49 protein-coding genes (1 of these 49 running past the window's edge) are annotated in these 51,832 nt (G+C 71.4%); 24 read left to right on the top strand and 25 right to left on the bottom strand.

Annotated features, from left to right (window positions below; genetic code table 11):
* From AC0665_RS04780 to glgB, 4 genes are all read left to right on the top strand, one after another.
* Positions 1–1,182: alpha-amylase family glycosyl hydrolase (locus AC0665_RS04780; RefSeq protein WP_478704421.1), on the top strand; the 1,182-nt coding region annotated here is incomplete at its 5' end.
* On the top strand, positions 1,179–2,879 hold the full coding sequence (gene treS, locus AC0665_RS04775; RefSeq protein ID WP_363118289.1) for a maltose alpha-D-glucosyltransferase: 1,701 nt from the start codon (positions 1,179–1,181) through the stop codon (positions 2,877–2,879). The genes AC0665_RS04780 and treS, both read left to right, overlap by 4 nt.
* Before the next feature lie 191 nt (positions 2,880–3,070).
* Complete coding sequence (locus AC0665_RS04770) at positions 3,071–4,513, top strand: maltokinase N-terminal cap-like domain-containing protein (protein WP_363118290.1); 1,443 nt, start codon at positions 3,071–3,073, stop codon at positions 4,511–4,513.
* A 27-nt stretch (positions 4,514–4,540) separates the two neighbouring features.
* Positions 4,541–7,408, top strand: a complete 2,868-nt coding sequence (gene glgB, locus AC0665_RS04765) for a 1,4-alpha-glucan branching enzyme (protein WP_478704420.1) — start codon at positions 4,541–4,543, stop codon at positions 7,406–7,408.
* A gap of 40 nt (positions 7,409–7,448) precedes the next feature.
* Here glgB and AC0665_RS04760 read toward each other — a convergent pair whose 3' ends face one another.
* Together AC0665_RS04760 and AC0665_RS04755 are read right to left on the bottom strand one after the other, a co-directional pair.
* Positions 7,449–8,441: an alpha/beta fold hydrolase gene (locus AC0665_RS04760; protein WP_478704419.1), complete on the bottom strand. Its 993-nt coding sequence runs from the start codon at positions 8,439–8,441 to the stop codon at positions 7,449–7,451.
* The gene (locus tag AC0665_RS04755) at positions 8,438–9,358 is read right to left on the bottom strand and encodes a zinc-binding dehydrogenase (RefSeq protein ID WP_478704418.1); all 921 of its coding nucleotides are present in this window, start codon (positions 9,356–9,358) and stop codon (positions 8,438–8,440) included. Before AC0665_RS04755 ends, AC0665_RS04760 begins: the two co-directional genes overlap by 4 nt.
* A gap of 90 nt (positions 9,359–9,448) precedes the next feature.
* Here AC0665_RS04755 and AC0665_RS04750 point away from each other — a divergent pair, with 90 nt between their 5' ends.
* Together AC0665_RS04750 and AC0665_RS04745 are read left to right on the top strand one after the other, a co-directional pair.
* The gene (locus AC0665_RS04750) at positions 9,449–10,396 is read left to right on the top strand and encodes a LysR family transcriptional regulator (protein ID WP_478610047.1); all 948 of its coding nucleotides are present in this window, start codon (positions 9,449–9,451) and stop codon (positions 10,394–10,396) included.
* Positions 10,393–10,803: a hypothetical protein gene (locus AC0665_RS04745; RefSeq protein ID WP_478704417.1), complete on the top strand. Its 411-nt coding sequence runs from the start codon at positions 10,393–10,395 to the stop codon at positions 10,801–10,803. The genes AC0665_RS04750 and AC0665_RS04745 overlap by 4 nt, the downstream gene beginning before the upstream one ends.
* Before the next feature lie 52 nt (positions 10,804–10,855).
* On the opposite strand, the gene AC0665_RS04740 is transcribed toward AC0665_RS04745, so the two are convergent.
* The 4 genes from AC0665_RS04740 to AC0665_RS04725 form a co-directional block, all read right to left on the bottom strand.
* Positions 10,856–13,087 carry a HelD family protein gene (locus AC0665_RS04740; RefSeq protein ID WP_478704416.1) on the bottom strand — a complete coding sequence of 744 codons (2,232 nt, stop codon included), beginning with the start codon at positions 13,085–13,087 and terminating at the stop codon, positions 10,856–10,858.
* Positions 13,088–13,267: 180 nt separating this feature from the next.
* Entirely contained in the window at positions 13,268–13,582 is a 315-nt protein-coding gene (locus tag AC0665_RS04735; RefSeq protein WP_468414793.1) for a thioredoxin family protein, read from the bottom strand.
* Between the two features lie 5 nt (positions 13,583–13,587).
* Complete coding sequence (locus AC0665_RS04730; protein WP_468414759.1) at positions 13,588–14,016, bottom strand: MerR family transcriptional regulator; 429 nt, start codon at positions 14,014–14,016, stop codon at positions 13,588–13,590.
* 29 nt (positions 14,017–14,045) lie between these two features.
* Positions 14,046–14,555 carry an Lrp/AsnC family transcriptional regulator gene (locus AC0665_RS04725; RefSeq protein ID WP_363118298.1) on the bottom strand — a complete coding sequence of 170 codons (510 nt, stop codon included), beginning with the start codon at positions 14,553–14,555 and terminating at the stop codon, positions 14,046–14,048.
* A gap of 45 nt (positions 14,556–14,600) precedes the next feature.
* Here AC0665_RS04725 and AC0665_RS04720 point away from each other — a divergent pair, with 45 nt between their 5' ends.
* Positions 14,601–15,515: an NAD-dependent epimerase/dehydratase family protein gene (locus AC0665_RS04720; protein ID WP_478704415.1), complete on the top strand. Its 915-nt coding sequence runs from the start codon at positions 14,601–14,603 to the stop codon at positions 15,513–15,515.
* A 1-nt stretch (position 15,516) separates the two neighbouring features.
* Positions 15,517–16,416, top strand: a complete 900-nt coding sequence (locus AC0665_RS04715) for an aldo/keto reductase (protein WP_478704414.1) — start codon at positions 15,517–15,519, stop codon at positions 16,414–16,416.
* A 537-nt stretch (positions 16,417–16,953) separates the two neighbouring features.
* Here AC0665_RS04715 and AC0665_RS04710 read toward each other — a convergent pair.
* Positions 16,954–18,627 carry an MFS transporter gene (locus AC0665_RS04710; RefSeq protein ID WP_478610042.1) on the bottom strand — a complete coding sequence of 558 codons (1,674 nt, stop codon included), beginning with the start codon at positions 18,625–18,627 and terminating at the stop codon, positions 16,954–16,956.
* A gap of 109 nt (positions 18,628–18,736) precedes the next feature.
* Between AC0665_RS04710 and AC0665_RS04705 the strand changes: the two genes are divergently transcribed.
* Positions 18,737–19,351 carry a TetR/AcrR family transcriptional regulator gene (locus tag AC0665_RS04705; protein WP_478704413.1) on the top strand — a complete coding sequence of 205 codons (615 nt, stop codon included), beginning with the start codon at positions 18,737–18,739 and terminating at the stop codon, positions 19,349–19,351.
* A gap of 101 nt (positions 19,352–19,452) precedes the next feature.
* Here the strand turns inward: AC0665_RS04705 and AC0665_RS04700 are convergent, their stop codons facing one another.
* Positions 19,453–20,850 (bottom strand): cation:dicarboxylate symporter family transporter, encoded by a 1,398-nt coding sequence (locus AC0665_RS04700; protein WP_468414764.1) that lies wholly within the window; start codon positions 20,848–20,850, stop codon positions 19,453–19,455.
* Positions 20,851–21,028: 178 nt separating this feature from the next.
* On the opposite strand from AC0665_RS04700, the gene AC0665_RS04695 reads away from it, so the two are divergent.
* From AC0665_RS04695 to AC0665_RS04685, 3 genes are all read left to right on the top strand, one after another.
* Positions 21,029–22,699, top strand: a complete 1,671-nt coding sequence (locus AC0665_RS04695; RefSeq protein WP_478610040.1) for a sensor histidine kinase — start codon at positions 21,029–21,031, stop codon at positions 22,697–22,699.
* The gene (locus AC0665_RS04690) at positions 22,696–23,385 is read left to right on the top strand and encodes a response regulator (RefSeq protein WP_363118305.1); all 690 of its coding nucleotides are present in this window, start codon (positions 22,696–22,698) and stop codon (positions 23,383–23,385) included. Before AC0665_RS04695 ends, AC0665_RS04690 begins: the two co-directional genes overlap by 4 nt.
* Positions 23,386–23,521: 136 nt before the next feature.
* Entirely contained in the window at positions 23,522–24,442 is a 921-nt protein-coding gene (locus AC0665_RS04685; RefSeq protein WP_468414766.1) for a zinc-binding dehydrogenase, read from the top strand.
* 109 nt (positions 24,443–24,551) lie between these two features.
* Here the strand turns inward: AC0665_RS04685 and AC0665_RS04680 are convergent, their stop codons facing one another.
* The gene (locus AC0665_RS04680; RefSeq protein ID WP_478610039.1) at positions 24,552–25,889 is read right to left on the bottom strand and encodes an enolase C-terminal domain-like protein; all 1,338 of its coding nucleotides are present in this window, start codon (positions 25,887–25,889) and stop codon (positions 24,552–24,554) included.
* 70 nt (positions 25,890–25,959) lie between these two features.
* Positions 25,960–27,297: a gluconate:H+ symporter gene (locus tag AC0665_RS04675; protein WP_468638484.1), complete on the bottom strand. Its 1,338-nt coding sequence runs from the start codon at positions 27,295–27,297 to the stop codon at positions 25,960–25,962.
* Between the two features lie 136 nt (positions 27,298–27,433).
* Here AC0665_RS04675 and AC0665_RS04670 point away from each other — a divergent pair, with 136 nt between their 5' ends.
* Positions 27,434–28,225 carry an IclR family transcriptional regulator gene (locus AC0665_RS04670; RefSeq protein WP_478704412.1) on the top strand — a complete coding sequence of 264 codons (792 nt, stop codon included), beginning with the start codon at positions 27,434–27,436 and terminating at the stop codon, positions 28,223–28,225.
* On the opposite strand, the gene AC0665_RS04665 is transcribed toward AC0665_RS04670, so the two are convergent.
* On the bottom strand, positions 28,222–28,677 hold the full coding sequence (locus AC0665_RS04665; RefSeq protein ID WP_468638486.1) for a PPOX class F420-dependent oxidoreductase: 456 nt from the start codon (positions 28,675–28,677) through the stop codon (positions 28,222–28,224). The genes AC0665_RS04670 and AC0665_RS04665 overlap by 4 nt on opposite strands.
* Positions 28,678–28,845: 168 nt before the next feature.
* On the opposite strand from AC0665_RS04665, the gene AC0665_RS04660 reads away from it, so the two are divergent.
* The gene (locus AC0665_RS04660; RefSeq protein ID WP_478704411.1) at positions 28,846–29,622 is read left to right on the top strand and encodes an XRE family transcriptional regulator; all 777 of its coding nucleotides are present in this window, start codon (positions 28,846–28,848) and stop codon (positions 29,620–29,622) included.
* On the opposite strand, the gene AC0665_RS04655 is transcribed toward AC0665_RS04660, so the two are convergent.
* The gene (locus tag AC0665_RS04655) at positions 29,619–30,644 is read right to left on the bottom strand and encodes an ATP-dependent 6-phosphofructokinase (protein WP_352098476.1); all 1,026 of its coding nucleotides are present in this window, start codon (positions 30,642–30,644) and stop codon (positions 29,619–29,621) included. The genes AC0665_RS04660 and AC0665_RS04655 overlap by 4 nt on opposite strands.
* Before the next feature lie 222 nt (positions 30,645–30,866).
* Between AC0665_RS04655 and pta the strand changes: the two genes are divergently transcribed.
* From pta to pyk, 3 genes are all read left to right on the top strand, one after another.
* Positions 30,867–32,969 carry a phosphate acetyltransferase gene (gene pta, locus AC0665_RS04650; RefSeq protein WP_468638489.1) on the top strand — a complete coding sequence of 701 codons (2,103 nt, stop codon included), beginning with the start codon at positions 30,867–30,869 and terminating at the stop codon, positions 32,967–32,969.
* A complete protein-coding gene (locus tag AC0665_RS04645) occupies positions 32,966–34,183 on the top strand; it encodes an acetate kinase (protein WP_468638490.1) in 1,218 nt (405 codons plus the stop codon). The genes pta and AC0665_RS04645 overlap by 4 nt, the downstream gene beginning before the upstream one ends.
* Positions 34,184–34,257: 74 nt before the next feature.
* Positions 34,258–35,685, top strand: a complete 1,428-nt coding sequence (gene pyk / locus AC0665_RS04640) for a pyruvate kinase (protein ID WP_366052447.1) — start codon at positions 34,258–34,260, stop codon at positions 35,683–35,685.
* 100 nt (positions 35,686–35,785) lie between these two features.
* On the opposite strand, the gene AC0665_RS04635 is transcribed toward pyk, so the two are convergent.
* The 5 genes from AC0665_RS04635 to AC0665_RS04615 all read right to left on the bottom strand — a co-directional run bounded on the left by AC0665_RS04635 (position 35,786) and on the right by AC0665_RS04615 (position 40,582).
* Positions 35,786–36,169 (bottom strand): hypothetical protein, encoded by a 384-nt coding sequence (locus AC0665_RS04635; protein WP_478704410.1) that lies wholly within the window; start codon positions 36,167–36,169, stop codon positions 35,786–35,788.
* A 124-nt stretch (positions 36,170–36,293) separates the two neighbouring features.
* A complete protein-coding gene (locus AC0665_RS04630) occupies positions 36,294–37,682 on the bottom strand; it encodes an ICP22 family protein (protein ID WP_478704409.1) in 1,389 nt (462 codons plus the stop codon).
* The gene (locus tag AC0665_RS04625) at positions 37,672–38,235 is read right to left on the bottom strand and encodes a DUF6114 domain-containing protein (protein WP_478610034.1); all 564 of its coding nucleotides are present in this window, start codon (positions 38,233–38,235) and stop codon (positions 37,672–37,674) included. Before AC0665_RS04625 ends, AC0665_RS04630 begins: the two co-directional genes overlap by 11 nt.
* Before the next feature lie 118 nt (positions 38,236–38,353).
* Positions 38,354–38,986 (bottom strand): DUF6230 family protein, encoded by a 633-nt coding sequence (locus AC0665_RS04620; protein WP_362245388.1) that lies wholly within the window; start codon positions 38,984–38,986, stop codon positions 38,354–38,356.
* A 621-nt stretch (positions 38,987–39,607) separates the two neighbouring features.
* Complete coding sequence (locus AC0665_RS04615; RefSeq protein ID WP_478704408.1) at positions 39,608–40,582, bottom strand: tetratricopeptide repeat protein; 975 nt, start codon at positions 40,580–40,582, stop codon at positions 39,608–39,610.
* 234 nt (positions 40,583–40,816) lie between these two features.
* Between AC0665_RS04615 and AC0665_RS04610 the strand changes: the two genes are divergently transcribed.
* Entirely contained in the window at positions 40,817–41,428 is a 612-nt protein-coding gene (locus AC0665_RS04610; protein ID WP_363118319.1) for a TetR/AcrR family transcriptional regulator, read from the top strand.
* Position 41,429: 1 nt separating this feature from the next.
* On the opposite strand, the gene AC0665_RS04605 is transcribed toward AC0665_RS04610, so the two are convergent.
* From AC0665_RS04605 to AC0665_RS04585, 5 genes are all read right to left on the bottom strand, one after another.
* Positions 41,430–43,130, bottom strand: coding sequence for a coenzyme B12-dependent isobutyryl-CoA mutase large subunit (locus AC0665_RS04605; protein WP_468414778.1), 1,701 nt, complete (start codon positions 43,128–43,130; stop codon positions 41,430–41,432).
* A 118-nt stretch (positions 43,131–43,248) separates the two neighbouring features.
* Positions 43,249–43,587 (bottom strand): DUF3817 domain-containing protein, encoded by a 339-nt coding sequence (locus AC0665_RS04600; protein WP_363118321.1) that lies wholly within the window; start codon positions 43,585–43,587, stop codon positions 43,249–43,251.
* A 43-nt stretch (positions 43,588–43,630) separates the two neighbouring features.
* Entirely contained in the window at positions 43,631–44,140 is a 510-nt protein-coding gene (locus AC0665_RS04595) for a MarR family winged helix-turn-helix transcriptional regulator (RefSeq protein WP_363118322.1), read from the bottom strand.
* A 70-nt stretch (positions 44,141–44,210) separates the two neighbouring features.
* Complete coding sequence (locus tag AC0665_RS04590; RefSeq protein WP_030854324.1) at positions 44,211–44,504, bottom strand: MTH1187 family thiamine-binding protein; 294 nt, start codon at positions 44,502–44,504, stop codon at positions 44,211–44,213.
* Positions 44,501–44,845 (bottom strand): DUF3817 domain-containing protein, encoded by a 345-nt coding sequence (locus AC0665_RS04585; RefSeq protein WP_468414780.1) that lies wholly within the window; start codon positions 44,843–44,845, stop codon positions 44,501–44,503. The genes AC0665_RS04590 and AC0665_RS04585 overlap by 4 nt, the downstream gene beginning before the upstream one ends.
* A 169-nt stretch (positions 44,846–45,014) precedes the next feature.
* On the opposite strand from AC0665_RS04585, the gene AC0665_RS04580 reads away from it, so the two are divergent.
* From AC0665_RS04580 to AC0665_RS04565, 4 genes are all read left to right on the top strand, one after another.
* A complete protein-coding gene (locus tag AC0665_RS04580; protein WP_031105041.1) occupies positions 45,015–45,647 on the top strand; it encodes an AIM24 family protein in 633 nt (210 codons plus the stop codon).
* Position 45,648: 1 nt separating this feature from the next.
* Complete coding sequence (locus tag AC0665_RS04575; RefSeq protein ID WP_478704407.1) at positions 45,649–46,299, top strand: AIM24 family protein; 651 nt, start codon at positions 45,649–45,651, stop codon at positions 46,297–46,299.
* Positions 46,296–47,096: an AIM24 family protein gene (locus AC0665_RS04570; protein ID WP_478704406.1), complete on the top strand. Its 801-nt coding sequence runs from the start codon at positions 46,296–46,298 to the stop codon at positions 47,094–47,096. The genes AC0665_RS04575 and AC0665_RS04570 overlap by 4 nt, the downstream gene beginning before the upstream one ends.
* A gap of 116 nt (positions 47,097–47,212) precedes the next feature.
* Positions 47,213–47,689 (top strand): MarR family winged helix-turn-helix transcriptional regulator, encoded by a 477-nt coding sequence (locus AC0665_RS04565; RefSeq protein ID WP_363117327.1) that lies wholly within the window; start codon positions 47,213–47,215, stop codon positions 47,687–47,689.
* Between the two features lie 13 nt (positions 47,690–47,702).
* Here AC0665_RS04565 and AC0665_RS04560 read toward each other — a convergent pair whose 3' ends face one another.
* Both AC0665_RS04560 and AC0665_RS04555 read right to left on the bottom strand, forming a co-directional pair.
* Positions 47,703–49,127: a sensor histidine kinase gene (locus AC0665_RS04560; RefSeq protein WP_478704405.1), complete on the bottom strand. Its 1,425-nt coding sequence runs from the start codon at positions 49,125–49,127 to the stop codon at positions 47,703–47,705.
* Positions 49,124–49,789 (bottom strand): response regulator transcription factor, encoded by a 666-nt coding sequence (locus AC0665_RS04555; protein ID WP_468414784.1) that lies wholly within the window; start codon positions 49,787–49,789, stop codon positions 49,124–49,126. Before AC0665_RS04555 ends, AC0665_RS04560 begins: the two co-directional genes overlap by 4 nt.
* Positions 49,790–49,904: 115 nt before the next feature.
* Between AC0665_RS04555 and AC0665_RS04550 the strand changes: the two genes are divergently transcribed.
* Complete coding sequence (locus AC0665_RS04550; RefSeq protein ID WP_478610031.1) at positions 49,905–50,528, top strand: PepSY domain-containing protein; 624 nt, start codon at positions 49,905–49,907, stop codon at positions 50,526–50,528.
* A gap of 121 nt (positions 50,529–50,649) precedes the next feature.
* Positions 50,650–51,624, top strand: coding sequence for a GNAT family N-acetyltransferase (locus AC0665_RS04545; protein ID WP_478704404.1), 975 nt, complete (start codon positions 50,650–50,652; stop codon positions 51,622–51,624).
* 32 nt (positions 51,625–51,656) lie between these two features.
* On the opposite strand, the gene meaB is transcribed toward AC0665_RS04545, so the two are convergent.
* On the bottom strand, positions 51,657–51,832 hold the final stretch of the coding sequence (meaB, locus tag AC0665_RS04540; protein WP_366052457.1) for a methylmalonyl Co-A mutase-associated GTPase MeaB. The gene runs 781 nt beyond the window's last position; 176 of the gene's 957 nt are visible here — the last part of the coding sequence; the start codon falls outside the window, past its right edge — the gene reads right to left on this strand; it ends in the stop codon at positions 51,657–51,659.

Below are 51,832 nucleotides of genomic sequence, written 5' to 3'. Positions count from 1 at the left end.
ATCGGTTCGCCGGAGGGCGGGCACGACGCGGTGCATCCGGACCTGGGCACGCTGGAGGACTTCGTCTGGTTCGTCGGGCGGGCGCGGGAGCTGGGCATGGAGGTGGCGCTGGACTTCGCGTTGCAGTGCTCCCCGGACCACCCCTGGGTGCACAAGCACCCCGAGTGGTTCCACCACCGCCCCGACGGCACCATCGCCTATGCGGAGAACCCGCCGAAGAAGTACCAGGACATCTACCCCATCGCCTTCGACGCCGACATGGACGGGCTGGTCGCCGAGACCTGCCGGGTGCTGCGGCACTGGATGGACTGCGGGGTGCGGATCTTCCGCGTGGACAACCCGCACACCAAGCCGGTGGTGTTCTGGGAACGGGTCATCGCGGACGTCAACCGCACCGACCCCGACGTGATCTTCCTGGCGGAGGCGTTCACCCGCCCGGCGATGATGCACACCCTGGCCCAGATCGGCTTCCAGCAGTCCTACACCTACTTCACCTGGCGCAACACCAAGGAAGAACTCACCGAGTACCTGACGGAGCTGTCGGGTGAGGCGGCCTCCTACATGCGGCCGAACTTCTTCCCCAACACCCCCGACATCCTGCACGCCTACCTCCAGCACGGTGGCCGGCCCGCCTTCGAGGTGCGGGCCGTGCTCGCGGCGACCCTCTCCCCGGCCTGGGGCATCTACTCCGGCTACGAACTGTGCGAGAACACCCCGCTGAAGGAGGGCAGCGAGGAGTACCTGGACTCGGAGAAATACCAGCTCAGGCCCCGCGACTGGGAGAGCGCCGAACGCGAGGGCCGCAGCATCGCCCCGCTGCTCACCCGGCTCAACACCGTCCGCCGGGAGAACCCGGCCCTCCAGCAGCTGCGCGACCTGCACTTCCACCACGCGGACCAGGAGGCGGTGATCGTCTACTCGAAGCGGAAGGGTTCGAACACGGTTCTGGTGGTCGCCAACCTCGACCCCCACCACACCCAGGAGGCGACGGTCTCGTTGGACATGCCGCAACTCGGCCTGGACTGGCACGAGTCGGTGCCGGTGCGCGACGAGCTCACCGGCGAGACCTACCACTGGGGCAGGACCAACTACGTGCGCCTCGAACCGGGTCACAGGCCCGCGCACGTCTTCACGGTCCTGCGACCGTCCACCCCGGAGATCGGAGGGTCACCCACAACATGATCGTCAACGAACCCGTCCAGGACACCTTCGAGGACACCCCCGCCCGGGACCGTGACCCGGAGTGGTTCAAACGCGCCGTGTTCTACGAGGTGCTCGTCCGCTCGTTCCAGGACAGCAACGGCGACGGCGTCGGCGACCTCAAGGGCCTGACCGCCAAACTCGACTACCTCCAGTGGCTCGGCGTCGACTGCCTGTGGCTGCCGCCCTTCTTCAAGTCCCCGCTGCGCGACGGCGGCTACGACGTCTCCGACTACACGGCCGTGCTGCCGGAGTTCGGCGACCTGGCCGACTTCGTGGAGTTCGTCGACGCCGCCCACCAGCGCGGCATGCGCGTGATCATCGACTTCGTCATGAACCACACCAGCGACCAGCACCCGTGGTTCCAGGAGTCCAGAAAGGACCCAGACGGGCCCTACGGCGACTACTACGTGTGGGCGGACGACGACAAGCAGTTCCAGGACGCCCGGATCATCTTCGTCGACACCGAGGCCTCCAACTGGACCTACGACCCGGTCCGCAAGCAGTACTACTGGCATCGTTTCTTCTCCCACCAGCCGGACCTCAACTACGAGAACCCGGCCGTGCAGGAGGAGATGATCTCCGCGCTCAAGTTCTGGCTGGACCTGGGCATCGACGGGTTCCGGCTGGACGCGGTGCCCTATCTGTACCAGCAGGAGGGCACCAACTGCGAGAACCTGCCGGAGACGCACGACTTCCTGAAGCGGGTGCGCAAGGAGATCGACGCCCAGTACCCGGACACGGTGCTGCTGGCGGAGGCCAACCAGTGGCCCGAGGACGTCGTCGACTACTTCGGCGACTACCCGAGCGGCGGCGACGAGTGCCACATGGCGTTCCACTTCCCGGTCATGCCGCGCATCTTCATGGCCGTACGCCGCGAGTCCCGCTACCCGGTCTCCGAGATCCTGGCCAAGACCCCGGCCATTCCGTCGAACTGCCAGTGGGGCATCTTCCTGCGCAACCACGACGAGCTCACGCTCGAAATGGTCACCGACGAAGAGCGCGACTACATGTGGGCCGAGTACGCCAAGGACCCCCGCATGCGCGCCAACATCGGCATCCGCAGGCGGCTCGCCCCCCTGCTGGACAACGACCGCAACCAGATCGAGCTGTTCACGGCCCTGCTGCTGTCGCTGCCGGGCTCGCCGATCTTGTACTACGGCGACGAGATCGGCATGGGCGACAACATCTGGCTCGGCGACCGCGACGCGGTGCGCACGCCGATGCAGTGGACCCCGGACCGCAACGCGGGATTCTCCTCGTGCGATCCCGGCCGGCTGTTCCTGCCCACGATCATGGACCCGGTCTACGGCTACCAGGTCACGAGCGTCGAGGCGTCCATGGCCTCACCCTCGTCGCTGCTGCACTGGACCCGCCGCATGATCGAGATCCGCAAACAGAACCCGGCCTTCGGCCTCGGCTCCTACACGGAGCTGCCGTCGTCCAACCCGGCGGTCCTGGCGTTCCTGCGGGAGTACGAGGACGACCTGGTGCTGTGCGTGAACAACTTCTCCCGTTTCGCACAGCCCACGGAACTGGACCTGAGCGCCTTCGAGGGGCGGCACCCGGTGGAGCTGTTCGGCGGGGTCCGCTTCCCGGCGATCGGCGAGCTGCCGTACCTGCTGACCCTCGGGGGCCACGGGTTCTACTGGTTCAGGCTCCGCAAGGAGACCATGTGAGGCCTGAAAAGGCCTGTTGAGGCCTGATGCGCGGGGCGGGCGGCAAACCCCGGCGGCGGGGCGTTTCCTCCGCCCCGCCCGGGGCACGCATCAGTAACACCCCGCCCACCCGCGTGAGCCGGAGGAGCGCCGTCCGGGGCCCGCCACAGGCGCCGGAGGCGCACCGATCACGGGTGAAAGGACGCGACGCCATGTCGGAAGCCGTCACACGCACCGTCACCACCCCGCCCGGCCTCCTTGCCTCCCTGGATCCACTGCTGCGGGAATGGCTGCCGCGGCAGCGCTGGTTCGCGGGCAAGGGGCGGCCGGTCACCGGGTTCACGCTGGTCGAGGCCACGGAGCTGCTCCCGGCCACCTCCAAGCTCGGCCTGTACCACCTGCTCGTGCGCGCCCATCAGCCCGTCGTGCCGTCCCATGGCGCGCCGGGCCACCCCGGTGACTGCTACCAGTTGCTGATAGGCGTGCGCGAGGCGCTGCCGCCTCGGCTGGCGCCCGCGCTCATCGGACACGTGCCGACGGGTCCGCTGGCCGGCCGGACCGTCTACGACGCCCTGCACGACTCCCGGCCGGCCGAACTGCTCCTGGAGGCGCTGCGCACCCGGGCCCGGGTCGGCAGGCTCCGCTTCGACCGCGACCCGGGGCAGGACATCCGCTCGGGGCTGGTGCCGCGCGTGGTGACCGCCGAGCAGTCCAACTCCTCGATCGTCTACGGAGATACGTTCATCCTGAAGCTGTTGCGCCGGATCGTGCCCGGCGTCAACCCCGACCTGGAGCTGCCGCTCGCCCTGGCCCGCGAGGGCTGCCCCCGGGTTCCCGCCCCGACGGCCTGGATGGTCGCGGACATCTCCCCCACGGCGGACCCGGTCGTCACGACCGGCCCGGCCGACCCCGCGGGCCAGCCGTACGTCCTCGGGGTGCTCCAGCCGTTCCTCCAGGGCGCCACCGACGGCTGGGAGCTGGCGCTGCGCGAACTGGCCAAGGGGGAGGACTTCGGCGCCGAGGCGCGGGCCCTGGGGCGGGCGACCGCCGAGGTGCACACCGCGCTGGCCCGGGCGTTGCCGACCGTCACCCTCGGTCACATGCAGCTCCGGCTGATGGTCGACGGCATGATCGAGCGGCTGGAGGCGGCCGTCCAGGCGGTGCCCGCGCTGCGGCCGTACGCCGGTGGACTGCGGTCGGCGTTCACGGCGCTGGGCGATCTGGCCGCCGAGGGCGGCACCTGGACCGCGCAGCGGGTGCACGGCGATCTGCACCTCGGCCAGTGCCTGCGCTCCCCGTCCGGCGAGTGGTGGCTGATCGACTTCGAGGGCGAGCCGGCCCGCCCGCTCGCCGAGCGGCGCATGCCGCAGCCGGTGGTGCGGGACGTCGCCGGCATGCTGCGGTCCTTCGACTACGCGGCCCGCTCGATCGACCCTCCCCGGCCGGACTGGGCCGAGACCTGCCGTTCCGCGTTCTGCTCCGGCTATGCCGAGGCCTCCGGCCACGACCCGCGCACCGACCCGGTGCTGCTGCGGGCCTACGAGACGGACAAGGCGATCTACGAGGTGGTGTACGAGGCCCGGCACCGCCCCGACTGGCTGCCGGTGCCCCTGGCCGCCATAGACCGGCTCGCCTCGTCCGGCCACCTGACCTGACCGACCCTCGTCCTGGAGGCTCCGCCCGTGACCCCCCGCCCTGAGTCCAGCGGTTCGCATCCCAAGGGGACCGCCGGGGAGAAGATCCCCGAGCAGCCCACGGCCGCCCAGCGCAAGAGCGCCGCGAAGAAGACGGCGGTGCCGAAGCAGGCAGCGGCGAAGAAGACGGCCGCCGCGAAGAAGGCCGCCGCCAAGAAGACGCCCGCCGCGCAGTCACCGGCGGTGAAGGCCGCGGCCAAGAAGGCGACACCGGCGAAGACGACCGCGAAGAAGACGGTCACCAAGGAGGCCGTCGCGAAGAGGACGGCCGCCGGGAAGACGACCGCCCGGAAGGCGGCAGCCGAGAAGGCGGCGGCGAAGAAGGCCGCGCCCGTGAAGGCCGCCGCGACGAAGGCGGCCCCGGGGGCGGAGGCGGCCGAGAAGGCGGTGCCCGCGAAGAAGGCCGCTGCCAAGAAGGCCGTCACGAAGAAGGCCGCCGCGACGAAGGCGACGGCGGCGAAGTCCACGGCCGCGAAGACGCCGGCCACCAAGGCCGCCCCGGCGAAGACGACCACGAAGAAGGCGACCGCCAAGAAGACCGCCGTCAAGAGGACCGCGGTCAAGAAGGCGGCCACGGCCGGGGCCCCCGCCGAGACGGCCCTCGCGCGCGAGGCTCCCGCCGGGACGGCCGGGTCCGCCCAGGTGACCCCTCCGGAGATGGAGGTCGCCGTCTCACCCGCCGTCGACGCGGTGGACCGGGAGCGGCTGCTCGGCGGCACCCACCACGACCCGCACTCCGTGCTCGGCGCGCACCCCGTGCCCGGCGGCATCGCCTTCCGGGCGTTCCGGCCGTACGCCCTGTCGGTCACCGTCGTCACCGGAGAGCTGCGCGCCCAACTGCACGCCGACGGGGAGGGGTTCTTCTCCGGGCTGCTGCCGCTGCGGGAGGTCCCCGCGTACCGGCTGGTCGTGGAGTACGAGGGGACGGTCCTGGAGACCGAGGACGCGTACCGCTTCCTGCCCACGCTGGGCGACCTCGACCTGCACCTCATCGGCGAGGGCCGGCACGAGGAGCTGTGGACGGCGCTGGGCGCCCACCCCATGACGCACCAGGGCGTGACCGGCACCCGCTTCGCGGTGTGGGCGCCGAACGCGCGCGGGGTGCGCGTGGCGGGCACCTTCAACTTCTGGGACGGCACCGGACACGTCATGCGGTCGCTGGGCTCGTCCGGGGTGTGGGAGCTGTTCCTGCCGGACGTCGGCGAGGGCGAGCTGTACAAGTTCGAGATCACCCGGTCCGACGGTTCGAGGTCGATGCGCGCCGACCCGATGGCACGCCGCACGGAGGTGCCGCCGGCGACCTCGTCGGTCATCACGTCCTCCCACTACGAGTGGGGCGACGCCGAGTGGGTGGCCCGGCGTGCCGAGACCCCGGCGCACGAGGCGCCGTTCTCGGTGTACGAGATCCATCTGCCGTCCTGGCGTCCTGGACTGACGTACCGTCAACTGGCCGAGCAGCTCCCCGGGTACGTCAAGAACCTGGGCTTCACCCACGTCGAGCTGATGCCGGTCGCGGAGCACCCGTTCGGCGGGTCCTGGGGCTATCAGGTCACCGGTTTCTACGCGCCGACGGCCCGGCTGGGCACCCCGGACGACTTCCGGTACCTGGTCGACAAGCTGCACCAGGCCGGGATCGGGGTCCTGATGGACTGGGTGCCGGCGCACTTCCCGCGGGACGACTGGGCGCTGGCCGAGTTCGACGGCCGGCCGCTGTACGAGCACGAGGATCCGCTGCGGGCCGCGCACCCCGACTGGGGCACGCTGGAGTTCGACTTCGGCCGCAACGAGGTGCGCAACTTCCTCGTGGCCAACGCCGTGTACTGGTGCGAGGAGTTCCACATCGACGGGCTGCGCGTGGACGCGGTGGCGTCCATGCTCTACCTGGACTACTCGCGCGAGGCGGGGCAGTGGACGCCGAACGAGCACGGCGGCCGGGAGAACCTGGACGCGGTGGCGTTCCTTCAGGAGATGAACGCGACGGTGTACCGCAGGGTGCCCGGCGTGGTGACCATCGCCGAGGAGTCCACCGCGTGGGACGGCGTCACGCGGGCCACCCACCACAAGGGCCCGAGCGGCTTCGGCGGACTCGGGTTCGGGCTGAAGTGGAACATGGGCTGGATGCACGACACGTTGCAGTACATGAGCCACGAGCCGGTGCACCGCAAGTACCACCACGGCGAGATGACGTTCTCGATGGTGTACGCGTACAGCGAGAACTACGTGCTGCCGATCTCGCACGACGAGGTCGTGCACGGCAAGGGCTCGCTGGTGTCGAAGATGCCGGGCGACTGGTGGCATCAGCGCGCCGGGGTCCGGTCCTACCTGGGCTTCATGTGGGCCCACCCGGGCAAGCAACTGCTGTTCATGGGCCAGGAGTTCGCGCAGGGCGCCGAGTGGTCCGAGGCGCACGGCCCCGACTGGTGGCTGCTCGACCCGGGCTACGGGGCCGAGGCCGACCACCGGGGCGTGCGCGACCTGGTCCGCGACCTCAACACCGTCTACCGGGCGACCCCGGCGTTGTGGCGCCTCGACACGGACCCCGCCGGTTTCGAGTGGATCGTCGGGGATGCCGCCGACGACAACGTCCTCGCGTTCCTGCGGCTGGACCCGGAGGGCGTCCCGTTCCTGGCGGTGTCCAACTTCGCGCCGGTCACCCGGCCGGACTACCGGCTGGGCGTGCCCGAGGACGTCCCCGCCTGGCACGAGGCCGTCAACACCGACGCGGCCCGCTACGGCGGCAGCGATGTCACCAACCCCGACCCGGTCAAGCCCGAGCCGCTGGCCTGGCACGGCCGCCCGGCCAGCATCCGGCTGACTCTGCCGCCGCTGGCGACGGTCTGGCTGCGGCCGGCGTAAGAGGGCCGGGAAAGAGAGGCAGGACGTGGACGGGAGCGGCTCACACCGCCGCTCCCGTCAGCGTGTGCGCGAGGTGGTCGGCGAGGGGGAACAGCCAGTCACCGCGAGCGTTGCCGAGCAGGTGGTCGCCGTGCGGGACGGACAGGTAGGTGCCGTGCGGTGCCAGGCGGGCCAGCGGCTCGCCGTTCGTCACGCCCGGGATGACGTCCTGGCCGCCGTCCACGACCAGCAGCGGGGCCGTGACGCGCGGTGCCAGGCCGGTGAGATCGACCCGGCGGGCGAAGTCGCGGGCGGCGCCGGCTCCTCCGGCCCGCCGGGTCATGATCTCCCGGACGGGCGCAGGGAGTTCGTCCCAGTCGAGCCGGAAGGGGCCGCTGACGGTGGCGACGGCCGCCACGCGGGGCTCCAGGGCCGCGGTCCGCGCCGCGTAGTAGCCGCCGAGGCTGAGCCCGACGAGGCCGACGCGCGGGACGCCGAGGGCGTCGACGACCCGGCCGACGACCTGCTCGTAGTGCGGGGTGGCAGGGGTCGTGGCCGCGAGGGCGCCCTGCCCGGGCCCGTCCATCGCGAACACCGCGAGTCCCCTGGCGAGCAGCGCCGCCGTCAGGTCGAGGAACTCCTCCTTGGCCGAGTCCAGGCCGGGGACCACGATCACCGTGCCGGGGGCGTCCGAGGGGCCGCGCAGCCAGCCGGTGAAACCGTCGCCGGTGACGCGCCGGGCGCCGGGCTCCAGCACGGACAGCGCCCGTCCCAGGGCCCGGTCCGCCTCGGCGGCGGCCCGTCCCGCCTCCGCGTACGGCGCGAGCGTGGCGAGGTGGAACCACCGGGCCGCCATCAGGAGGTGCTCCCCCGCGGAGACGGGCGATCCGGCCTGCTCCGCGCAAGCGTTACGGGCATGTCCGGTGCGGGAGAAGGCCGGTCCCCAGTCGGCCAGGGAGGCGAGGCCGGCGGTGAGGCGCCGGTACTCGTGAGGGTCGACGCCGGCGCCGGTGGCACGGGTCCACTGGGCGGCTGCGAAGTCGGTGACGTTCATCGGGTTCCTCCGGTCAGCAGGACGGCCTTGCCGCGTATCCGGCGCTCCCGCAGATCGATCAGTGTCTCGGCGGTCTCCGACCAGTCGGCGATCCGGCCGATCTCCGGGTGCAGCCGCTCCTGCTCGACCAGGCGCACCAGCGTCGCGAGGTCGGGGCCGTAGGGGGCGCCGGCGTAGTGGAAGTGCTGGAGGGTGACGCGCTCGGGACCGTTGAGGAGGGCGAAGAAGTCGAGGGTCGCGGGGGTGCGGCTCGCCTGGCCGAACCAGACGGCGAGGCCGCCGGGGCGCGTCTTCGACAGGGCCTCGGGCAGCTCCGGTCCGCCCGTGGACTCCAGGACGACGTCGAACGGGCCCTGTGCCGCCGCCACCTGGTGCACGACCCGCGCGCCCAGCTCCGCGAGCCGCTCGCCGCGCTCCGGCGTGGCCGTCACCGCCGTCAGCTCGGCTCCGGCTCCGACGGCCAGTTCGGTGACGAGGTGGCCGACCCCGCCCGAGGCACCGGTCAGCAGCACGCGCCTGCCCGTGAGGGAGCCGGTGGCGCGCAGCAGGCGCAGGGCGGTGATGCCCGCGAGGGGCAGGGCCGCCGCCCGGACGCTGTCGACGCCGTCCGGGAGCGGGGCGAGGGAGTGGGTGGGTACGGCGGCGTACTCGGCCCAGCCGCCCTGCGCGGGGTGTCCGGCCACGCGGGTGCCGATGGCGGGGCCCGAGCCGTCGGCGGCGGCCTGCACGACGAGTCCCGCGACATCCTTGCCGGGCAGCAGCCCCGGGCGGGGGTGTTCGAGGAGGAACGTCTCGCCCCGGTTCGGCGCGAACGCCTCGACCTTGACGAGCGCTTCGTCGGGCTCCGGTACGGGCGGCGGGACCTCGGCGAACGCGACCGGACGCGCTGGGAGCCCCGTGGGAATCAGTCTTCGCATGCCGGACATGTAACCTCCGCGGTCGCCCCGTGATCCAACAACGGACGAGCAGGACCGACACCTTTCGGTTGTCGCCTAGGGTGAGGAGCCATGGATCTCGACATGGCGCAGGTACGGGCCTTCGTACGCGCCGCCGAGGAACTGCACTTCGGGCGGGCGGCCGACGCGATGGGACTCTCCCAGCAGGCGGTGTCCAAGCGGATCGCCCGGCTCGAATCGCTCCTGGGCGCCGCGTTGTTCGAGCGCGGAGGCAAGGCGGTCGCCCTCACCGAGGCGGGGCGGCGTTTTCTGGCACCGGCCCGGCAGGCCCTGGCCGCCGCCGAGTCGGCCGTCGCCGCGGCCGTGGGGACGGACCGGCCCCTGCGGGTCGACGTCTGGGGGCACCTCTACGCGCCGATGCGGACCCTGGCCCGGGTCGCGGCGGACGCCGGGGACCTGGTGCTGGGGCACGGCCGTGATCTGCCGTCGGTGACGGCGGCCCTGCTGCGCGGTGACATCGACGCGGCCTTCGGCCGGGTGCACCCTCCGCTGCCCGAAGGGCTCGCACACCGCCTGGTACGTCTGGAGCCGGTGGACGCCGTGCTCGGCGCGGACCATCCGCTCGCCGCCGAACCGGCCGTGCGGCCCGGGCAGTTGAGCGGGAGTGTGCTGTGGGCGCCCGGGGCGCTGGACCGGCTCGACTTCCTGCACCGGTTCGCCCACCGCTTCGGCATCCCCACCACGGCCACCACCCTCAACCTGGGCCTCGCCCACTTCCTCTCCGAGGTGGCCGGGGACCCGCGCCGCTTCTCGCTGCTGCCCGCCGACGTGCCCCTGCCGGACGTACCGGGGTTGCGCTCCGTCCCGCTGGTCGATCCCACGCCGCTGTACGCCTGGTCGCTGGTGTGGCGCACCGGCGGCGGGCACCCCGGGCTCGGCACCCTCACCACCGCCCTCGCCGCGCAGGCGGGCCCGAGCAGGTGGCTGGAGTACGACCCGGCGCGTGACTGGCTGCCCGAGCCACCCGGGAACGCCGCGACGGAGCGGGGAAGTCGATGACGCTGCTGGTGGTCTTCGCCGTGCTGGTGGCCGGCCGGGTCGCGCTCCAGGGTCTGCTGATGCATCCGCTGCTGCCGCTGTGGGTGAAGACCTCGGTCTTCTGGTCGGCGCCCCTCGGCGCTCTCACCTGGCTGTTCATCATGGCGGCGGACGATCCCGTCCTGTTCCCGGAGACCGCCCCCTGCCCCAGGGAGGCGTACCAGGAGGGTGTCATCGGCAGCGGAAGGGTGTCCGCGGTCTCCACCCCGTTTCCGCCGAGGGCCTACTGCCGGTGGGAGGACGGCACCGTGTACGAACTGGCGCCCGGGGCCGAGTTCCTGTTCTGGGTCTTCTTCGCCCTGACGGTCGTACCGCTCGCGGCGGGACTGCGGCACGCCCTGCGGGATCCGAGGTCGCTGTTGGGGTAGGCCGTCGCTGTCGGGGTAGGCCCCGTGCCCGGGCGGGCACGGGGCCGGCCGGTCACGCGAACGCGTCCGCGAGGGGCTTCGGCAGTGCGCCGGTGTGCAGCACGCCCAGCCGCTGGGTGGCCCGGGTCAGGGCCACGTACAGGTCGCTGGTGCCGTACCGGCCCGGCTCGACCACGAGGACGGAGTCGAACTCCAGACCCTTGGCCTGGCGCGGGTCCAGCAGGACCACCGAGCGTGTGAGGTCGGGCTCGGCGCCCGCCGTCACGCCGTCCAGCCGGGCCGCGAGGGAGCGGTGCAGGTCGCGCGGCGCGATCACCGCGAGCCGTCCCTCGGCGGGGGTGAGCTCCCCGACCGCCTTGGCCACGGCGCCGGGGAGGTCGTCGGTGGCCCGGGCCCAGGGGCGTACGCCCGTGGAGCGGACCGAGCTGGGCGGCTCGAAGTCCGGCTGCTCGGCACGCACCACGGCCGCCGCGACGTCCATGATCTCGGCCGGGGTGCGGTAGTTGACGCCCAGCCTGGTGTGCTCCCAGCGGTCCTCGACGTACGGGGCGAGGATGTCCGACCAGGAGCCGACACCGGCGGCCTCCGCGGTCTGGGCGGGGTCCCCGACCAGGGTCATCGAGCGGGTCGGGCTGCGCCGCATCAGCAGTCGCCACGCCATCGGCGACAGCTCCTGCGCCTCGTCGACGATGATGTGGCCGAACGCCCAGGTGCGGTCGGCGGCGGCGCGCTCGGCGGCGCTGCGGTGGTCGTCCTCCTCGTGCCGCTCGGCGAACCGCTCGGCGTCGATGATGTCGTGCGCGGACAGCACCTCCGAGCTCTCGGGGTCGTCCTCCTCCTTGTCCTCGAACTCGTAGGTCCGGGACGCGTACGACACCTCCAGCACGCCCTGCGCGTAGGCGATCTGGCGCTCCCGCTCGCGCTCGGCGCGCTCGCGGGCGAGCCGGTCGTCCTCGCCGAGCAGTTCGGCGGCCTCGTCGAGCAGCGGCACGTCCGCGACGGTCCAGTGCCGGGTCACGGGGCGGCGTACGGCGTCGGCGTCCTCGGCGGGCAGGAACTCCTCGGGTGCGGCGAGGAGGTCCGCGACGAGCCGCTGCGGGGTGAGCACCGGCCACAGCTGGTCGATGGCCGCCCACACCTCGGGGTTCTCGGCGAGGTCGTCGCGGATCTGGGTGATGTCGCTGGGGTCGAGCAGGCTGGACCCGTCGAAGGGGTCGGTGCCGATCCGCTCGGCGTACAGGTCGGTGAGGGCGTTGAGGATGTGGCCCTCGAAGTGCTCACGGGCGGCGTTGTGCGGCAGCTTGGCGGCACGGGCGCGCTCCCGGGCGACGTTGACCAGGCCGTCGTCGAGCATCAGGACCTCGCGGTCGTGCTCGATGGCGATGACCGGGTCGGGCAGCGCCTGCCGGCCGCGGACCGCCTCGGCGAGGACGTCGGCCATGTCGGCTCTGCCCTTCACGGCGGCGGCCTCGGGGGTGTCGGTGGCGGTCGCCTTCACGCCCGGGTACAGCTCGCCGACGGTGGCCAGGAGCACGCCGGTCTCGCCGAGCGAGGGCAGCACCTCGCCGATGTAGCCGAGGAACGCCGGGTTGGGCCCGACGATCAGCACGGCCCGTTTGGCGAGCAGCTCCCGGTGCTCGTAGAGCAGATAGGCCGCGCGGTGCAGGGCGACGGCCGTCTTGCCGGTGCCCGGGCCGCCCTCCACCACCATGACGCCGCGGTGCGGGGCGCGGATGATGCGGTCCTGGTCGGCCTGGATGGTCTGCACGATGTCGCCCATGCGCCCGGTGCGCGCCGAATTGAGAGCGGCGAGCAGCACGGCGTCGCCCGTCGGGTCCTCGTGACCGGTGCGGGTCTCGTCGCCGAGGTCGAGGATCTCGTCGTGCAGGTGGGTGACCGTGCGGCCGTCGGTGGCGATGTGCCGGCGGCGCCTGAGTCCCATCGGGGTGTGCCCGGTGGCCAGGTAGAAGGGGCGGGCGACGTCGGCGCGCCAGTCGATGAGGACGGGGGTGCGCTCGGCGTCGTCGGTGCGCAGGCCGATCCGGCCGATGTGGTGGGTGACGCCCGAGGTGAGGTCGATCCGGCCGAAGCACAGGGAGCCGTCCACCGCGTTCAGCGCGGCGAGCAGCCCGGAGCGCTCGGCCACGAGGATGTCCCGCTCGAGTCTGGCCTGCATGGGGGTGTTGCCCTGCGCGAGGGCGTCCGTGACGGAGGTCTCGGCGTCGCCGCGCAGCGCGTCCACGCGCGCGTACAACTCGTCGATGAATTCCTGTTCCTGTCGCAATTCATCGTCCGGAAATTCGGTGTTTGACAATTCCACTCCCGCCCGGATATACTGTGCTCACTGAACTTCTCCGTGACCTCAATCCATCGAAGTCACGAACAGACAAATATACGCAAGGAAATCCCCCGAGCGCAATTGCTCGGGGGATTTCCTCATTCCGGGCACGAACCGGGCCGGCCTCTACAGCACGTCCGCGAGTTCCTCCAGCAGCCGCCGCTTGGCCCGCGCGCCGACCATCGCCTTCACGGGCTCGCCGCCGCGGAACACCATGAAGGTCGGCATGGACAGCACCTTGTAGGCGTTGGTCGTCGCCGGGCTGGTGTCGACGTTCAGCTGCACGACCTTCAGCCGCTCGCTCTCCTCGGAGGCCAGGGCCTTGAGCACCGGGCCCATCTGCCGGCACGGCGGGCACCAGTCGGCGGTGAACTCCACCAGCACCGGCAGCTCCGCGCCGATCACCTCCGCGTCGAAGTCCGCGTCCGTCACCTCGGTCACATGGGTCACCATGCATCCCCTCCCAGCTCGCACACCGGTTCCGGACCGCCCGGAACCTCCGCCTCGGCGGCCAGTTCGGCCCGCGCCAGCTCGGCCCGCTCCAGCTGCCGTGCGACGGTCTCCCGCACCCCGGTCAGCTGCCCGATGAGCGAGTCGAGTTCGTCCAGCTTGCGCCGGTAGACCGCGAGCGAGGCCGGGCACGAGTCGCCCTCGGGGTGCCCGGCGCGCAGACACTCCACGAAGGGCCGCGTCTCCTCCAGGTCGAACCCGAAGTCCTGGAGCGTCCTGATCTGCCGCAGCAGCCGCAGATCGCTCTCGTCGTAGGTCCGGTATCCGTTGCCGGTGCGCCGCGCGGGGAGCAGTCCCCGGGACTCGTAGTACCGCAGCGTCCGCGTCGTGGTCCCGGCCCGTGCGGCCAGCTCGCCGATTCGCATGTCCCCGAACGTAATCCTTGACCCCCGCGTCAAGGCAACAGCGGTTTGCGCTCCACCGGGGAGGTCAGCACGACCGACGTGGTGGTGCGGCCGAGCGCGGAGACGTTCTCCAGGACCTCTTCCAGGTGGACGGTGTCCCGGACGGCGACCTTGAGGATCCAGCAGTCCTCCCCGACCACGTGGTGCACCTCGATGATCTCGGGGCGTTCCGTCAGTTCCAGGGTCCTGGGGTGCTTGAGCGTGTACCCGCCGTGCGGGTCGACGCGGATGAACGCCTGGATGCCGTAGCCGAGCCGGGCCGGTACGACGTGGGCGCCGTAGCCGCTGATCACCCCGGCCGCCTCCAGCCGCCGCACCCGCTCGGTGACGGCGGCGGGACTGAGCCTGACCCGCCGGCCCAGCTCGCTGAGCTTGATCCGGCCGTCGATCTGGAGCAGCTGGAGGATCTGCCGGTCCAGTGCGTCGAAGGCCACCGATGTTTCGTCGGCGGCGCTGCGCAGATGCCGTGGTTCTTTCGGCGCGGCGGCCTGAACTCCCATGGTTCCCCCTTCAGGGCGTCGATGTACGCCGGGAGAATTATGGCCATGGAAAAACCCCTGGATGTGCTGGTCATCGGCGGGAACCGTTACGTCGGGAAGCGTCTGATCGCACGGCTGCTCGCCGAAGGCCACCGCGTCACCGTGCTGAACCGGGGCTCCTCCCCGCCACCCGCCGGGGCGGAGCACCTGCTCGCCGACCGCGACGACGAGCGGTCGCTGACCGGCGCGCTCGGCTCCCGGGTCTACGACGTCGTCGTCGACCAGGTCTGCTACACCCCGCGCCAGGCGGCGATCGCCCGCCGTGTCTTCACCGGCCGTACCCGGCGCTATGTGATGACCTCGACGGTCGAGGTGTACGAGTACGAGGACTCCCCCGCCCTGCTGCGCGAGGAGGCCCTCGCCCCGGCCACCGTCCCGGTCGACCTGGACCTGCCCTGGGACGACCCGGTCTTCGCCGAGGCGCACTACGGGGAGGGCAAGCGGCAGGCCGAGGCGGTCCTCGCGGGCGGCGGCGCGGCGTTCCCCTGCGCGACGGTGCGGATGGCCCATGTGCTGGGCGGCGACGACGACTTCACGGGCAGGCTGGCCCACTACGCCGAGCGGATCCGCACCGGCGAGCCGATCGCCGTGCCGACGGTGAACCGGCCGGCCACCTATGTGTACGTCGAGGAGGCCGCCCGTTTCCTGGCCTGGGCGGCGGGCGAGGACTTCACCGGGCCGGTGAACGCCGCCGCGCCCGGGGCGCTGAGCACCGAGGAGCTGTGCGAGGCGGTGGCCGCTCATGTCCCGGGCGGGCGGGTGGTGTTCCGTCCGGTGCGGGTCGGTGAGGTCTCGCCGTTCTCCTTCCGCCGCTCCTACGGCATGGACGGCGGCCGGGCGGCCGGGCTGGGGTTCGGCTTCACCGACACGCGGCGGTGGCTGCCGCGTGCCGTGGCCGAGACGCTCGGGAAGGGCGGCTGACATGCGCTACCGGACACTGGGCGGGCTGCGGGTGAGCGCGATCGGGCTGGGGGCGATGCCGCTGTCCATCGAGGGCCGGCCGGACGAGGCACGCGCGCTGGCCACGGTGCACGCCGCGCTCGACGCGGGCGTGACCCTGCTGGACACGGCCGACTCCTACCACCTGCCCGGGGCGGAACCCGGCCACAACGAACGCCTGGTGGCCCGGGCGCTGGCCTCCTACGGCGGTGACACCTCCGGCGTCCTGGTGGCGACGAAGGGCGGCCGCGGCCGCCCGGCGAACGGCGACTGGACGGTGAACGGCCACCCCCGCCACCTCAAAGCGGCCGCGGAGGCGTCGCGCGAGCGACTGGGAGTGGAGGCGATCGGCCTCTACCAGCTGCACAAGCCCGACCCCGCGGTGCCTTTCGAGGAGTCCGTCGGAGCGCTGCGCGAGCTGCTCGACGCGGGCACGATCCGGCTGGCCGGTGTGTCCAACACGGACGCGGACCAGATCCGCCGGGCGCGGGAGATCCTCGGCGACCGTCTGGTGTCGGTGCAGAACCGGTACTCCCCCGCCGTCCGGGACAGTGAGCCGGAGCTGCGGCTGTGCGCGGAGCTGGGGCTGGCGTTCCTGCCGTGGAGCCCGCTCGGCGGGCTGTCGCGCAGTTCCCTGGACGGTCCGTCACGCACCGAGGGGGCGCAGCGCTTCAGCGCCTTCCACGCGGTGGCGGCGGAGCGCGGGGTCAGCCCCCAGCAGGTCGTCCTGGCCTGGCTGTTGGCCCGGTCCCCGGCGGTCGTGCCGATCCCGGGGGCGAGCCGTCCGGAGACCATCAGGGACTCGGCGGCCGCGGCGGACCTGCTGCTCACCGAGGAGGAAAGGACCCGGCTGGACGAGGCGGCCGGTCAGGGCCGCGCCTAGCCGGCCCACCCAGCGCCGAGCCACCCACCCGACAGCAGCCTCCACCCAGGAGCTGCCCACACCCTCACGCCGCCCGCCCGGGGGCCCTGCGGCATACGGGGCGTGCTCTCGGGGCGCCAAGTGCCCCGGGGCCGCCAGAACATCCCGGCTCGCCCAAGGCCGGGTACGAACCCGCCGAAGCTGGGCCACGCCCAAGAGGTCCCCCCTCCCAGGGCCGGGCACGAACGCGCCGCAGCCGAGCCACGCCCAGGAGGTGCCCTCACCCCCGCGCTGCACGCCCGGGGGCCCTGTATGCAGGGCGTGCTCTCGGGGCGCCAAGTGCCCCAGGGCCGCCGGAACATCCCGGCTCGCCCAAGGCCGGGTACGAACCCGCCGAGCCTGGGCCACGCCCAAGAGGTCCCCTCCCAGGGCCGGGCACGAACGCGCCGCAGCCGAGCCACGCCCCAAGGGCCCCCGCCCCGGCCGCCCGGAGGGCCCTGCACGGATGTGGCGCCTGCCGCCCTCCGGCGGCAGGCGCCACTGTCGTGATCGATGCGTCTAGCGGGTTCCGGCCGGCTCCAGTTCCTTGTCCTCCTCCACCGGCTCGTCCACCGTCTTCCCCTTGCCTGGCAGCAGCAGCGCCACGACCACCGTGCCGACGCCCAGGACCACGGCCCCGATCAGGCTGGTGTGGGCGACCGCGTCGGAGAAGGCGGATCCGACCGCGTCGGCCATCTGCCGCGCGCCGCCCCCGAGCTGTTCGGCCTGGGCCCGCAGGCGCCCGGCCTGCCGGGCGTCGCCGGTGTGGGCGGCCTGCTCGGCGAGCTGACGTGCCTTGTCGCCGATGCCCCGGGCGACGGCGTATCCGGCCCCGACGGAGTCCTGGGCGGTGGACAGGGAGGAGGCAGGGAGCTTGCTGCCGGCCGTCGCGTCGGAGAGGTGACCGGAGTACGACGTGGCCAGCAGCGAACCGAGGATGGCGATGCCCAGCGAACCGCCGAGCTCCAGCGACGTGTCGTTGACCGCGCCACCGACGCCCAGTTCGGACTCCGGGAACGCCCCCATGATCGCGTCCGTGCAGGGCGACAGCGCGAGCCCGATCGACAGGCCGAGGACGATCAGGGGCGCGACGAAGTCGCCGTACGACGCACCGGCGTCGACCCGGGTGAGCAGCGCCAGGGCCGCCGTGCCGCCGGCCATACCGGCCGTGACGGTCCACTTCATGCCGACCCGGGGCGTGAGGAAGCCGGTGAGGGCCGCCCCCACGAACACGGCGCCCGCCAGCGGCAGCATGCGCAGGCCGGTGTCCAGGGCGTCGTAGCCGAGGACGAACTGGAGGTGCTGCGTCAGGTAGTAGAAGGCGCCGAAGACCGCCAGGAAGAACAGGGCGACGGCCAGGTTCGACCCGGCGAAACCGCGGTCGGTGAAGCGGCGGACGTCCAGGAGCGGGCGCGGGTGGCGCAGCTCCCACAGGACGAAGGCGACGAGCCCGGCTCCGGCGACGACCGCCGCGCTGACGGCCTTGACGCCCCAGCCGAAGTGCGGCCCCTCGATGATCATGTAGACCAGCGCGGCGATCCAGACCACCGACAGCAGCCCGCCGCCGTAGTCGATGCGACCCCGGTCCGCGGCCTTGGACGGCGGCACGAGGACGAAGGCGCCGACGAGGGCGAGGACCGCGACGGGCACGTTGATCAGGAACGTCGAGGACCAGCCGTGGTCCTCCAGCAGCGCTCCGGCGACCAGCGGCCCGGCCGCGATGGCGAGACCGGCCGTGGCGGTCCACAGGGTGATGGCCTTGGCCCGCTCGGCGCGCGGGAAGGTCGCGGCGAGCAGCGAGAGCGTGGCCGGCATGATCATCGCGGCACCGGCGCCCATCACGGCCCGGGCGGCGATGACGGTCGTGGCACTGTCGGCGAGGTAGCCGAAGACGGAGCCGCCCGCGAACACGACCAGTCCGAGGACGAGCGCGCCCCGGCGGCTGTACTTGTCGCCTATCGCGCCCAGCAGCAGCATCAGCGCGGCGTAGGGGACGGTGTAGCCGTCGATCACCCACTGGAGGTCGGCGCTGGACAGCCCGAGGTCCTCGGTCATGGCGGGCGCCGCGACGGTGAGGGCGGTGTTGGCCATCACGATGATCAGCAGGCTGAGGCAGAGCACGAGGAGCGCCCACCAGCGGCGTGCGTAGGGGCGGTCCGTCCTCTCGGCCGGTTCGGTCACGACGAGTCGCATGGCTGGGTGTGGCCTTCCTCGTTGAATTGCACATGGCTGTGCATTTACACAACGGTGTGCAATCTACGCCGTTGCACAGCACTGTGCAACTCAATGGGGGAAGGGCACAATGACGTCCATGACCACGGGAACCAGCCGCGCCGACGCAAACCGCCGCCGCATCCTCGACGTGGCCCTCGCCGAGCTGCTGCGCGACCCCGACGCGTCCATGGACCAGATCGCCCGGGCCGCCGGTGTCGTACGGCGGACGGTCTACGGGCACTTCCCGAACCGTGAGGCGCTGATCAGCACGCTCGTCGACGAGGCGGTGCAGGCGCTGTCGGCGGCGCACGCGGCGGGCCGCGAGGGCGTGCGCGACCCCGCGGAGGCGGTGGCGCGCTCCGTGCTGGCGGTGTGGGAACTCGCCGACCGCTACCGGCTGCTGATCGCGCTCGCCCAGCGCACGGTCACCATGCAGGGCATCCGGGAGCGGCTCGGCCCCGTCCGGGAGGCCGCCACCGAGATGCTCCGGCGCGGCCTCGACCAGGGCGTCTTCAGCTCACCCCTGCCCGCTCCGGCCCTGGCCTACGTGCACGAGCAGATGCTGGTCGCGCTGATGGAAGCGGTGAACGACGGGCTCGTGGCAGCGCGAGAGGCGGGCCGCTGCGCCGCGGTCACCATCCTGACCGCGGCGGGCGTGCCCGCCTCCGATGCCACCGGGCTGGTGGCGAAGCTGAACGCTTGATCTGCTGGAACGTCTGATCTGTCTGTGTGCGGTAGTGGACCGGGCGGCTGAGCGACGGGGGGACACCCAGCCGCCCGGAGTCTCGCGGGGCGGCGCGGCCGTCAGGCCTTCGCCAGCTCCTTCTCGCCGCCCGGCTCGGGCACCTCGGCCGCGGCGTGGTCCTCGGCCGGGCCTCCGTGCCCGTCGTCCAGCAGGGTCTTCTCGTCGAAGGGCAGCCGGCCGGCGAGCACCTGGTTCACGCGGTCCCGGTCGATCTCCTTCGTCCAGGTGCCGATCAGCACGGTGGCCACGGCGTTGCCGGCGAAGTTGGTCAGGGCGCGGGCCTCGCTCATGAAGCGGTCGATGCCGACGATGAGGCCGATGCCGTCCACCAGGGCGGGCTTGTGCGACTGCAGACCACCGGCCAGGGTCGCGAGGCCGGCGCCGGTGACACCGGCGGCACCCTTGGAGGCGACCAGCAGGAAGAGCAGCAACGGGATCTGCTCACCGATCGACATCGGCGTGCCCATGGCGTCGGCGATGAACAGCGAGGCCATGGTCATGTAGATCATGGTGCCGTCGAGGTTGAAGGAGTAGCCGGTCGGGACGGTGATGCCGACCACCGGCTTGCTGACGCCCAGGTGCTCCATCTTGGCGATGAGCCGCGGCAGGGCGGACTCGGAGGAGGACGTGGACAGGATCAGCAGGAACTCCCGGCCCAGGTACTTGAACAGCGTGAAGATGTTCAGGCCCGAGATGACCCGCAGCAGGGTGCCGAGCACGATGAAGACGAACAGGAAACAGGTGACGTAGAAGCCGAGCATCAGCACGGCGAGGCTCTTGAGCGCCTCCACGCCGGCGGATCCGGTGACCGCGGCGATGGCACCGAAGGCGCCGATCGGGGCGGCCCACATCACCATCGCGAGGATGCGAAAGACCAGCCGCTGGATGTGCTCGATGCCGCGCAGGATGGGCTGGCCGGCCGAGCCCATGCCCTGGAGCGCGAAGCCGGCGAGCAGGGCGATCAGCAGGGTCTGCAGGACCGACTCGTTGGTGAAGGCCGACACGATCGTGGTCGGGATGATGCCGAGCAGGAACTCCGTGGTGTTCTTCGCCTCGGCGTCGATCTGGGCGTGCCCGGCGTCCTTGACCGCGTCGGTCACCGCGAGGCCGGTGCCCGGCTCCAGGATGTTGCCGACGACCAGGCCGATGCCCAGCGCGACCAGCGACATCACCATGAAGTAGCCCAGGGCGATACCGCCGACGGCGCCGACCTTGGCGGCCTTGCGCACCGAGCCGATGCCCAGCACGATCGTGCAGAAGATGATCGGCGAGATCATCATCTTGATCAGGGCCACGAACCCGGTGCCGATGGGCTTCAGCTCTTGCGCGAAGTCCGGCGCGGCCAGACCCACCGCGATACCGGCGGCGACCGCGATGATCACCGCGATGTAGAGATAGTGCGTGCGGTCCCGCTTGGGCTTGCGTGCGGTAGGTGCCGTATCGGCTGCGCTGGTCACGGCGGCCCTCCTTGACGACGTCGTCGGCATCACCGGCGTGCGGCTCACGTCCGGGGGATGGGAGCGGGGGCTCCCGGAGATGCGTTATGGGGAATGCCCGTGACTATGTCCTGCTCTGTGAGCGCGGTCACCCTTCCGTTCATTTAGTTCACAATCAGCCACGGTGCAGACTGACGGCATGCGCCTCACCGTCCCCGGCCCCCGCAGTCTGGCGGGCCAGCTCTTCGCCATGCAGGCCGTGCTGATAGCGGTCGTCGTGGCCGGATACGCGCTGTTCAGCTATGTCAGCGACCGCAGCCAGGCCGAGGAGGCCGCGACGCGCCAGGCCAGGGCGGTGGCGCGATCCGTCGCGGACTCCCCGTCCGTGCTGGCGGCGACCCGCACCGCCGACCCGACGGCCGAGCTCCAGCCGTACGCGCTGAAGGTGATGCGGGACACCGAGGTCGACTTCATCACGATCATGAATCCGCGGGGCATCCGCTGGACGCACCCCGACCCCCGGCAGATCGGCCAGACCTTCCAGGGCCACACCGAGCGGGCTCTGAAGGGCCAGACCTTCACCGAGACCTACACCGGCACGCTCGGCCCCTCGGTCCGCGCGGTCACCCCGATCCGGGACGGCCGCGAGGTCGTGGGCCTGGTCAGCGCGGGCATCCGGGTCGAGCAGATCACGCAGCGGGTGCAGGACCAGCTCACGGCCCTGCTCGGCGTCGCGGCCGGCGCGCTGGTGCTGGGCGCGGTCGGCACGTACGTCATCAACGCCCGGCTGCGCCGCCACACCCACGGCATGAACGCGACCGAGCTGAGCCGGATGCACGACTACCACCAGGCCGCCCTGCACGCCGTGCGCGAGGGGCTGCTGATGCTGGACGGGCAGTACCGTGTGGCGCTGATCAACGACGGAGGTCGGGAGTTGCTCGGCGTGGCCGGGGACGTGGTGGGCAGGTCGGTGGCGGAGCTGGGGCTGCCGGCCCCGCTGACGGGCGCCCTGCTGGCGTCGGGGCCGCGGGTCGACGAGGTGCATCTGACGGCGTCCAGGGTCCTGGTCGTCAACACCTCGCCGGTGTCCGGCGGTGAGCAGCGCGGTACGGTCGTCACCCTGCGCGATGTCACCGAACTCCAGTCGCTGATGGGCGAGTTGGACTCCGAGCGGGGCTTCACACAGGCGTTGCGCTCCCAGGCGCACGAGGCGGCGAACCGGCTGCACACGGTGGTCTCGCTGATCGAGCTGGGCCGGGCGGAGGAAGCGGTGGAGTTCGCGACGGCCGAGCTGGAGCTGGCGCAGGCGCTGACCGACCAGGTCGTGGCGGCGGTGAGCGAGCCGGTGCTGGCGGCGCTGCTGCTGGGCAAGACGGCCCAGGCCAACGAGCGGGGCGTGGAGCTGATGGTGTCGCAGGACAGCAGCCTGGACGACGGCCTGCTGCCCGCGACCCTGCCCGCGCGGGATCTGGTGACCATCCTCGGCAATCTGATCGACAACGCCGTGGACGCGGCGCAGGGCAGCGCCCGGGCCCGGGTGACGGTGGCGGCGTACACCAGGAACCCCGGTGGCGCCCCGGAGCTGGTGCTGCGGGTCTCGGACACGGGCCCGGGCGTGGACCCCGAGCACGCCGAGGCGGTCTTCCAGCGCGGCTTCTCGACGAAGCCGGCGGGCCCCGGCGGCCGGGGGCTCGGGCTGGCGCTGGTCCGGCAGGCGACCCAGCGGCACGAGGGCTCCCTGACGGTGTCGGAGGCCGAGGGCGGCGGGGCGGAGTTCGAGGTGCGGCTGCCGCTGCGCGAGTGCGGGACGACGGACACGGGCGTGACATCCGGGGCCCCGGTGGCCAGAGGCGCTGGAGGCGACGCATGACGGGCAGCGAGAAGGACATCCGTGTCCTGGTGGTGGAGGACGACCCGGTCGCCGCCGACGCGCACGTGTTGTACGTCGGCCGGGTGCCCGGGTTCGTGGCCGTGGGCAAGGCGCACTCCGGCGCGGAGGCCCGACGGGTCCTGGACCGCACCCCGGTGGACCTCCTGCTGCTGGACTTGCACCTGCCCGATGTGCACGGACTGCAACTGGCCCGGTCCCTGCGGGCGGCCGGCCATCACGCGGACGTGATAGCGGTGACGTCGGCCCGAGACCTGGCCGTCGTCCGCGAGGGCGTCTCGCTCGGGGTGGTGCAGTACGTCCTGAAGCCGTTCACCTTCGCGACCCTGCGCGACCGCCTGGTGCGCTACGCCGAGTTCCACGCGGCGGTCGGCGAGGCCAGCGGCCAGGACGAGGTGGACCGGGCGCTCGCCGCCCTGCGCGCACCGGGCCCGGCCGCCCTGCCCAAGGGGCTGAGCGCGCCGACGCTGGAGCGGGTGACGGTGGCCCTGCGCGACAGCGCGGAGGGCCTCACGGCCGCCGGGGTCGCCGAGACCGTGGGCATCTCCCGCATCACGGCCCGCCGTTACCTGGAGCATCTGGTCGACGCGGGCCGCGCGGCCCGCCGCCCGCAGTACGGCACGGTGGGGCGCCCGGAGTTGCAGTACCGCTGGGTCACCGGCCAGTGACGGCCCCCGGCCGGAGCCCCCACTTACGCGTCGACCGGCCGGACCGCTCGGCTCGCGTTCACGGCGCAGCCGTCCCGGCCGCGGCGGAAGGGATCGGCCGCGGCCGTTGTTGCAGGTCGGTGACCAAGGGGGAGACATGTCCGTTCGTGCTTTGATCGTCGATCCGTCCGCACCGGCCGCCGTCCGTCTCGGCGAGGCCGACGAGCCCGTGCCGGGACCGGGTCAGGTCCTGGTGGAGGTGACACACGCCTCGCTGAACTACGGCGACCTCAACGACGCCCGGTCGGGGCGGGTCCCGGCGGGAGCGGTACTCGGTTCGGACGCGGCCGGGGTGGTCGTCCGGGCCGCGGCCGAGGGAGCCGGGCCGGTGGCGGGCGCGCGGGTGGTGGCCCTGACCACGGGGGCGTTCGCCGAGCGCGTCGCGATCGACGTGGGGGCGCTCGCCGAGGTGCCCGAGGGCCTGGACCTGGCGAAGGCGGCGGCCCTGCCGGTCGCCGGAGTGGCGGCCCTGCGCTCGCTGCGGGCCGCCGGGCTCGAAGCGGGCAAGCGGGTGCTGGTCACCGGGGCCTCCGGCGGGGTGGGCCGGTTCGCCGTCCAGCTGGCGGCACGATCCGGTGCCCATGTGATCGCGTCGGTGGGCTCGGCCGCCCGCGCGGAAGGGCTGGCCGAGGCCGGTGCGCACGAGGTGCTGACCGGGCTGGAGGGACTGCGGGGGCCGGTGGACGTGGTCATCGACAGCGTCGGCGGCCCGCAACTGGTCGCGGCCTGGGACCTGCTGGCCCCCGGGGGCAGCGTCCAGAGCGTCGGCTGGACGTCGGGGGAACCGGCGGTCTTCGCGCCGTACGCGACCGTCGGCCCGGCCAAGTCGCTGTCCTCCTTCGTCATCGAGGGCGACGTGGGAGCGGACCTGGCCGTCCTCACCGGGCTGGCCGCCGAGGGATCCCTGGCCGTCGAGACCGGCTGGCAAGGATCCTGGGACCGGTTCGACGAGGCGGCCGAAGCGCTTCGCGGACGCCGGATCCGCGGCAAGGCGGTCCTGGAGGTGGCGTCCCGCTAGCCGCCGGGCAGGGGGCGGGCCCGGAGCCGGTGGTCGCCCGGTCGGGGAGGCCGTCACCGGCGTCCCCGAGCGGCGCACCCACCCGTCGTCCGTCGCACCGGCCGGAGGCCTACCGCACCAGACACGGACGCTTGGCGTCGAACGACCACCCCGGGACGAGGTACCGCATCGCCGCCGCGTCGTCCCGTGCCCCGAGCGCCTTCTCCCGGTACAGCTCGTGCGCCGCGAGCAACCGGTCCTGGTCGAGAGCGACGCCCAGCCCCGGCGCGTCCGGCACCGCGATCCGCCCGTCCACGATCCGCGGCGGGTCCACCGTCAGCCGCTCCAACCCCTCCTGCCAGATCCAGTGCGTGTCCAGCGCGTTGTACTCCCCCGGCGCCGCCGCCCCGCAGTGCGTCACCATCGCCAGTGAGATGTCGAAGTGGTTGTTGGAGTGGCACCCCCAGGTCAGCCCCATCGCGTTGCACAACTGCGCGACCCGCACCGATCCCTGCATGGTCCAGAAGTGCGGATCGGCCAGCGGGATCGACACCGACTGGAGCGCCAGCGCGTGGGCCAGCTGACGCCAGTCCGTGGCGATCATGTTCGTCGCGGTCGGCAGTCCCGTGGCCCGGCGGAACTCCGCGAGCACCTCCCGCCCCGAGTAACCGCCCTCCGCGCCGCACGGATCCTCGGCGTACGCGAGCGTCCCCACCAGCGGCCGGCACAGCTCGACCGCCTCACGCAGCGACCACGCCCCGTTCGGGTCGAGGGTGACCCGCGCCTCGGGGAACCGCCGCTTCAGCGCCCGGACCGCCGCGACCTCCTCGGCCCCCTCCAGCACACCCCCCTTGAGCTTGAAGTCCCGGAACCCGTAGAGGTCGTACGCCGCCTCGGCCTGCCGCACGATCGCCTCGGCGGACAGCGCCTCCTCGTGCCGCACCCGGTACCACTCCACCGAGGAGCCGGGCTCCCGCACGTACTCCAGATCCGTCCGGTCCGGGTCGCCCACGTAGAATAGATAGCCCAGCACCCGAACGCTGTCCCGCTGCTGCCCGTCCCCCAGCAGCGCCGCCACCGGGACGTCCAGGTGCTGCCCCAGCAGGTCCAGCAGCGCCGACTCGACCGCCGTGACGGTGTGCACCGTGGTGCGCAGGTCGAAGGTCTGCGCACCACGCCCCCCGGCGTCCCGGTCGGCGAACCGCTCCCGGATCTCGCGCAGCACCCGCTTGTAGTCACCCACCTTCGCCCCGACGACCAGGGACTCGGCGTCCCGCAGCGTCCGTGTGATCTTCTCCCCGCCGGGCACCTCCCCGAGCCCGGTCCGCCCCTCGGAGTCGGTGAGGACGACGACGTTGCGGGTGAAGTACGGCCCGTGCGCGCCGGAGAGGTTCAGCTCCATGCTGTCCCGCCCGGCGACGGGGTAGACGGCGAACGCCGTGACGACCGGCTGCTGACCGATGCTCATCAATCTCCCTTTCCCGAAACCCGGTTGAGCCGGCCGCCCCGGCTGACCCCGTCGACCCTGTCGACCCGGTTCACAGACTCAGCACGTCGAGGGCCCACTCGGCCACCAGCACCCCGCCCAGCCCGAGCACGGCCAGCACCGTCGTGTAGGACGTGCGGACCTTGATGGCCTCGATGACCGACAGGTTGAAGTACTCCTTGAACAGCCAGAACCCGGGGTCGTTCACATGCGAGAACGCGATGGAGCCGCAGGCGACGGCCAGCACCATCACCTCCGGGTGGACCCCACTGCCCGCCAGCAACGGCAGCGCCACGCCGGAGGCCGTGACGACGGCGACCGTGGCCGAACCGAGCGCGATCCGCAGGACGACGGCGACGAGCCAGGCGAGGACGATCGGCGATATGGACCAGCCGTCCGTGGCGTCCTTGATGTAGTCGGATATCCCGCCCTCGACCAGCACGTTCTTGAACGCCCCGCCCGCGCCGATCACCAGCAGGATCATCGCCATCGCCTGGGCCGCCGAGGTGCAGGACGCCCCGACCTCGCTCGGACTGCGCCCGATGCGCGGCCCGAACGCCCAGACGGCCAGGCACAACGTCAGCAGCAGGGCGATCGGCGCCGACCCGATGAAGGCCACGACGTGCAGCACGGGACTCTCGCCCGACGTGGCCATGTCGGTCACCGCGGCGGCCACGATCAGCACCACGGGGAACAGCGCCACGAACAGCGACCACCCGAGACCCGGCATCTCCTCGTCGGTGAACTCGCGTTCGGCGACCAGGCCCTTGGGGATGGAGGGCGTCAGCCGCGCGACGAACGGCAGGCGGGGCCAGGTCAGGGCGATCAGCACGCCGACGGGCACGGCGACGAACAGGCCGTAGAACAGCGTCAGTCCGGCCGAGGCGTGGAAGGTCGCGGCGACCGCGGTGGGCCCGGGGTGCGGGGGCAGGAAGCTGTGCATGGTGGACAGCGCGATGGACATCGGCAGGCCCACCCACAGCAGTTTCGCCCCGGTGACCCTGACCAGGGTGAACGCGATGGGCACGATGATGATGAAGGCGACCTCGTAGAACATGGTCACGCCGATCAGCATGGACGTGACCACCATGGCCACCTGGACCCAGCGCGGCCCGAAGGCGTCGAGGAGCTTGCCGGCGATGCGCTGCGCGGCGCCCGAATCCCCCATCACACGGCCCACCATCGCGCCGAGCCCGATGGTCAGCATGGTGTCGCCGATCTGGTCCCCGATGCCTTCGGCCAGGACGTCCGGGATGGTCGCCACCGGAATGCCCTGGACCAGCGCCACCCCCACCGCCACGAGCAGCAGGGCGGCGAAGCCGTTCAGTCTCAGCCTGGTCATGAGGAGAAGCAGGATCAGGACGCTGATCCCTACGACGAGCAGAGGCAAGGCAGTTCCCCTTTGAACCGGTGTCTCATCCCTGTATGCAGATGCCGTCCATGTATGCAGATGGAGGCTAGGTGGATGAACGGGTGGGGTCAATGGCCCGGACGATCACGAATCGAGGGGGACCTACCATGAGCCCATGCAGGAGAGCAGAGGCGTCCGCGGTGTGAAGTCGGCCGCGCGGACCGTCGCCCTGCTCGAACTCCTCGCCGAGCGGGGCGAGGAGCCCTCACGCCTGGATCAGCTCGCGCAGGACCTGGACGTGCCGCGCAGCAGCATGTACCAGCTGCTCCGGACGCTCATCGACTCCGGCTGGGTCCGCACCGACGCCACCGGCTCGCTCTACGGCATCGGGATCCGCGCGCTGCTCACCGGCACGGGCTACCTGGACGGCGACCGGCGGATCCGGCTGGTGCGCCCCTACCTGGACGAGGCGTCGGACGCGCTCGGCGAGACCATCCACATGGCACGGCTCGACGGCCGGGACGTCGTCTACCTCGCCACCCGCGAGTCCCACGAGTACCTGCGCACCATCAGCCGGGTCGGCCGTCGCGTCCCCGCGCACGCCGGAGCGCTGGGAAAGGCGCTGCTCGCCGAGCGGCCCGACGCCGAACTCCCCTGCGGGGACGAGCCGTTGGCCGCCCTCACCGCGAACACGCACACCGCTCGCGCCGCCCTGCTCGCCGACCTGGCCGGGGTGCGCGAGCGCGGGTACTCCGTCGACCGCGAGGAGACGGTGCCCGGCATCGCCGGCTTCGGCTTCGCCCTGCGCTACGGCACACCGGTCGTCGACGCGATCAGCTGCTCGGTTCCGGTGGCCCGGCTGACCCCCGGGCACGAGGAACGCATCGTCGCCGTGATGGGGGAGATCCGCTCGAGGATCGAGTCCGCCCTGCCACCGACCACCCCGGGCGCACCCGACTGGCGCTAAGCCGTCTCCTCCGGCAGCACGCCGGGGCGGAACGGCTCGACTCCCTCCAGCCTGCGCACCCGCGTCGGCTCGATCAGCAGCATCACGCGGCGCTCGCCCGGCAGCAGCCACGGATATCGGTCCACGCCGAGGTACTTGCGCGCCAGCCGGTCCATCGCCCGCTCCGCGCTCTCCCCCTCCACGAACCGCACGACCTTCCCGCGGATCTCCGCCCGGTCGTAGGGGTTCCCGGGGTCGTGGTGCGACAGCGAAACGTACGGATTGCGCCGCAGGTTCTCCTCCTTCACCCGCCCCATCGAGGTGTTGACCATGACGTACTCCTCTTCGATGTCCGCCCACATGGGCGACACCTGAGGCGCCCCGTCCGCACCCACCGTCGCGAGATGCCAGAAGTTCGGCGCGAGAAGACGTTCGCGAATATGCCCGTTGAGCTTGCCGTTCACGTGAGTCACCGCCTTTCCGGGCCCGCGATCACCGGACCCGGAGCCATCCTCGCCCCGCCGCCGGCCCGGCCGACAGGCGATCTTCGGCCCCGGTCGAACCCGCCGGTAGCCGTAGCTTCCTACAATCCGTGATCCTGGCCGAACAGACCGTAGTCAGCCCCCGCCCGCCGTCCTAGCTTGTGGGCCGTGCGCCGACCTTCAGCCCGACCGAGTCAGTCCCCGTCCGCTCCCCCGCCGCAGTCCGTCCCCACCGCCCCGCCCTTCAACGCCCCCGCCGCCCGCCGGCTGCGCGCGGCCCTCGGCATGGCACCCGAGCACGTCGCCCACGGCATGCGCGTCTCCTACGGACATGCCCACATCACCCCGGACCACGTGAGGGCCTGGGAGCGCGGGGCCCTCGCGCCGACCCACTCCGAACTCACCGCGCTCGCGGGCGTGCTGTGGTGCTCGCCCGCCGAACTCATCGGCAGACCGCGCACCCTGCGCGAACACCGCATCGCCCGCTGCCTCGCCCCCGAGGACGTGGCCCGGGCCGTGGGGCACGACGTGCACGCGTACCTGCGCATGGAGGAGACCGACTCCTGGCGCGGCACGGACCGCCAGTCCGCCACCCTGGCCGATCTGCTCGGGCTCACCCTGCCCGACGTCGTCACCGTCACCGGCCGCGACGCCAAACTCGGTGACCTGCTGCGCAGCGCGGCCACGACCCGCTGGCAGGGATACGTCCGCCCGGTGGCCAAACTGGTGCCCCTGGACCGGCGGTTCCTGGAGGACGCCCTGCGGGCCCTGCACGAGGACTACCAGGGGCACATGGCCGCCACCCTGAGCTGGGGCGGCGGCAGCGGTGACGCGGGCGGCGCCGGACAGGACTTCCTGGACCACGTCGTGGAGCACTTCTGGACGAAGCTCCAGGACGGCACCGCCGCGGACGCCGGCCGGGGAACCGGCTCCTAGAAGACCGACTCGGCCTCGTCCATCCGGTCCTTGGGCACCGTCTTCAGCTCGGTCACGGCCTCGGCGAGCGGGACCATCACGATGTCCGTGCCGCGCAGGGCGGTCATCCGGCCGAAGCGCCCCTGGTGCGCGGCCTCCACCGCGTGCCAGCCGAACCGCGTGGCCAGCACCCGGTCGTAGGCGGTCGGCACACCACCGCGCTGGACGTGGCCGAGGATGACCGGCTTGGCCTCCTTGCCCAGGCGCCGCTCCAGCTCGTGGGCGAGGGCGGTGCCGATGCCCTGGAAGCGCTCGTGGCCGAACTTGTCTATGGCGCCCTTGTTGTAGTCCATGGAGCCCTCGGCGGGGTGGGCCCCCTCGGCGACGCAGACCACCGCGAACTTCTTGCCGCGCGCGAACCGCTCCTCGACCATCTTCACGAGGTCGGCCGGGTCGAACGGCCGCTCCGGCAGGCAGATGCCGTGCGCACCGGCCGCCATGCCGGACTCCAGGGCGATCCAGCCGGCGTGCCGGCCCATGACCTCCACCACCATGACCCGCTGGTGGGACTCGGCGGTGGTCTTCAGCCGGTCCATCGCCTCGGTGGCGACCCCGACCGCGGTGTCGAAACCGAAGGTGCGGTCCGTGGAGGAGATGTCGTTGTCGATCGTCTTGGGGACGCCCACGACGGGCAGGCCCGCGTCGCTCAGCATGCGCGCGGCCGTCAGCGTGCCCTCGCCGCCGATCGGGATCAGCGCGTCGATGCCGAACTGGTGGATCATGTCGGAGGCGTTCTCGCAGGCCTCGCGCAGCCGGTCGCGCTCCAGGCGGGACGAGCCGAGGATGGTGCCTCCGCGCGCCAGGATGCCGCTGACGGACTCCAGGTCGAGGCTGCGGTAACGGCCGTCGAGCAGGCCCGCGTAGCCGTCCTCGAAGCCGATGACCTCGTCGCCGTAGTTGTCGACCGCCCGGTGCACGACCGACCGGATCACGGCGTTCAGGCCGGGGCAGTCGCCGCCTGCGGTGAGAACTCCGATACGCATCGTGCTGTGTCTCCTGCTCGCTGTTGACGCCGGTGAGCCACTGCCGATTGTTTCACGCCCCACAGCCCGGTGCGGCACCCCTACGCTGACGGGCGCCTTATCTAGCGGCAGAGGTATTGTCAAGAGGGTTCTGATCACCTCGGTGGGCGATTTTTGTGCCCCAGGCTGGAAAGCCGTGGGGGTGAGGCCCGCCCCCCATCCGAGACGAAACGGAGAGCGCGCGTGACCCGCAGCGTGTACGTGACCGGCATCGACCGCGGCGACGGACGCCAGGTCGTCGAACTGGGGGTCATGGAGCTCCTCACCCGGCAGGTCGACCGGGTCGGTGTGTTCCGTCCCCTGGTCCACGACGGACCCGACCGCCTCTTCGAGCTGCTGCGCGCCCGCTACCGGCTCACCCAGGACCCGGCCACCGTCTACGGCATGGACTACCACGAGGCGTCCGCCCTCCAGGCCGAGGCCGGCACCGACGAGCTGGTGTCCACGCTCGTCGACCGCTTCCACCGGGTCGCCCGGGACTACGACGTCGTCCTGGTCCTCGGCACCGACTACGCCGGCACCCAGCTCCCGGACGAGCTGTCGCTCAACGCCCGGCTGGCGAACGAGTTCGGCGCGTCCGTGATCCCGGTCGTCGGCGGCCGCAAGCAGACCGTGGAGTCGGTGCTCGCCGAGACCCGCAACGCCTACCGCGCGTACGACACCCTGGGCTGCGACGTCCTGGCCATGGTCGCCAACCGGGTGGAGCGCGAGGACCGCGACGAGATCGCCGGCCGGCTCGGCTCCCGGCTGCCGGTGCCCTGTTACGTCCTGCCCGACGAGCCCGCGCTGTCCGCGCCGACCGTCTCGCAGATCGGCCACGCCCTCGGCGCCAAGGTGGTGCTCGGCGACGACTCGGGGCTCGCCCGGGACGTGCTCGGCTTCGTCTTCGGCGGCGCGATGCTGCCGAACTTCCTGGGCGCCCTGACCCCGGGCTGCCTGGTCGTCACCCCCGGCGACCGCGCCGACCTGGTCGTCGGCGCGCTCGCCGCGCACAGCGCCGGCACCCCGCCGATAGCGGGCGTGCTGCTGACCCTTGACGAGGTCCCCGGCGAGGACATCCTCACCCTCGCCGACCGCCTCGCGCCCGGCACCCCGGTGCTGTCGGTGACCGGCACCAGCTTCCCCACCGCCGAGCAGCTGTTCTCCCTGGAGGGCAAGCTGAACGCGGCCACCCCGCGCAAGGCGGAGCGGGCCCTCGGCTTGTTCGAGCGGTACGCCGACACCGGCGAGCTGGCCCGCCGGGTCTCCGCGCCGAGCAATGACCGCGTGACGCCGATGATGTTCGAGCACAAACTGCTGGAGCAGGCCCGTTCCGACCTGCGCCGGGTCGTCCTGCCCGAGGGCACCGAGGAGCGCGTGCTGCACGCCGCCGAGGTGCTGCTGCGCCGGGGCGTGTGCGAGCTGACCCTGCTCGGCCCGGTCGACCAGATCCGCAAGAAGGCCGCCGACCTCGGCATCGACCTCGGCGAGTCCCAGCTGATCGACCCGGCGACCTCCGAGCTGCGGGACACCTTCGCCGAGCAGTACGCGGCCCTGCGCGCCCACCGGGGCGTCACCGTGGAGCTGGCCTACGACGTCGTCTCCGACGTGAACTACTTCGGCACGCTGATGGTCCAGGAGGGCTTGGCCGACGGCATGGTGTCGGGCTCGGTGCACTCCACGGCCGCGACCATCCGCCCGGCCTTCGAGATCATCAAGACCAGGCCGGACGCCGACATCGTCTCGTCGGTGTTCTTCATGTGCCTGGCGGACAAGGTCCTCGTCTACGGTGACTGCGCGGTCAACCCGGACCCGAACGCCGAGCAGCTCGCCGACATCGCCATCCAGTCGGCGACCACGGCCGAGCAGTTCGGCGTGGAGCCGCGGATCGCGATGCTGTCGTACTCCACCGGCACCTCCGGCTCCGGCGCCGACGTCGACAAGGTGCGCGAGGCCACCGAGCTGGTGCGCGCGCGTCGGCCCGACCTGAAGATCGAGGGCCCGATCCAGTACGACGCCGCCGTGGAGCCGTCGGTCGCGGCGACCAAGCTGCCCGGCTCGGAGGTCGCCGGGCAGGCCAGCGTGCTGATCTTCCCCGACCTGAACACCGGCAACAACACCTACAAGGCCGTGCAGCGCTCGGCCGGCGCGATCGCGGTCGGCCCGGTCCTCCAGGGCCTGCGCAAGCCGGTCAACGACCTGTCCCGGGGCGCCATGGTCTCGGACATCGTGAACACCGTCGCCATCACGGCGATCCAGGCCCAGTCCCCCGCCCCGGCCCCGAGCGAGAAGGCGACCGCCCAGTGAGCAGCCCGACCCGTGTCCTCGTCCTCAACTCCGGCTCCTCGTCGGTGAAGTACCAGTTGCTCGACATGCGCGACAGCAGCCGGCTGGCGGTGGGCCTGGTCGAGCGCATCGGCGAGCAGACGTCCCGTCTGAAGCACACCCCGGCCGACGGCGAGAGCCGGGAGCGCGACGGTGCGATCGCCGACCACGACGCCGCCCTGAAGGCCGTGGCGGAGGAGCTCGACAAGGACGGCCTGGGCCTGGACTCGCCCGAACTGGCCGCGATCGGGCACCGGGTGGTGCACGGCGGCAAGACCTTCACCGAGCCGACGGTCGTCGACGACGCGGTGCTCGCCGAGATCGAGCGGCTGATCCCGGTGGCCCCGCTGCACAACCCGGCCAACCTCACCGGCATCCGCACGGCCCAGGTGCTGCGGCCCGACCTGCCGCAGGTCGCCGTCTTCGACACCGCGTTCCACACCACCATGCCGGAGTCGGCCGCCCGCTACGCGATCGACGTGAAGACCGCCGACGAGCACCGCGTGCGGCGCTACGGCTTCCACGGCACCTCGCACGCCTACGTCTCGCGCGCCACCGCCGAGCTGCTGGGCAAGGACCCGTCCGAGACGAACGTGATCGTGCTGCACCTGGGCAACGGGGCGTCGGCCTCGGCTGTGCGGGGCGGCCGCTGCGTGGACACCTCCATGGGTCTCACGCCTTTGGAAGGGCTCGTGATGGGTACGCGCTCCGGAGACATGGACCCGGCCGTCATCTTCCATTTGATGCGTGTTGGTGGAATGTCCGCCGACGAGATCGACACTCTTCTCAACAAGAAGAGCGGACTGATCGGTCTGTGCGGTGACAACGACATGAGGGAGATCCGCCGCCGCGTCGACGAGGGCGACGAGCAGGCGGAGCTGGCGTTCGACATCTACATTCACCGGCTGAAGAAGTACATCGGCGCCTATTACGCCGTGCTCGGCCGGGTGGACGCGGTGGCCTTCACCGCCGGTGTCGGCGAGAACGCGGCTCCGGTGCGCGCGGCCGCCCTGGCGGGTCTGGAGGAGCTGGGCCTCGCGGTGGACGGCGAGCGCAACGCCGTGCGCGGCGACGAGGCGCGGCTGATCTCGCCCGACGGTGCCCGGGTCGCCGTCGCGGTGGTGCCCACCGACGAGGAATTGGAGATCGCGACACAGACCTACGCGCTGGTAATTGGTTCGGGGAATCACACCTGAGCGGCAACCCGCCCTTTTGTATTTTCCGCCAGACGGAATATTCCGCCGGGAAACAAACCGATAGGATCGCCCCCATGCGCCGTTCGAAAATCGTCTGTACTCTCGGCCCCGCGGTCGACTCCCACGATCAGCTTGTCGCGCTGATCGAAGCCGGCATGAACGTGGCCCGCTTCAACTTCAGCCACGGCTCGCACGCCGAGCACCAGGGCCGGTACGACCGGGTCCGTGCCGCCGCCAAGGAGACCGGCCGGGCCATCGGTGTCCTCGCCGACCTCCAGGGCCCGAAGATCCGTCTGGAGACCTTCGCCGAAGGCCCCGTCGAGCTGGTGCGCGGTGACGAGTTCACCATCACCACCGAGGACGTCCCGGGCGACAAGACGATCTGCGGGACGACCTACAAGGGTCTGCCCGGCGATGTCACCAAGGGCGACCAGGTGCTCATCAACGACGGCAACGTCGAGTTGAAGGTCACCGAGGTCGAGGGCCCGAAGGTGAAGACGATCGTCATCGAGGGCGGCGTCATCTCCGACCACAAGGGCATCAACCTGCCCGGCGCGGCCGTCAACGTGCCCGCCCTGTCGGAGAAGGACGTCGAGGACCTGCGGTTCGCCCTCCGCATGGGCTGCGACCTGGTCGCACTGTCCTTCGTCCGGGACGCCAAGGACGTGGCCGACGTCCACAAGATCATGGACGAGGAGGGCCGCCGGGTCCCCGTCATCGCCAAGGTGGAGAAGCCGCAGGCGGTGCAGAACATGGAGGACGTCGTGATGGCGTTCGACGGCGTGATGGTCGCCCGTGGTGACCTGGCCGTCGAGTACCCGCTCGAGAAGGTCCCCATGGTGCAGAAGCGCCTGATCGAGCTGTGCCGGCGCAACGCCAAGCCGGTGATCGTGGCGACCCAGATGATGGAGTCGATGATCACCAACTCCCGTCCGACCCGCGCCGAGGCCTCCGACGTGGCCAACGCGATCCTGGACGGCGCCGACGCGGTCATGCTGTCCGCCGAGTCGAGCGTGGGCGCGTACCCGATCGAGACCGTCAAGACGATGTCGAAGATCGTCACCGCGGCCGAGCAGGAGCTGATGTCCAAGGGGCTCCAGCCGCTCGTCCCGGGCAAGAAGCCGCGCACGCAGGGCGGTTCGGTGGCCCGTGCGGCCTGCGAGATCGCCGACTTCCTCGGCGGCCGCGGCCTGGTGGCGTTCACGCAGTCCGGCGACACCGCCCGCCGGCTGTCCCGCTACCGCGCGCAGCAGCCGATCATCGCCTTCACCACCGACGAGGGCACCCGCAACCAGATGGCGCTCAGCTGGGGCGTCGAGCCGTACGTGGTGCCGTTCGTGAACAGCACCGACGAGATGGTCGACCTGGTCGAGCAGGAGCTGGTGAAGCTGAACCGCTTCAACGACGGCGACATCGTGGTCATCACCGCCGGTTCGCCCCCCGGTGTGCCCGGCACCACCAACATGGTGCGGGTCCACCACCTGGGCGAGGCCAAGGGCTGATCGATCGAGGGCCGTGAGGGCCCGTACACGCCACCGAGGGCGCCCCCTGGGATCCAGGGGGCGCCCTCGTCCTGATGCGCTCAGGGGCTTGTGCCGGGTGTCACGCCTCCGCAGCCGCCCGAACGACGGCTTGGGCCAGGGCGTAGAAGTTCTCCCGGTAGAAGCCCAGGCGGATGTGGAACGGCTCCTCCGCGAAGAGGCCACCGCGCTCGACGAACATGGCGGGTGCGGCGCTCAGCGCGCTGAGCGCCATGTGGAGTTCCTCCATGGTGAGGCGGAAGTCGCATGACTCCGTGCGCCGTCCGGACAGGCGTTCCACCAGCGCGTCGACGGCCTCCCGGCCCGAGCCGACCAACAGGGTCAGCTCCGTGTCCCCGTAGCCGCTCAGATGACTCAGCGCCTCGTACATCGCCGCCACCTGGGAGGGCGCGAGCCGGGCGATGAACGCGTCGCCGTCGCGGGTCAGTTTCAGCTGGGTTCTCAACCGTCTCCTCTTTCCGGGTCAGCTTACGAGCGCCGTGAGGGCCCGTACACGGCACCGAGGGCGCCCCCTGGATCCAGGGGGCGCCCTCGGTGTGTGCGGCTCCCGAAAGGGCTGTGAGGGGCGCTCAGTCGGTGATGAAGTTGTGCAGCCCGGGCACGTGCAGCGTGCCGCCGAACTGGCCGGCCTGGGTGACCTTCACGTTGGTGAAGTAGATCAGCGGGATGTTCAGCGGCGGCGGGTGCTCCGGGTCGAACGTGATCGGGATCAGCCCGAGCAGGTTGCCCGAGATGCTCTCGGTGTACATCACCGTGTCGCCGTCGCGGATCGTGGACGTCGAGCCCTTGGCCGCCTGCACGTGGTAGGTCTTGCCGGACTGCTTGTCCGTGACCGTCTGGTGGAGGTCACCGATGTCGGTGCCGCCGGATATGACGTACTTGAGGACCTTCTTCACGGTGCCGTTGGCGGTGCGCACCTCGACGACGCCCTTGTAGTCGGCGCCCTTCAGCGTCAGCGAGCTGGCGTTGAGGTACCAGGGGTCGTCGGGCAGCGGCAGCCTGTTGTCGACACCGCCCTCGGCGTCGGTGGCGGCCGGGCATTCGTCGGGGTCCGTGGTGGCGCTCGCGCTCGGGGACGGGCTGGGCGAGGCGGTGGCCTCCGCCGCCTTCTCCGCGCTCTCCTCGGCCGCCTTCTCCACGGCCTTGGTGCCCTCCTCCACCGTCTTGCCGGCGTCCTCCACCGTGCCGGACGCCTTGTCGGCGGTGTCCTTGGCGGCGTCCTCGACCGGGTCCGTGGCCTTGCCGGTGCCGTCCTGCCCGGCGCCGGAGGTGTCCTCGGCGGGCTTCTCGGCGGTCTGCGACGCCGAGGCGGACGGGGTCGGAGCGGGGCTCGCCTCGTCCTTCTTCCCGCCCTCGAGGATGCCGCCGATCGCGTCGCCGATGTCCTCCAGCACGTTGCCGTCGCTCTCGGACGGCGAGGGGGACGGCGTCGCGGCCGTGTCGTCGCCGCTCGCGGCGGGCGCGCTCGTGGACGGGGACGGCTTCGGCTCGGCCTTGTCGTCGGAACCTGAATCCGACGAAGGGGCACCGCCGTTGTCCGTCTCCGTGCCACCCGAGGGGGACGGCTCGGGGGCGGTGCCGCCCTGGTCGTCCTTCTCGTCCGTCGCGCCGTCGCTCGCCGAGGGGGACGGTGTGGGCGAGGCGGAGTCCTCGCCCTTGGCCTCCTCGCCGGAGTCCTTGCCGGCGTCCTCCAGGGCCGCCACGCAGTCCTTGTACTCGTCGGCCGTCAGGCTCTTCGACGTCGGCGCGGCCGGGGTGTCGCTGTCGGCGATGGCGAGCGTCGACGTGAAGCCCATTCCCATGAGCACCGCCGTCGGCATCGCCGCCATGGCTATCGCCTTGCCGGTCGGCCTGCTGAACCTGGTGAACAGCGGCTTCTTGGGCGCCGCGTGGCGCGGCCCGGTTCTCACACGGGACGCCCCCACATCGACCCCGTGGGTCACCTCGTCAGCCGGCACTGTGCCTCCCGTTCGCCCCGTTGGCCGGGTTCGTTCCTGACAGATCGTTCGGCCCGTCCACCCCGTCCACGGTCTTCAGCATCGTGGTGGCGTGGTCGGTGGCCTCGGGAGTTCCGCCCGTGCCGGTGCTGGCCATGACGGCGGACTGGCCCGCGGGCCGTGCTCCCGGCGCCCAGGCCACGGCCATCGCCCCGCCCACGAGGGCGAGGAGGAAGCCGACGAGGAAGCCACCGAGGTTGGACACGGGGATGGACACCAGCGCCAGCAGGATCGCCGCGACTCCCGCGAAGACGCGGACGTGCTTCTGGAACCACAGGCTCACGCCCAGTACGACGAGCAGCACGCCGATGATCAGGGACCCGGCACCCGCGGTGGTCGCCATCGCCAGCGTCAGGTGACCGATCTGGAGGTTCGCGTACGGGAAGTAGGCGATGGGCAGTCCGCTGAGGAGGACCAACAGCCCGGCCCAGAACGGCCGCTCACCCCGCCAGGCGCGGAACTGCTGCCTTCGGACGGTGAACTGGCCGGTGGCGGCAGGAGTCTCGGCGCTCATGGAAAAACAGCTCCCTGGTACAGCGTTGCTGTGGTGGTGATGTGGGCCCCGCGTGAAAGCGCGGCCGGAAGGTGGACGGGCGGGGGCGCCACCGGCTCCCCCGCCCGTCAGCGAGTGCTTAGTAGCACTCCTTGACACCTGTCGACAGCGACATCTTCAGGCCGCTGAGCTTGAAGGTTCCGGCGGTGGTCGCCCACGCCGTCTGCTTCACGTCGGTCAGGGTCGCCCGGTCGGCCTGCTGGGCGAAGCCGTACGGGTTCGCCGACTCGCCCTTCCGCATGGCCGGACCCTTGTTGGCGTCCTTGGCGGCCACACCGATGTCGATGTTCTCGAACGTCGCGTCGGCACTGAGGTCGGCGACGTCGATGTAGAGGTTCTGCGCCTCGACCGGCTTCGCCCCCTGACCGGCACGCAGGATCAGGCTGACGTTCCCGAGCACCGGAATGTTCGGGGTGACGACCGACTGACACAGGTTCTTGATCGTCGCCGACTTGAACGACGAGACCGCGACCGGGTGGACGGCCTTCTTGCCGTCCATCGTGTATCCCTCGTCGAGGGCGCCGTACTGCGAGAAGCCCTCTCCGACGAGCTGGTCGGTCGTGACCTTGAACGACTGCCCGGAGACACTGAACGACGCGGCGAGAGCGCCCTGCGCGAGGGCGACACCTATCGCAGCCGTGGCGGCGACGCTGGGCACCATGACCACAGCGAACCGCTTCCATCTGGTCCCGCCACGCACCTGGGACTCCATATTTCCTCCTTCTCGGACGTACATCTCCTGTCCTGACCAGCCTCGAGTTCGAGGTCGGCCGGGCAGGGATGGGAGAAGTGCTACGTCCTCGGGAAGGAGAGCGCCTGCACTCGGCGGCGCAACTGCGCCCGAATCACCGGCGATCACCCCCGAGCGACAACCACTGGTCGCGCCTGACACGCATCACGCACAACCCTGCTGGACAGGCTTCGCCGGAAGGGCGAAGACCCCCCTGTCCAAGAGCCGGCGCCACTGCCGCCGGCTCTGCTCGGTGGGGACCCAGGATGTCCCGCGACCCAACCGGCTGCCGGGGTACGGGAATGGACCGAGCGTGGCCGATCGTGGTGCATTCTCGCCGCCCGCACAAGGGGGTTCGTTACTCGCTAGTAACGGCCGGATAACCGAACAACGACCCATCGGTCTCGGACGGCGACTCAGGGTGGTGCCGGACGGCGGTACAAAGCTGTTGATCGCTGGACAGAATCCGACAGATCAACGCCCGCGACTTACTGGTAGTAACAGCGGCCGCGTTTACCAAGTTTTGGTAAAACGCGGCCGCAGTGACGCTCCGTGGGCAAACTTTTCACGCGGGCACCACAGGCCCGCGCGTTTAAGGACTGGTCAGAACAGGGCTCGGGCCAACGCCCTGCGGGCCGCGATCACGCGCGGATCGTCGGGTCCGACGACCTCGAACAGCTCCAGCAGCCGCACCCGTACGGTGTCCCGGTCGTCACCCACCGTGCGCTGCACGGTCTCGATGAGCCGGCCGAACGCGTCCTCCACATGGCCGCCCACCAGATCCAGGTCGGCGGCGGCGATCTGCGCCTGCACATCGGCCGGCTTGTCGGCCGCGTCCCGGCGCACCTGCTGCGGGTCGACGCCCTGCACGCGCTGGAGCAACTCGGCCTGCGCGAGACCCAGTTTGGCCTCCTCGTTGCCCGGGTCCTCGTTGAGCACGTTCTTGTACGCCTGGACGGCGCCGGACAGGTCGCCCGAGTCCAGCGCCTGCACGGCGGCCTCGAGGAGCCCGTCGTGCGGACCGGCCGGACGCTCGGGGGCCGACACGGCTCCCCCCGGCTCGGCCTCGGGGTCGACGGTGAGACCGGTCAGGCCGAAGCGCTGCTCGCCGACCTGCACCAGCTGGTCCAGCGTCTGGCGGATCTGCGCCTCGCCCGCCGCTCCCTGGAAGAGCGGCAGCGCCTGGCCCGCGACGACCGCGAACACCGCCGGGATTCCCTGGATGCCGAACTGCTGCATCAGCATCTGGTTGGCGTCGACGTCGATCTTGGCGAGCAGGATGCGGCCGTTGTACTCGACGGTCAGCCGCTCCAGGACCGGGCTGAGCTGCTTGCAGGGCTCACACCACTCGGCCCAGAAGTCGATGACGACGGGCACCTCGGCGGAACGCTGCAGGACGTCCCTCTCGAACCCCGTCTCGTCGACGTCGATGACGAGATCGGCCGGGGAGATCGCCCCCGTCCCGCCCTCCCGGGCTGCTTGCGCGCGCGCCTGCTCCGCCTTCGCCTTGGCCTCCTGGGCCGCCTTCACCGCGGCGAGGTCGACGACTCCGCTCATGGACATGTTCCGTGGCTGCATGCGTCTATCCTCCCCCGTACTGCGCGCGCGTGTGAAAAACCGTGTGAAAGCCAGGCCGGTCAGGTGCCTTTGGCGCCGGGTCCCCACCCCACGCCGGTGTGCAGAAGCCCGTGTACGTCCATCACGGGCTTTCGCTACGAGTCGTAGCGTAATGCCACACCGCGCCTCCGGGACACCACCCCCCGGTGATCTCCCTCACGGCCCACACAGGAACCGCCGGTTTATGGTCGGACGATGCAGAGCCGCAGCCCAGCCAGCCGCACCGGGCGCCCGCGCAGCGCCACGGCGGACGCCGCGATCCTGGCCGCGACCCGCGAGGCTCTCGTGGAACTGGGCTGGTCCAAGCTCACCCTGGGAGACGTCGCGATGCGCGCCGGGGTTGCGAAAACCACGCTCTACCGCCGCTGGGCGGGCAAGAACGAACTGGTCGTCGACGCGGTGGCGGAACTCTTCGACGCGCTGGAACTCCCCGACCGCGGCTCCCTGGCCGCCGACATCGAGGGTGTGGTCCTCCAGTTCGCCGCGATCCTGGCGCTCCCGGAGGCCAGGAGCGGCCTGATGGCGGTGGTGGCGGAGTCCACCCGCGACGAGGCCCTGCGCGAACGCATCCGGGCCTCGGTCGTCGACCGCCAGAAGCGCCTGGTCCTTCAGGGCCGCGCGCGGGCCCAGGAGCGGGGCGAACTGCCCCCGGAACCGGACCCCGCCTCGGCGGCCCGCACGGTGGACCTGATCTTCGACATGGTGGCGGGGGCGGTGGTGCACCGCACCCTGGTGAGCGCGGAACCGGCGGACGAGGAATGGGTCCGCGGCTTCACCAGGGTGCTGCTGCACGGGTTGAACGGCTGAATCAGAACCCGGCGGGCTCGGTGTACACCCCCCACTCGTCCCGCAGCACTCCGCAGATCTCGCCCAGCGTGGCCTCCGCGCGCACCGCGTCCAGCATCGGCCCGATCATGTTGGCCCCGCTGCGGGCGGCGGCCAGCATGGCGTCCAGCGCCGTGCGCACCGCGGCGTCGTCACGGGCCGCCTTGCGTGCGCCCAGCACCCGGACCTGCTCGCGCTCCACCTCGTGGCTGACCCGCAGGATCTCCAGGTCCCCGGTCACGGACCCGGTGTGGACGTTGACGCCGACGACCCGCTTGTCGCCCTTCTCCAGCGCCTGCTGGTACCGGAACGCCGACTCGGCGATCTCCCCGGTGAACCAGCCGTCCTCGATGCCGCGCAGGATGCCGGAGGTGATCGGGCCGATGGGGTGCTTGCCGTCGGGGTGCGCCCGCAGCCCGCGCTCCTTTATCTGCTCGAAGATCTTCTCCGCGTCCGCCTCGATGCGGTCGGTCAGCTGCTCGACGTACCAGGAACCGCCCAGCGGGTCGGCCACGTTGGCGACGCCGGTCTCCTCCATCAGCACCTGCTGGGTGCGCAGCGCGATCTCGGCCGCCTGCTCGCTCGGCAGGGCCAGGGTCTCGTCGAGCGCGTTGGTGTGCAGCGAGTTCGTCCCGCCGAGCACGGCCGCCAGGGCCTCCACGGCCGTCCGTACGACGTTGTTGTAGGGCTGCTGCGCGGTGAGGGAGACGCCGGCGGTCTGGGTGTGGAAGCGCAGCCACTGCGCCTTCTCGGACTTCGCGCCGTAGACGTCCCGCATCCAGCGGGCCCAGATCCGCCGCGCCGCGCGGAACTTGGCGATCTCCTCGAAGAAGTCGACGTGCGCGTCGAAGAAGAAGGACAGGCCGGGGGCGAAGACGTCCACGTCCAGCCCGCGCGACAGGCCCAGCTCCACGTAGCCGAAGCCGTCCGCCAGGGTGTAGGCCAGCTCCTGGGCGGCCGTCGCCCCGGCCTCGCGGATGTGGTAGCCGGAGACCGACAGCGGCTTGTAGGCGGGGATGCCGGCCGCGCAGTGCTCCATCAGGTCGCCGATGAGCCGCAGGTGCGGCTCGGGCTGGAAGAGCCACTCCTTCTGGGCGATGTACTCCTTGAAGATGTCCGTCTGGAGCGTGCCGTTGAGGACGGACGGGTCGACACCCTGCCGTTCGGCGGCGACGAGGTACATGCAGAACACCGGCACGGCCGGGCCGCTGATGGTCATGGACGTCGTGACGTCGCCCAGCGGGATGTCCTTGAACAGGACCTCCATGTCGGCCGCCGAGTCGATCGCCACACCGCAGTGCCCGACCTCGCCCAGCGCGCGCGGGTCGTCGGAGTCGCGGCCCATGAGGGTCGGCATGTCGAAGGCGACCGAGAGCCCGCCTCCGCCGTTGCGGAGGATCATCTTGTAGCGCTCGTTGGTCTGCTCGGCGTTGCCGAACCCGGCGAACTGCCGGATCGTCCAGGTGCGCCCCCGGTAGCCGGTCGCGTACAGACCGCGGGTGTAGGGGTACTCCCCCGGCCAGCCGATGCGCTCGAACCCGTCGTAGCGGTCACCGGGCCGCGGCCCGTAGACCGGCTCCACGGGGTCGCCGGAGAGCGTGGTGAAGTCGGCCTCGCGCTTGCGTGCGGCGTCGTACCGGGCCTGCCAGCGGCGGCGGCCCTCCTCGATGGCGTCAGCGTCCATGCCTTCGAATTTACTTGGACGTCCTAGTAAATGTCGATGGCTGACGGGAGTGACCTGGCGAACGGGTGAGAACGACCGCCGTACGCGCGCGTACGGCGGTGCTGTCGCCCGCGCGCTCTCACGCCTTGGCGGGCGCGGGCGCGTCCTCGGCGATCCGGGGCTCCAGCTCGTGGCTGATCCTGCGCTCCACGAAGAACGCGGCCGTCGGAATGGTCCCGGCGAGCAGCACCCACAGCTGCTTGCCCACCGGCCACTTCGCCTTGGAGCCCAGGTCGAAGGCGAAGATCAGATACACGACGTACAGCCAGCCGTGCGCGATGCCGACGACGCGCGTGAAGTCGTCGGCGCCGTCCATCTTCAGCAGGTACTTGGCGATGACGCCGACGGTCAGCAGGACCAGCAGCACACCGGTGACGTAGGCCATCACGCGGTAGCGGGTCAGCACGCTCTTCTTCATGCCGTCGAGCGTAACGACCCGTTCCGGGAGATCTTGCCCCGGGTCACTCCTCCTCGAAGTCACCCGCGGCGACGCGCAGGGGCCGCAGCATGGCGAAGATCTCCGCGCACTCCTCGGCGTCGTACACCCCGAGCCCGAAGTCCATCGCCATCAGGTCGCGGGTGGCCGACTCGACCACCTCGCGGCCCTTGGCGGTGATGCTGGCGAGGGTGCCGCGGCCGTCGTTCGGGTTGGGCCGCTTGGCGACCAGACCCGACCTGACCAGCCGGTCCACGGTGTTCGTCACGGACGTGGGGTGCACCATGAGCCGCTCGCCGATCTTGGACATCGGCAGCTCGCCGGACTTGGAGAAGGTGAGCAGCACCAGTGCCTCGTAGCGCGCGAACGTCAGCCCGTACGGCCTGACCACCGCGTCCACCTCGGCGAGCAGGATCTGCTGGGCGCGCATGATCGAGGTGATCGCGGCCATGGACGGCACGTTTCCCCAGCGCTGCTTCCAGCGTTCGTCGGCACGCGCGATCGGATCGAAGGAGAGACTGAGCGGCTTCGGCACGGACCCGACCTTACCGGCCGGTCACATGCTGGTCAGCCCTGTCTCGCCCTTCGGTCCGCCCGTGCCGCACCTACTCGGCGAGGTGCCGCTCCACCGTCTCCACCTTGGAGGTGAGGCCGTCCGTCACACCGGGGCGGATGTCCGCCTTGAGGACCAGGGAGACCCGGGGCGCACGCCGTTCGACCGCGGCCACGGCGCGCCGGACGACGTCCATGACCTCGTCCCACTCTCCTTCGACGGAGGTGAACATCGCGTCGGTCCGGTTCGGCAGCCCCGACTCGCGCACCACCCGCACGGCGTCGGCGACGTACTCCCCCACGTCCTCGCCGACCCCGAGCGGCGTCACGGAAAAGGCGACGATCATGCGCCCACCACGCCTTCCTTGCGGACGCGGGAGGCGATGACCGCGTCCTCGGCCTCACGCCGCAGCCGGCGCTCGGCGAAGAACCCGCCGGCGGGCAGCACCGAGAGCACGAAGTACAGGGCGGCGGTCTTCAGCGACCACTTCGCGCGGTTCCACGCGTCCGCCCAGAAGATGACGTAGAGGACGAACAGCGCTCCGTGCACCGCCCCCATCACCGGCACGGCGTTGAAGTCCGTGGTCCGCTTCAGCACCGAGCAGACCAGCAGGAGCAGGAACGAGATGGCTTCGGGGGCCGAGACCAGGCGGAGGCGGCGGATGGCGGTGGCGGTCTTGAGGTCCACGGGTCACCTTCGATGGGAGAGAACGGTTTGTGAACGCACGCACAAGCGTCCGGCCCATTGTGGCAAACCGCCCGGACCCCCGAGCCCCTAGGGGTGCGCTCAGGGGCGTTCTCCACCCACGGGCCCTGTCCGAGGGGCCAGGCCTGCGGATACCTTCGCGTATGTGGCGATGTTCCGACTTCAGAGCAGCAAGGTGCTCGCCGTCGACATGACCGGAGATGCCGTGAAGGCGAAGAACGGCTCGATGGTCGCGTACGACGGGGAGATGGCCTTCAAGAAGCTCAGCGGTGGCGGCGAGGGCATCCGGGGCATGGTGACCCGGCGGCTGACCGGTGAGCAGATGACGTTGATGGAGGTGAAGGGGCGCGGGACCTGCTGGTTCGCGGACCGCGCCTCCGAGATCAACCTGGTCAGCATCCAGGGCGACAAGCTCTACGTCGAGTCGAGCAACCTGCTCGCGACCGACGGGGGGCTGCGCACGGGCACGGAGTTCACCGGCCTGCGCGGCGCCTCGCAGGGCAACGGGCTGTTCACGACCACCGTCGAGGGCCACGGCCAGGCGGCGATCATGTCGGACGGCCCGGCGGTGGTGCTGCGGGTGAGCGCGCAGTACCCGCTGACCGTCGACCCGGGGGCGTACGTGGCGCACCAGGGCAACCTGCGGCAGTCCTTCCAGTCCGGCGTGACGTTCCGCACGCTGCTCGGGGAGGGCGGCGGCGAGGCCTTCCAGATGCGGTTCGAGGGGGACGGTCTGGTGTACGTGCAGCCGAGCGAGCGCAACACGATCGCGGGAGACGTGTGAGATGGCCTTCCGGGAGATCAACGGAAAGATGGTCGAGGCGACGGTCGTGCCCGGCCGGCGGCTGTTCAGCCAGCGCGGCGCGATGCTCGCCTACAAGGGCGAGGTGTCCTTCACACCCAACACGGCGGGCGGCCAGGGCGGGATCATGTCGATGATCGGCCGCCGGGTGGCGAACGAGGACACCCCCATGATGACCGTCGAGGGCAGCGGCACGGTCCTGTTCGGGCACGGCGGGCACCACGTGCAGGTGATCCACCTCACCGGCGACACGCTCTGCGTGGAGGCGGACCGCCTCCTCGCCTTCGAGGGCACCCTCCAGCAGGGCACGATGTTCCTGGGCTCGCAGGGCGGCGTCATGGGCATGGTGCGCGGCCAGGTCAGCGGCCAGGGGCTGTTCACGACCACCCTGAAGGGGCAGGGGGCCGTCGCGGTCATGGCCCACGGCGGCGTCATCGAGATCCCGATCAGCCCGCAGCGGCCGGTGCACGTCGACCCGCAGGCCTACGTCGCCCACCACGGCGACGTCCGCAACAGGCTGTCGACCGCGCTGGGCTGGCGGGACATGGTGGGCCGCGGCTCGGGCGAGGCGTTCCAGCTGGAGCTCAGCGGCAGCGGTGCGGTGTACGTCCAGGCGTCGGAGGAGAAGCTGTGAGCACCTACGGAACCCCGGGCGCCGGCCCCGCGGTCTTCGACCCGGCGACGCTGCCCGCCGACGACAACGTCAACCCGTACACCTTCTGCGTGGAGCTCAAGGGGAGCCAGTGGTTCCTGCAGAAGGGGAAGATGATCGCCTACTACGGATCGATCGGCTTCAACGGCGTCGGACACGGCCGGCTGGACCGTCTGGTGCGCACTTCCTTCCATTCGCCTCTGCACGCGAGCGACTGGGTCGTGGCGGAGGGCTCGGGCAAGATGCTCCTCGCCGACCGGGCCTTCGACGTCAACTCGTACGACCTCGAGGATGGCAACCTGACCATTCGCTCGGGCAACCTGCTCGCTTTTCAGCCAACTCTGGCACTGAAGCAATCAATCGTGCCGGGTTTTCTGACCCTCATCGGAACCGGAAAGTTCGTGGCCGCGTCCAACGGGCCGGTGGTGTTCATGGAACCCCCGATCCGGGTGGACCCCCAGGCCCTGGTCGGCTGGGCCGACTGCCCCTCCCCGTGCCACCACTACGACCACGGGTACATGGCCGGTGTCATGGGCGGTCTACGTGCACTGACGGGCCTCGGCGGGGCCTCCGGCGAGGAGCACCAGTTCGAGTTCGTGGGCGCCGGGACGGTGCTGCTCCAGTCGTCCGAGACCCTGATGGCCGAGCAGGCCACGGGGGCCGTTCCGCACGAGGCCGGCGTGCCGGGCGGCGGGGCGCACAACCCCCAGACGGGGCAGTCGGGCGTACCGCGTCTTCCCGGACAGCTGGGGGACCTCCAGCGTCGCTTCGGGCTGTGAGCGGTAGTCTGCGGAGTGTGACATCGAACGCCTGCGCACTGCTGTTCGCCAGGTGAACGCGGTCACACGCCACCCCTCACTAGTTCGCCTTTCAACCTTTTAGGTAGACTTCATTCATGGAGACCGAGACGGCCACCCGCTGGCTGACCGATGCGGAGCAGTGCGCCTGGCGCACCCACCTGGAGGTCAACAGGCTGTTGACGTACCAGCTCGAAAAGGACCTGCAGCCGTTCGGCCTGACAATGAACGACTACGAGATCCTGGTGAATCTCTCCGAGTCCGAGGACCACAGGATGCGGATGAGCGACCTCGCCTCCGCGACCCTTCAGTCCAAGAGCCGCCTCTCGCACCAGATCACGCGTATGGAGAACGCGAACCTGGTCCGGCGGGAGAACTGCGAGTCGGACCGCCGGGGGCTCTACGCGGTCCTGACCGACCACGGCATGGCGACGATGCAGAAGGTCGCGCCCCACCACGTGGCATCCGTACGCAGGCACTTCATCGACCTGCTCGCCCCCGAGTCCCTGACCGAGCTCGACAAGTCCCTCAAACCCATCGCGGAGCACCTGCGCGGACAGCGCGGACGCCCGTGACCGCGGCCTCCGGCTAGGCGAGCGGCAGGCGGAGCTCGAACAGGGCTCCGCCTGCGGGCCCGCGTCCGGCGGTGAGCGTGCCGCCGTGCCGCACGGCGACGTCCCGGGCGATGGCGAGCCCCAGCCCGGCCCCGCCGTCGTCGCGGCTGCGGGCGGCGTCCAGGCGTACGAACCGTTCGAAGATCCGCTCCCGGTCCTCCTCGGGCACGCCGTCGCCGTCGTCCGCCACGCCGACCACGGCCCGGCCGTCCTCGCACCACACGCTCACGGTGACCTGCGACCGGGCGTGCCGCTGGGCGTTGTCCAGCAGATTGGCGAGCACCCGCCCCAACTGCCCGCGTGAACCGGCCACTTCCACCGGTTCCGCGTCCACCGTGACACCCCGCCGTCCCTCGGCCGCCTCACGGGCGAGCCCGGCCAGGTCGACCGTCGCGTCGGCGGGCCGCTCCCCCGCGTCCAGCCGGGCGAGCAGCAGCAGATCGGCCGCCAGCCGCTGGAGCCGGACGGTGTCCTCCACGGCCCCGTCGAGGTCCAGCAGCTCGGGATGCGCGGCGGCCACCTCCAGCTGCGTCCGCAGCGAGGCGATCGGGCTGCGCAGCTCGTGGGAGGCGTCGGCGACGAAGCGCCGCTGCCGCTCCACGGACGTCTCCAGGGCCGCGAGCGTCTCGTTGGTGGTGCTGGCCAGCCGGGCGATCTCGTCGTGCGTGTCCGGCTCCGGGACGCGCCGCCCCAGGTCCTCGGAGTGGGTGATCGCGGCCATCTCGCGCCGGATCCCCTCCACGGGCCGCAGGGCCCGCCGGGTGACCAGCCAGGTCACGCCCGCGACGACACCGAGCAGCAGCGGGAACCCGATCAGCATCACCGTCAGCGCGGACCGCACGGCACCGTGCTCGGCGGCCAGCGGGGAACCGGCGTAGACCGTGAGGTGCCCCCGGTCGTGGGTCTCCACCTCGACGGCGGCGAACCGGTAGTCCTCCGCGTCCCCGTCGATCGTCGCGGACCCGTTGCTGAAGACGGTCTCCCCGGAGATCTCCCCGGGTTCGAGGGCCTCGTCGGCGTCGTCGGAGCCGTCGGAGCCGTCCTCGGAATCGTCGTCGCCCGACGGCTCGGCCGCGGGCTGCGGCTTCACCCGGCCGCTGTCGGTCCCGCTGATCCGCTCCAGATCGTCGCTGGCCGCGACCAGCCGCCGATGCCCGTCCAGGACCTGCACCGGCCCGTCGTCGCCGTCCAGGCCCGAGAGCTTGCCGTACGGCGTCCCGGCGGCGAGCTCGGCGGCGACCGCCCGCGCCGAGCGCTCCGCCTGCGTACCGGCCTCGCCCATCAGATTGGACCGCAGGGACAGCAGCACGGCGGCCCCGGCCGCGACGAGCGCCACCGCGACCACGAGCGTCGCTCCCAGCGTGGCCCGTGCCCGCACGGACCCGAAGAGCCGCTTCACGACGTCTCCAGCCGGTACCCGGCCCCGCGCACGGTCCGGATCAGCCCGGCGCGCAGCTTCCGCCGCAGCGTGCTGACGTACACCTCGACGATGTTGGGATCACCCTCGTAGGCGAAGTCCCAGACGTGCTCCAGGATCTCCGACTTGGACACCACCTCGCCGGCCCGCAGCACGAGCTGCTCCAGCACCGAGAACTCCTTGGCGGTGAGGGTGACCTCGTCCTCCCCCAGGAACACCCGCCGGGCCGCGGTGTCGACCTTCAGGTCTCCGTGCACATGCACCGGCGAGGCCCCCGCGCCCTGCCCGCGCCGACGCAGCAGCGCCTTGATCCGGGCGACCAGCACGACGTAGGAGAACGGCTTGGTCAGATAGTCGTCCGCACCCGTGTCGAGCCCCTCGGCCTCGTCGTACTCACCGTCCTTGGCGGTCAGCATCAGGATCGGCACCTCGTGCCCGGCGGCGCGCAGGGCGGCACAGACCCGGTAGCCGTTGAGGCCCGGCAGCATGATGTCGAGGACGACCAGGTCGTAGGTGCCCTCCGAGGCCCGGTGCAGCCCCTCCCGTCCGTCGTGGACGACGTCCACGGCGTACCCCTCGGCCGTCAGGCCCCTGGCGAGCGACAGGGCCAGCCGCTTCTCGTCCTCCACGATCAACAGGCGCATGCGTAAAGAGTGGCAAAGGCAACCTGAAGATCCTTTCAGGGGGCTTCAGGTTCCTCTCAGCCTCCGTCGTCCAGAGTCGAAGACGTCGAAAACGAAACGACTCGGGAGGAACCGCATGAAGCGCAACATCGTGATCGCCGCTGTGACCGCCGCCGCTCTGATCGGAGGCGGTACGGCCACGGCCCTCGCGACCACGTCGGACGACGAGGGGTCGGCGCGGCAGGCGGTGAACACGCGGGTGTCGGACGACGACGGCCGCGACGACGCCCGGGCGGCCTCTTCGAAGGTCACCGCGACCGAGGCGATCGCCTCCGCGCTGAAGCACACGTCGGGTACGGCCGTCTCCGCCGAGCTGGACGACGAGGACGACGGCGACAAGGTGGTCTGGAAGGTCGACGTCCTGTCCGGCGACGACACCTGGCACAGCGTGAGCGTCGACCCGTCGAGCGGCAGGGTCCTCGGTGCGCAGGCGGACGACGAGGACGACACGGCGCGGGTGCGTGCGGCTCTGAAGGGCTCCTCCGTGACGGCTGAGGAGGCCGCGAAGGCCGCCGCCGGCAAGGGCGTGGTGACCTCCGTCGACCTCGACGAGGACGGCAAGGACAAGTCCTGGGAGGCCGAGACGCGCACGTCCGGCGGAGCCGAGCAGGACTGGAAGATCGACCTCACGTCGGGCAAGGTCACGGCGGACCGTGCGGACGCCCAGGACGACGACGATCAGGACGACGACCAGGACTGATCCGCCCTCACGCGCATTCCGCCGCCCCGGTGTCCGTGCTGACGCCGGGGCGTCGCGCGGTCGCTTCGCACGCGGCGCGCGTCCGTGGTGCGATGGAACCGGGGGCGGAAGGAGAGCGCTCATGCCCGCAGCGAAGCGAACGAGTGTCGCCGCCTCGGTGTCGGTCCGCCCGCTGGTCGAGCCGGACCTGGACCGGGCCGACGCGATCTTCCGGGTCGCGTTCGGGACCTTCCTCGGGGCCCCTGAGCCGGAGACGTTCTTCGGGACCGCCGACTACGTGCGCACCCGGTGGGCGGCAGCTCCACACGCGGCCTTCGCGGCGACCGTCGAGGGCGAGGTCGTCGGATCGAACTTCGCCGCCGACTGGGGCAGCGTCGGGTTCTTCGGCCCGCTGACCGTACGTCCTGACCTGTGGGACCAGGGCATCGGCAGACGCCTGATGGAGCCGGTCATGGCCTGCTTCGACACCTGGGGGAACCGCCACCTCGGCCTGTTCACCTTCTCGCACAGTGCCAAGCACCTCGAGCTCTACCGCCGGTACGGTTTCTGGCCCCGCTTCCTCACGGCCGTCATGAAGAAACAGGTCGCCGGCACTGCCGAAGTCCCCGGCCGAGTGCTGTACGGCGAGCTGACCGCCGCTGAGCGGCCCGAAGCGCTGAGCCTCGGCCGCGCACTGACGGAGGCCGTGTACGAGGGCCTGAGCCTGGAGCGCGAGATCACGGCCACCCAGGCACAGGGGCTCGGCGACACCGTCCTCCTCGAGGGCGCCGGCTCCGGCCTGGACGGTCTGGCCGTCTGCCACTGCGGAGGCGGGTCGGAGGCCGGTGAGGACGTGTGCTTCGTCAAGTTCGGCGCCGTACGCCCCGGCCCGGGCGCCGCGGACCGGTTCGAACGGCTGCTGAACGCCTGCGAGCGGCTGGCCGCCGAGAAGGGACTCGGCCAACTGGACGCCGGAATGAACCTGGCCCGCCAGGACGCCTACCGGCGCATGGCCGACCGCGGTTTCCGCACCTGGCTGCAAGGCGTGGCCATGCACAAGCCCAACGAACCGGGCTACAGCCACCCGGACGCCTACGTGATCGACGACTGGCGCTGACTCCGCCGCCATGAGACGGCGCGCCGGCAGCCTCAGCCCTCCGTCAACCCGGCCACCAGTTCGTCAGCCGCCCGGTAGGGATCCAGTTCGCCCGCGACGATCCGCTCCGCCAGCGCCCCGAGCCGCCGGTCCCCGTGCAGGTCGCCGATCCGCTCCCGCAGTGCCGTCACCGCGATCGTCTCGACCTCCCGTGACGCCCGGGACAGCC

This window comes from Streptomyces sp. NPDC043685 (assembly GCF_056436585.1).
Note: the sequence above shows the minus strand (reverse complement) of the source record. Positions and strands in the feature narration are given on the sequence as shown.

Bases quoted from the DNA above. Each gene is read 5' to 3' on its own strand.
- AC0665_RS04685 (WP_468414766.1), top strand. From the start codon at position 23,522: ATGTCCGTTCGTGCTTTGATCGTCGATCCGTCCGCACCGGCCGCCGTC.
- AC0665_RS04600 (WP_363118321.1), bottom strand. From the start codon at position 43,587: ATGAAGAAGAGCGTGCTGACCCGCTACCGCGTGATGGCCTACGTCACC.
- AC0665_RS04655 (WP_352098476.1), bottom strand. From the start codon at position 30,644: ATGCGTATCGGAGTTCTCACCGCAGGCGGCGACTGCCCCGGCCTGAAC.
- AC0665_RS04755 (WP_478704418.1), bottom strand. From the start codon at position 9,358: ATGCGAAGACTGATTCCCACGGGGCTCCCAGCGCGTCCGGTCGCGTTC.
- treS (WP_363118289.1), top strand. From the start codon at position 1,179: ATGATCGTCAACGAACCCGTCCAGGACACCTTCGAGGACACCCCCGCC.
- AC0665_RS04715 (WP_478704414.1), top strand. From the start codon at position 15,517: ATGCGCTACCGGACACTGGGCGGGCTGCGGGTGAGCGCGATCGGGCTG.
- AC0665_RS04730 (WP_468414759.1), bottom strand. From the start codon at position 14,016: ATGCGAATCGGCGAGCTGGCCGCACGGGCCGGGACCACGACGCGGACG.
- AC0665_RS04575 (WP_478704407.1), top strand. From the start codon at position 45,649: ATGGCCTTCCGGGAGATCAACGGAAAGATGGTCGAGGCGACGGTCGTG.
- AC0665_RS04705 (WP_478704413.1), top strand. From the start codon at position 18,737: ATGACGTCCATGACCACGGGAACCAGCCGCGCCGACGCAAACCGCCGC.
- AC0665_RS04610 (WP_363118319.1), top strand. From the start codon at position 40,817: ATGCAGAGCCGCAGCCCAGCCAGCCGCACCGGGCGCCCGCGCAGCGCC.
- AC0665_RS04590 (WP_030854324.1), bottom strand. From the start codon at position 44,504: ATGATCGTCGCCTTTTCCGTGACGCCGCTCGGGGTCGGCGAGGACGTG.
- pyk (WP_366052447.1), top strand. From the start codon at position 34,258: ATGCGCCGTTCGAAAATCGTCTGTACTCTCGGCCCCGCGGTCGACTCC.
- AC0665_RS04605 (WP_468414778.1), bottom strand. From the start codon at position 43,130: ATGGACGCTGACGCCATCGAGGAGGGCCGCCGCCGCTGGCAGGCCCGG.
- AC0665_RS04720 (WP_478704415.1), top strand. From the start codon at position 14,601: ATGGAAAAACCCCTGGATGTGCTGGTCATCGGCGGGAACCGTTACGTC.
- AC0665_RS04770 (WP_363118290.1), top strand. From the start codon at position 3,071: ATGTCGGAAGCCGTCACACGCACCGTCACCACCCCGCCCGGCCTCCTT.
- AC0665_RS04555 (WP_468414784.1), bottom strand. From the start codon at position 49,789: ATGCGCCTGTTGATCGTGGAGGACGAGAAGCGGCTGGCCCTGTCGCTC.
- AC0665_RS04545 (WP_478704404.1), top strand. From the start codon at position 50,650: ATGCCCGCAGCGAAGCGAACGAGTGTCGCCGCCTCGGTGTCGGTCCGC.
- AC0665_RS04750 (WP_478610047.1), top strand. From the start codon at position 9,449: ATGGATCTCGACATGGCGCAGGTACGGGCCTTCGTACGCGCCGCCGAG.
- AC0665_RS04580 (WP_031105041.1), top strand. From the start codon at position 45,015: ATGTTCCGACTTCAGAGCAGCAAGGTGCTCGCCGTCGACATGACCGGA.
- AC0665_RS04745 (WP_478704417.1), top strand. From the start codon at position 10,393: ATGACGCTGCTGGTGGTCTTCGCCGTGCTGGTGGCCGGCCGGGTCGCG.
- AC0665_RS04725 (WP_363118298.1), bottom strand. From the start codon at position 14,555: ATGGGAGTTCAGGCCGCCGCGCCGAAAGAACCACGGCATCTGCGCAGC.
- AC0665_RS04625 (WP_478610034.1), bottom strand. From the start codon at position 38,235: ATGAGCGCCGAGACTCCTGCCGCCACCGGCCAGTTCACCGTCCGAAGG.
- AC0665_RS04550 (WP_478610031.1), top strand. From the start codon at position 49,905: ATGAAGCGCAACATCGTGATCGCCGCTGTGACCGCCGCCGCTCTGATC.
- AC0665_RS04615 (WP_478704408.1), bottom strand. From the start codon at position 40,582: ATGCAGCCACGGAACATGTCCATGAGCGGAGTCGTCGACCTCGCCGCG.
- AC0665_RS04695 (WP_478610040.1), top strand. From the start codon at position 21,029: ATGCGCCTCACCGTCCCCGGCCCCCGCAGTCTGGCGGGCCAGCTCTTC.
- AC0665_RS04710 (WP_478610042.1), bottom strand. From the start codon at position 18,627: ATGCGACTCGTCGTGACCGAACCGGCCGAGAGGACGGACCGCCCCTAC.
- AC0665_RS04760 (WP_478704419.1), bottom strand. From the start codon at position 8,441: ATGAACGTCACCGACTTCGCAGCCGCCCAGTGGACCCGTGCCACCGGC.
- AC0665_RS04620 (WP_362245388.1), bottom strand. From the start codon at position 38,986: ATGGAGTCCCAGGTGCGTGGCGGGACCAGATGGAAGCGGTTCGCTGTG.
- AC0665_RS04680 (WP_478610039.1), bottom strand. From the start codon at position 25,889: ATGAGCATCGGTCAGCAGCCGGTCGTCACGGCGTTCGCCGTCTACCCC.
- AC0665_RS04690 (WP_363118305.1), top strand. From the start codon at position 22,696: ATGACGGGCAGCGAGAAGGACATCCGTGTCCTGGTGGTGGAGGACGAC.
- AC0665_RS04670 (WP_478704412.1), top strand. From the start codon at position 27,434: ATGCAGGAGAGCAGAGGCGTCCGCGGTGTGAAGTCGGCCGCGCGGACC.
- AC0665_RS04565 (WP_363117327.1), top strand. From the start codon at position 47,213: ATGGAGACCGAGACGGCCACCCGCTGGCTGACCGATGCGGAGCAGTGC.